The sequence below is a fragment of the Flavitalea sp. genome, from assembly GCF_035489435.1.
Taxonomy (GTDB): Bacteria; Bacteroidota; Bacteroidia; order Chitinophagales; family Chitinophagaceae; genus DATHKG01.
This window is the reverse complement of sequence record NZ_DATHKG010000177.1, coordinates 1-45,847: the sequence shown is the minus strand read 5'-3', so window position 1 is coordinate 45,847 and position 45,847 is coordinate 1. Positions and strand designations below refer to the sequence as shown.

Here is a 45,847-nt window from a genome sequence, read left to right as displayed (position 1 = left end):
AAACCCAATAAACGATCCAGGCTGCCTTTTGAAAGCAATAACAATATACCCGCGATACAAATCAATAAACCGGTAAATCTTAACAGGCTGATTTTTTCTTTAAGGAATATTGCCGCCAGTGCGATGGCCATGATAGGTGAGGTGGTCGTTGCAATCAATGCCAGGTTTATAGCAGGTGTATGATGCCCGGCAACATAGAGAAAAGTATTGTATAGAGTGATGCCGGTAAATGCAATCCAAAGCAGGTATTTCCAATGTTTGCGGATCAGGGGAAGCTCCTGTCTGAACTTTTTGTAGCCGATAGGTAAAATAATAATCGAGCCCATTAACCAACGGTAAAAAGCCAGGCTAACGGGGGGTATCTGCTTTATCACACCCCGCGCCACAATGAAATTGCCAGACCAGACAATGGTTGCAGTTACAGCCAGTAAGATGCCAATGTAAATATTCTTTCTTGTCAATGCTATAAATTAGGGTCGGTCTGCCAACGGTAATCAATGAGCGAAATCTATCTCGAAGCTACCGGTGATACGTTCGATAGGTGGATTAAAATATCCGAATTTTACTTCAGGAAACTCGTCATGAATAAGTTCCATGAGTTGTTTGATACCAAGGATCTCACCGGTTTCAGCAATATTGATTTTACCAAGATACCAGTCAGGATCAATGTTGAAATTCCGCCACTGAATCATCGACAATTTTGTTTCAGTTATCAGTTTGCGCAATGCTTCATATTCTTCCTCGCTATCTGTCATGCCCGGGAAAACAAAATAGTTGATGCTGGACCAACCACCATGATGACGCATCACTTTCAGGCTTTCAACAATGTCTTCAAACTGGTAGTTATTTGGCCGGTAATAGGCTTCATAAATATGTTTCCGTGCAGAATTGGTGCTTACGCGTATCGAGTTCAACCCGGCTTCGCATAAAGCCTTCACAGCATCGGGTTTTGATCCGTTTGTATTGATGTTGATGCTTCCCCGATTTGTGTGCTTGCGGATTTCTATGATAGATTCTCTTATTGTTTCCCACATCAACAGGGGTTCACCCTCACAGCCCTGTCCAAAACTAACAATCGGATATGGTGCCGTTGACAAATGGGGAACAGTGAATTCAACGATTTCTTCAGCAGTTGGTTTAAACCTTAACCTGTCCTGGGTAGAAACGATGGTCTCCTCTTCGGGTTGAAAAGAAATACAACCAATACAATTAGCATTACAGGCGGGAGAAGTTGGCACGGGACATTCCCATCTTCCCATAAAATAATTTCTTGCTGCAGGACAATGATAAGTAAGACAACAATTTTCCGCAAGATGTTTTACCAGCCTGTTTTGTGGATACGCATTTAACAGAGTCTGCACTCCGTCTTCGATTTTATCGCTGTGATAACCTCTTGATTCCTGTCTTATATCCTGTTCGATCCGGACAGCCGGAACATAAAATTTTGAGTCCAGCCAGCCGGCTGCAGTATAGCAAAATAATGGAAGAGTAGGGGCCTCCGGACCGGTTTCGAAAGCGGCAATCCATAAACCGGTATGTGCAGGTGGAATAAAAGCCGCAACGGCCCAACCCTTTTCACAGAGCCTCATCTCACCGGTAATTACGTCGATCCCGATTCCTTTACGACCAGGAAGTTCATATAATGATCCGCCTTCAGGTAATTCTATCCACTCTTCTTCCGGGATAGGATATGCGTCCCAGCCACTTCTGCCGGCGGTATACAAACTGGTATCTTCAAAAATATTTCCCTGGCCATCAGAATACAAAATATAAGGGGACTGCTGTAACGACATCACTTCTTCAATTGAATTTAAACCGGCAACACAGATGAAGCAGCCAAAGCAGATGATTTACAGGCAGTTAGTGTTTAACCTAAGATATCAATCAGCCAGCCGGTTTCAACGTTGTTGCAGATAATGTCTGCAAAATTCGTGAATTTGATCGAGTTCTTCGAATCGAAGATTTTTCCTCAGATTGAAATGATAGCTTTTTTCGAGTGAAGTGTCAATTATGATATGATCATAGTGAGCTTCAATATGAGAAATGTTTGACCAGATAAAAAACTTGCTGTCTGGCAGCGCCGGAATCGTTACCCCGGTATGATGAATAGCCACAAACTCAGTTTTCCCCAGCTTTTTTTCGCAGTAGAACAAATAAATATAGGCCACGCTAATCAGTAAATGTATGCTCCCGTTTATCCAGTTGGAATGCAACAGCAGGTCTGAACCAATTCCCAGGAAAAAAATAAATTCAATAAAACGGAAAAACAGGTTTACCAGTGGCATATCCTCCAGTACGTTCTTCGCCACAAACAGAAGAATAAGTATATCGAGTGCTATCAGAAAAAGGCAGCCTGAATAAATAAAACTCCCTCCGGGCTTGATTATATGAGTAATGCCATGAATCAGAATTAAGATGGCAGCGGTGAGATGCAGCAGTTTTCCGGAGCGTTTTAGGTTTTGAAAAGCGGGATGAACGATTGGTAGTGCGAGTGAGTTCATACGGCAGAAGTTTGAGCAAAGATGCGGGATCCTGATAATTCCATAAGGGTATGCGGCATTAAAATTTTCGGACCTGCCCTTGATCTGGAATTTGGGATATGGATTTATCGATATACTCCGGTACTCCGCCTGTATAAGAATTCTCCTAAGAATACTCCGCTTGTTTAAGAAATCAGGCGGAAACGGCAGTTGCAGATTGGAGGCATTTCTCACAAAATTCGTTGAATTCATCTTCATCTGCCTCACCATCTTCGTCGATGGTTTCTTTCTGGAACAGTTTGTTATTTTTGAAATCCAGTGTGAGCAGGTTGTCTTTCAAAACTACATTATTGAAATCCTGCCAGGTATATCTTTTTTTAATAAGGGAATTGAATACAATTTGTTTGTCGGTAAAACCAATCTCTAATGGGAATTTTGCATGGAACTCAAAAAGCCCCAGGAAACCAAACACAAAAACCAGCCATTGGAAATCAGGCATCACGGTCCAGACTATTGCTGCAAAAAACAAAGCGCGGTTATAGGCGACTTTTTCCTGCCTGTTTGTACGAAGAAGGTAAAGATTGCGGGCTATAAGCACAGCAATAAAAATGAATCCAACCAGGTAAACAATTGTCTTCTGTATTGTGATTAATTGCTCGCGCAGAAATATCAGGGCAGAAGCGCTGCAGATAAGCAGGCTGATGAGATCGATATATTTGCGGCTATCATTTCTGAGTGTAACAAGGTAGGTGTAGACCATCCAATTAGTTATTGCTTGCAACCAGCAAATTACATAACTTCCACAACACGTGAGCGCCGACATTCGCATCCCAGTCGTTTTCGCCAACCCCGATCTCCATAAGATCAAAGCCTATCAGTTTACGACCGCTTTGCAAAACCCTTTTCAGTATATAATAAACCTGCTCCGCTTCAAATCCGCCCTGGACGGGAGTTCCGGTGTTAGGACAAAGTTTAGGATCCAGGCCGTCAATATCAAAACTCAGAAACACCTTATCAGGAAGTTTACTGATAATCTCATCAGTTATCTGTTTCCAGTTTTCACCTTCGAATTGTCTTTCCTTTATGTCTTTATCCAGGTAGGTAATCACCCTGTAATTAGAATTGCAGACAAAGGCCCATTCCTCATCAGAAAAATCCCGGACACCTACCTGAACAAGTTTTGTAATTTCCTTGATTTCGGTGAGCGCATTATACATGATGCTGGCATGACTGTACTTAAACCCTTCATACATGGTACGAAGATCGCAGTGGGCATCAATCTGCAGTATTCCGAATTCTCCATGTTTTTCAGCCAGTGCTTTATAATAACCAAGTGGGGCAGAATGGTCGCCGCCAAGCAGGGCAACCAGTTTATTATCTTTTAAAAGATCGCGGGTTTGTTCATACACCCATTGGTTCAGGTAAATGGCGCCTTCATTAATATCTTTCAGTGACTTGCACATGAAGGTATTTTTATCAACTATCTCACCATGGGCAATATAATCGATGAGTAACTCTGCCTCTTTCCTGAGAAAGTCACTTTTCAGCAGGATCTTTTTATCGGTCTGGCGCATAAAAATGCCCTGTTTCCAGGCATCCTTGGTTTCCGCATCAAACAAATCAACCTGCATACTTGCTTTAAAAATATGGTCTGCTGCCCGGGCCGTACCTGCACTGTAGCTTACCGTTACTTCCCACGGAACGGGGAGAATGATGAGACGTGAATCTTCTTCTGTAAACGGGAGCCCGAAAATGTTGTTATCCGGATTGCTGGCTCCGTTTTTATCGAAATGGGATAAATCTTTCATGATAAAGTTCTGCTACTTTAAAACGATCCGCAAGGTAGTAACAGTATGTTTAAGTTGCAAAATAATTACGCCTGGTTGCAAGCCGGGTGTGGCAGGCTGGTTTTTAACTATTTATAAGGTTTTACAATGCGATAACAACTGATCTTTGCCGTTTCAGGACCTGTTGACTGATAAACTGCGGGCCCGTTAACACGTTCCGGACAAATAATTCCTGGGGTCTATTAATATTTAAGACTTATTAATTAATCATAAGTCGCCTTTTTTGAATCAGAATGCGTGCGTTTTTTGTCATAGCTTTGCAATGAATTTTAGATCATTATGAAGAAAATACATATTGCCATCCTTGTTTGTATAGGTATAGTGATTGCGGTGCTAATCAGCACTATGGGAGATTTGTCGAGTTACGAAACACTTGCTTCCGCCAAACAGAAGGCTGGTAAAAATGTAACCATCATTGCCAGGCTTGATAAATCGGCTGACAAACCTATCATCTACGACCCCGCCCGCAATCCGAATTATACTTCATTTCACGTTATAGACTCCCTGGGAAATAAGGCAAAAGTTGCTTACTATTTCGAGAAGCCATATGACATGGAAAAAAGCGAGCGCATCGTTATAAAAGGCAAAATGAATGGTGATGTTTTTGAGATCACCCGGAAAGATGGCATTCTTATAAAATGTCCTTCCAAATATAAAGATGATCCCAAGGCCGCGCAGAACAATCTGAGTCAAAATTAATCTCAACTGATGGACTATATTGGTGAACACCTGTTTCCGGGGCAGCTAGGACATTTCCTCGTTGTACTTTCCCTGGTTGCATCGCTGGTAGCAACTATTGCTTACTTCAAATCAACAACCGCAGTATCAGCCGAAGCAGCCGACTCATGGAAGCGTATGGCCAGGAAGGCTTTTATCATTGATGCGGTTTCTGTAACAGTAACTTTTGGAATCATCTATCACCTGATTTCAAATCATTATTTTGAATATTATTATGCCTGGAATCATTCAGATAAATCGCTGAAAACAGGATATCTTTTTGCAAGCATCTGGGAAGGGCAGGAGGGTAGCTTCCTGTTATGGGCCTTCTGGCACGGTATGTTAGGCATAGTATTGATGCGCACATCAAAAAAATGGGAAGCGCCGGTGATGACGGTGATCAGCTTCGCGCAGGTATATATGGCTACCATGGTGCTTGGTATTCATTTCTTCGATATCAAACTGGGTAGTTCTCCTTTCCTGCTGACGCGTTATATGCAGCCGGCATTTATGGATATGGCCAATTACCTGACCCTGCCGGTATTCCGTGATGGCAATGGATTGAACCAGCTTTTACAGAATTACTGGATGCAGATACATCCACCGATCATATTTCTAGGTTATGCATCAACGGTAGTGCCTTTTTCGTATGCTGTTGCAGGTCTCTGGAAAAAAGAACATAGTACATGGACCAAACCTGTAATGCCCTGGGCATTGTTTTCTGCGGCAATCCTGGGATTGGGTATCATGATGGGTGCAAGATGGGCTTATGAATCGTTGAATTTCGGTGGCTATTGGGCCTGGGATCCCGTTGAAAACGCTTCCATGGTGCCATGGCTAGTATTGGTTGCTGGTATTCATACAGTATTAATCTATAATTCAACCGGCCATTCACTGCGTTCTTCCTATCTGTTTCTTTTACTTGGATTTCCGCTCATATTATATTCAAACTATCTTACAAAAAGCGGTGACCTTGCCGATACATCTGTGCATGCATTCACCAGCCAGGGTCTTAACTGGCAGCTGCGAATAGGTGTTTTGTTATTTGTTATACCGGCCTTGCTGTTTTATGCAAAACGGTATAAACAGATACCGGCAATTGCAAAAGAAGAAAACACTTATTCCCGTGAGTTCTGGATGTTTATAGGATCACTGATCTTGTTTTTATGTTCACTATTCATCGTGATTTTTACATCATTACCTGTCATTAACAAAATCTTCAACACCAATTTCAATGTTGGTACTGATGTTGAATTTTTTTATAACCGTATAGTGATTTTTGTGGCAATCGTTCTTGGTGTACTGACGGCACTGACACAGTATCTGAAATACAAAAACACCAAGAAATCTGAGTTCGGTAAAAAGATCCTTATACCGACTGTTTTATCCTTACTGATAGGTGGCGCTATCAGTTATTGGGGAAATATCAACTACGATACTTATGGGATCGGCTTCCTGGCAGCAATTCACCTGGCCATCTTTGCGGGTGTTTACACCGCAGTAAGCAATGCAGCTTATATCTGGACCGGCCTAAAAGGTAAACTCAAGGTAGCAGGAGCATCTGTTGGGCATATCGGCTTTGGTATTTTCCTGGTAGGAATATTAATCTCATCTTCCAAAAAAGAGATATTATCCGTTAACCGTACCAATCCGTTGAACTTTGGGGAGGGTAACAAGATTACCGGAACAGGCATGGAGAACCTGACACTGTACCATGGAGTTAAGAATGATATGGGTGAGTATTATGCCACCTATGTTGCGGATAGCACAATCAATAATGGAAAACAGATCTATTTTCATATTGAGATGGAGAAAAAAGACGGTTCGGATAAGTTTACACTTTATCCTGATCTGATGCGGAACACAAAGGGTGACCAGGGAATCTCCAATAATCCCGACGCAAAACATTACTGGAACCGGGACATTTTTACATATATCAACCATAGTTCTAAACTACAGGAGGGTGAAGATACTTCCAGTTTTGTAAGCACAACAGTGATGCCCGGTGATACGATATTTTACTCTAATGGTTTTATGATCCTTGATAAGGTGACGCTTAATCCGAATAACGCTAAATACAGTTTTACCGAAAAAGATACGGCGATCATGGCTGAGATTACTGTTCACGCATCAAACGGCAGGAAGCTGAAGGCAAATCCTGTTTATCAACTCAGCAACAACCAGGTGAAATACACCATTGATACAGTATTTGCTGAGGGGCTGGCTGTGGGGCTTTCCCGGGTGGCGGATGCGCAAAGGATTGAAATTAGTGTTAAAGACTCCACAAAACTGGTTCCATTCGTAGCGCTGAAAGTGCTTCGTTTCCCATTCATTAACCTGGTCTGGCTTGGAACTATCCTGATGATAGTCGGATTTGTAATGAGTATTTCGCGCAGGGTCAGGCTATTGTAATAATAATAAACAATTTGTCCCGTTATTGGTCCGGATTTCGTCTATAATCGTATATGTGTATATCTGGGATTGATAACAATCATTTTGTTCTCTTCGGGTTACATTCGCCCTCCCAGGGGTATAATGATTAAAGAATAATTATTATTTTAGCTTTAGTCATGAATAGATGCCGGGAAATAGCGGGAAAAAGTGTCGTGGTGTTGGCTCTTTTGTTGACGACTCACCTGGCTTCGTTTGCCCAGCAAATTCCCGATTCTATCCTCAAAAATTATCCGCTTCCGGAACTGGGCCCGAATGATACTATCCCGGTGCCGGTTACTATATTCGAAAACCAGATTATTCCGGCACAATCACTGGAATGGATCTGGGTGCAGGCGCCATATCCACCCCATCTTTTAAAGAAACGCGAAGCCTATAACCGTTTACGAAATGCAGTTTATGTATGTTATCCTTATGCAAGGAGAGCTGGAATCATTCTGAATGATATAAACTTCAGGCTGTCCACGATAAAAAGTAAAAGTGACAGGAAGAAATATATCAAGACCCGTGAAAAGGAACTGAAAAAAGAATTTTCTGATCCATTAACCAATCTTTCTATCTACCAGGGTAAAGTGTTGATGAAACTGATAAATCGTCAAACAGGTAATAATTGTTATGAGATTATCAAAGAATACAAGGGAGGTGTTACCGCAAGGGTATACCAGACTGTGGCATTCTTTTATAACAGTAGCCTGAAGCAACCTTACGAGGTGGAGGGTAAAGACAGTGAGATTGAGAAAATTGTACTCGAGGTTGAAAAGATGTACAGTAAAAGATAGTTATGAATTATGAGTTATGAATTATGAGATATAGTGGTGAGTGGTAAGTGGTGAGTTGAGTGGTGAGTGATGGTGAAAAAATGAGTGATGATAAGGGTAACCATAACGGCAGTATGTTTGGGAAATGCTGTTACATTAAATAATTCTATTACAATAAATAATACTTGAGAGTATTGTTATGGAAAAATCAGGACCTCAAAGTCTGGATCTCAAAGTCTGGACCTAAAGTCTGGCGATTTTTTCGAGGAGGCCGGTGGTTGAAAATCCCTGTATGATAGGGTTGATTACAACGCGTCCACCATTTGCAATCACTTCCTTTGCTCCGACAATCTGTTCGATTGTATAGTCACCGCCCTTAACAATTACATCCGGTTTAATGGCTTTGATAAGCTCCAGTGGAGTGTCTTCGTCAAATATTACAACAGCATCCACAATCATGAGAGATGCGAGCAGGAGTGCCCTTGAGGTTTCGTCGTTAACCGGGCGACCCTCGCCTTTTAATTTTTTTGTAGAAGCATCGGAATTAACTCCCACAATCAAAAAGTCTGCTTCTTTTGCTGCATCTGATAATGAAGCTATATGTCCGCGATGCAAAATGTCAAAACACCCATTTGTAAAAGAGATCGTTTTACTTTGCAGCCTTAATATCTGCACTGTGTGAAGGAGTGACGGCAGATCAAATATCCTGCTGTTGATAAATTCAACTTTTTTCATACCTGGTTTTTTTATTGAGATAGGGTAACACCAATAATGCTACGAATCCGCTAAGCAGCATCTGGAAAAACTGAACTCCCCATAACAGGCTTCCGAAAGCAAAACCAATGCTTTCTTTTAACCCGTATAATAACATGGTTTGTTGTACAAAAATAGGATAAACACCAATTCCCCCCGGTGTCGGGATGATCATAGCCAGGCTGCCTGTTGTTAAAACGGATAGTGCCTCCTTTATGCCATAACCTGAGGTTTCTTTGAATGCCCATAAACCGATCTGGACACTCAGCAGGAACATCACCCAGATAAAAATCGAGTGAAAGATAAACCACCTTTTATTTTTTAGGTATCGTACACTTATTACACCAGACCAGATGCCTTTTAAAACCAGCTTTATCTTTTTTACAAAACCAATATGTGAAAGTTTCCTGAATACCAGCCATATTGAAGCTATAACTATCACCACTATACCTATAACCAGGAATAATTTTCCAGTGGTAAAAGAGGAAGTTTTAGAACTCAGAATTGATCCCAGCAGGGTACTCATATACTCCCCGATAAGGTCAACCTGAACCAGGACAGTTACAGCTATGATGACGATAAGGCAAACTACGTCAAATGCCCGTTCTGCCACGATGGTGCCGATCAGTTTATCTGCCGGTACTTTTTCATAGCGGGCAAGAATGGTGCATTTAAGCACTTCTCCCAGCCTGGGTAATGCAAGATTAGCCATATAGCCTATCAGCACGGCCATATATGTATTGGAAAGCTTTGGTTTATATCCCAATGGTTCCATCAGGATTTTCCATCGCATAGCCCGGCTCAGATGACTCAACAGCAAAGTGAAGATCACAGGTACAACCATCCAGTAATTGGCATTCTCAAAAGACTGTTTGATGTCTGCCCAGTCATTACTGTCAATTTTTCGAAGTGACCACCATACCAGGAAGACCCCAAACCCAAGAAAAAATATATATTGTATGAGACTCTGGAGTTTCTTTTTCATTATAACAGATTTCCAGCTTTTGGGAACACGATCCAGGGTTTGAAGGTCCGCGCTTTTTCGAAATCCATCCTTGCATAAGAAATCACAATCACTATGTCTCCGACAGCACCCTGGCGGGCGGCCGGGCCATTCAGGCAGCAAACACCGGATCCACGCTTTCCTTTGATGAGATAGGTTTCGATCCTTGATCCATTATTAACGTTGACAACCTGGACCTTTTCATTTTCAATCATGTTTGCGGCATCCATTATATCCTCATCAAGCGTCAGGCTCCCCACATAATTAAGATTAGCCTCTGTTATGACCGCGCGATGAACTTTGGATTTCAAAACTTCTATATCCATATTCTTAAATCGAAATTAAAATTGATCTGCAAAATTAAGGTGCACATTATTACAATCTGCTGAATTATTTGTTGTGTTGACCGGCAGAAGGAGTGATTACCGTGTTGTCAACGGCAGCCGGAGTGACTATCATGTTGTCAATCAGCCTGACTTCTTCAAGGAAGGCTGCTACAAGGCAAATCAGCGGAGCCTGTCCATCCCAGTAATCCGTAAGCCTGAGATCGGTTGCATTCGCAATTTCTACATAATCAACGCTGAAACCTTTTTCATTTAATCTTTTGCGTGCATCACTCAACAAGCCGTTCAGCTCCCCGGGCTTCAATGATGTTTTAACAAAGAGTATTGTTTCATATATCGATACGGCCTTTTTCCTGCCTTCTTCGGAAAGCCTGGTATTACGGCTGCTCATGGCCAGCCCATCCGGTTGTCTAACGGTTGGGGCGGTGATAAGTTGTGTACGCGAGTTCATGAAACACAAAAGCCAGGTGATCACCATACACTGCTGATAATCTTTCTGACCCATAAAAAGCAGGTGGGGGTTAACGATAGTAAGGAGTCTTTTCATCACCTGACAAACTCCCTGGAAATGACCTGGCCTTGAACTTCCTTCAAGTATTGTTTCAAGGTAGCCCAGGTTAAAAGTTTCTAAATTTTCAATACCATCAGGATAAATGCCCGCAACTTCCGGCACAAACACGATATCGGTGTTCACCGATTCCAGTTTCGAAATATCGGCTTCAAGCGTCTTGGGATACTTGTTAAAATCGGTCGCGTTATTGAATTGGGTTGGATTAACAAATATGCTGCAAACTGTGATATTTCCGGTATTGAGGGATAGCCTGATTAGTTCAAGATGGCCGTCATGAAGTGCTCCCATTGTGGGAATAAACCCGATCCTGGCCCCATCCGCAGTTAGTTTGTTAAGATGGGCCTGAAGTAAGTCTGCTCTTTTAAAGAAGATCATTTTACGAATTTAGAGGTAGCATAGCTGTTATTAAAGCGAGCATGAACGCTGTTCTTCTTTTGTTAAAATTGGTAATGCCGGACATGGAAGTTCAGCATATAAAGCTGCAAATATCACTCTAAACCCTGTAAAGACTTAGTGTCCGGAAAATTTTCCGTAAAAAAACCTTACCTTTGCCAGCTGATTTTCAAATCGGAACCAAACCAATTTATTATCCTAATGCTGACAAAGAAAAGAATTTTATTTATCGCCAACGAAATGTCTCCTTATCTGGAACTAACTGATTTTTCAGAAATAGTGAACAAGCTGGCGATAAAAGCGAATGAGGGTGGATATGAAGTGCGGTGCATTATGCCCAGGTTTGGAATGATCAATGAAAGACGACATCGTTTACACGAGGTAGTTCGCTTGTCCGGGATCAACGTGTCAGTAGACAATGATGATTTTCCGCTTCAGATCAAAGTTGCTTCACTTCCAAACGCACGTCTACAGGTTTATTTTCTCGACAACGAAGACCTTTACAAAAGGAAATACATCTTTCATGATGAGTCAGAGAAATGGTTTGATGACAACGGTCTGAGAACGGTATTTTTCTGCAAGGGTGCCCTTGAAACTGTCAAGAAGTTTGGATGGCCGCCCGACATCATTCATTGCAGCGGCTGGATGACCGGGTTGATTCCATTATACCTGAAAACAGCTTATAAAAAAGAACCGGTTTTTGCACACAGCAAAGTGATTTATACACTTGGAAATACCAGCTTCAAAGAAAAATTAAGTGCAGACTTTCTGAAGATTGCCAACATAAGTCCTAATATAAAGGAAAAGGATCTTGAACCTTTCAAAGATCTGAACAATGTTGCCTTGCAGCGGGGCGGTGCAACCTATGCTGATGCTATCACTTTTGGTGCGGAAAAAATTGATAAAAAGCTTGTTGAAGAGTTCGGAAAAGTACGTGGGAAAAAAATTCTCACCCATAGTGCAGATGCCGATTTAACAGACTATTTACAATTGTATTCCGATCTTGCCAAGTAGGTATATATCTGAAATCAATCATACAATAAACTACTTGTGAATAGGAAATTCTTAGCCCCCTTTTTTTTATTAGCTCTTCTGATTATCGTTGATTCTTCATGTACGCGGATTGATACAACAGATATAGGCAATGGTATTATCCCCCCGATTGACAATATCAATACTTTTGATACCGTCTTTGATGTAGTCACAGACAACTTTCTTTCCAATGATAGTTCGAGGATATTCGCAGAAGAAGATCATGCACTTGGCGTAATTCAAAATGATCCGGTATTTGGCAGGTTGGCAGGTAGTATCTATTTTAATGTTTCCCCGGCTGCTTTTTCATATCCATTTATAAACAAGGATAGTATAAAACAGGTTGATTCGGTGGTCCTGTCTATGGCCTACACCGGCATTTATGGTGATAGCATGACAACACAGACTTTCGGTGTTTACGAATTACAGGATGACCCACGTTTCCAGGATTCAGCCTTTGGTTACCTCATCCGGAATGATGGTATCAATCTTGGTCCTTTGCTTAAAACCCATACCCAGGATTTAGACCGCCTCGGCGATCAGTATGTGATCATGAAAGGGAAGGATACACAGCAGATAAAAAATCAAATGCGGATTCGCCTTGATAATTCCCTGGGTCAGCGTTTTATTAATTATGGTGCCGATGTCTACCAGAATGATACCACCTTCAAAACTGCTTTTCCAGGCTTTGGAATTTTACCCCAGGGAGGCACAGGGAATGCGCTTGCCTATTTCAACCTTGCAAACACTGAGAATACCAAACTGTCTGTTTATTATAAGGCGAAATCACTCAATGGTGTCGTGGACTCTGCTTTGGTAACGACTTTTACTTTTCGCAACTTTCGTAACCTGAATAAGATTGAAAGATCAGTCTCAGGTTCAGAACTTGGAACGGCCATTAATAATGGATCAACTTCAGACGATAAACTGTATATAGCGACTTCACCGGGCTCTTATGCAACGATAAAAATCCCTGGCCTGCAGGAACTCTCAAACCGGGTTATTCATCGCGCGGAACTGGTTGCCACAACAGTTACAACGCCCGGATCACCCTACCAGGCGCCCTATTACCTGTTTCTTGATGCCTGGGATAGCGCCGTCAGTTTGCCAAAGACTATCCAGAATGATTTCACTTATAATGCAACCAGTGGTTCATATAACCTGACCTTATTTGGTGGGTTCCTGGTAAAAAACCAGGACAAATCTCAATACAATTTTGATATTACGAGATATGTTCAGGGAATTGTAACGCGAAAAGAGAAAAGTAATACACTACGGCTCTATGCGCCGTACAAGACTGCTTCAGTCTACATTCCGGGCGGCATTGCCAGCTCTTATAATGTAATCGCTTTAGACACTATGCAAAAGAAACAGGGAGTACAGCTTTATCTGAATCCACAGATCGCCAATGGCAGAACAGTTCTCGGCGGAGGTACACATCCGACCGATAAAATGAAGCTTAGAATTATTTATTCTAAAATTTAACATGGACGCTTATCTTTGCGCCTGATTTTTAAGTTTTTGCCAGCATTTGACACTTACTATTTTTATCAAATAAAACAATCATGCCTTATTTATTTACTTCCGAAAGTGTTTCCGAAGGTCATCCGGACAAAGTAGCTGACCAGATTTCCGATGCCCTGATCGATAATTTCCTCGCGTTTGATCCGCAATCAAAGGTTGCTTGTGAAACGCTGGTAACAACCGGACAGGTTGTTCTGGCAGGTGAGGTTAAATCAAAAGCATATCTCGATGTACAGGAAATAGCAAGAGGTGTTATCCGCAAGATCGGATACACTAAAAGTGAATATATGTTTGAAGCAAATTCATGTGGAGTGTTTTCCGCCATACATGAACAATCTGCCGATATCAACCAGGGTGTAGATAGAAAAAAGAAGGAAGAACAAGGCGCAGGTGACCAGGGTATGATGTTTGGTTATGCAAGCAATGAAACTGAAGATTATATGCCGCTTGCTCTTGACATTGCGCATAAAATTCTTATTGAACTCGCAGCGCTGAGAAGAGAGAACAAGGCTATTAAATATCTTCGCCCCGACGCGAAGAGCCAGGTTACACTTGAATATGATGATAATAATAAGCCGGTAAGGATTGATGCTATTGTTGTTTCAACACAACATGACGATTTCGATACTGAAAGCAAAATGCTTGCAAAGATTAAAGCCGATATCATCAACATTCTTATTCCAAGGGTTAAGTCCAAGTATAAGAAATACGGTAAATTGTTTAACGACAAAATTAAATATCATATCAACCCTACCGGCAAATTTGTGATCGGTGGTCCACATGGTGATACTGGTCTTACCGGCCGTAAAATCATTGTTGATACTTATGGTGGCAAGGGTGCTCATGGTGGTGGTGCTTTCAGTGGTAAGGACCCATCCAAAGTTGATCGTTCTGCCGCTTATGCTACAAGACATATTGCAAAAAACCTGGTAGCCGCCGGTGTTTGTGATGAAGTATTGGTACAGGTTTCATATGCAATCGGTGTTGCGAAGCCAATGGGCATCTACGTAAATACTTATGGCACTGCAAAAGTGGAATTGTCTGATGGTGAGATTTCAAGCCTGGTAGAAAGCACTTTTGACATGCGTCCTTATTTTATTGAACAACGTTTGAAATTGCGTAATCCGATATACAGCGAAACCGCAGCTTATGGCCACATGGGTCGCAAGCCAATTATGGTTGAAAAAACTTTCACTGCACCTGATGGTAAAACCGTCAAGAAAACAGTGGAACTTTTCACCTGGGAGAAGTTGGATTATGTTTCCAAAGTAAAGAAAGCTTTCGGTCTGAGATAATCAGCATTAAATAAATGAAGCCCCCCGTGCATAATGTAGGGGGGCTTTTTTGTATTTTATCATTTGCCAAAATAAAAAAGTATGTTACCCGTTGGCGAAATCATCAGTCCCTGGAAAACAATTGATTCAAAACCTGTCTACGAAAACCCCTGGATACAGGTTACAGAATACAATGTGATCAACCCGTCCGGTGGAAAAGGCATTTATGGTAAGGTTCATTTCAAAAACCGCGCTATTGGCGTTTTGCCTTTGGATTCCGATTTGAATACCTATCTCGTGGGTCAATATCGTTTTACCCTTGACGAGTATTCATGGGAAATACCCGAAGGCGGAGGCGTGATGGGGGTAGAACCCCTGGAGTCTGCCAAAAGAGAATTGATGGAAGAAACCGGCCTCCTGGCAGGGGATTGGAGCATCCTGCAAAAAATTCATCTTTCCAACTCTGTGTCAGATGAATTTGGTGTCGTGTATCTTGCACGTGAATTAACTGCGGGGCCTCCAAGCCCTGAAGAAACAGAAAAATTACAGGTTATAAAAATACCTTTTGCTGAAGCTTATCAGCTGGTAGAGGAAAACAAAATTACAGATTCACTTTCGGTAGCTGCAATACTGAAGGTACAATTGATGATAAAAGATGGAAGAATCAAATAAACCCGCCGGATCAAAAAAGTCAACTATTATCATTGGCCGTCAGCCCGTGATAGAGGCAATGGAAAATGGCCATGCTATTGATAAGATATTTTTTCAACAGAATGTAAGTGGTGATTCGATTGGAAAAATCCGCAAGCTGGCGCAGGAGAAAAATATTCCTATTCAACAGGTGCCCATTGAAAAGCTGAACAGTTTCTCGAGGGCGAACCACCAGGGGGTTATCGCACAAGCTGCAATCGTTGAGTACATGAACCTGCAGCAGGTGATAGACCAGGTAGCAGGTAACGGTGAAATCCCATTGTTTCTCATGCTTGATGGTATAACAGACGTCAGAAATATTGGTGGTATAGCCAGGACGGCTATTTGCTGCGGTGCACAGGCTATCATCGTGCCAGACAAAGGTATCGCAGCACTTAATGAAGATGCGATGAAGGCATCAGCCGGTGCTCTTGAAAAAATAAATATTTGCCGGGTGAGCAGTCTGTTAAAAGCCGTCGATGAATTACATATGAATGGCATACAGGTTTATACATCGGACATGAAAGCTCCTGCGAAGTTATTTGACATCGATTTCAAACAACCTTTCTGTGTGATTTTAGGTAATGAAGAAAAAGGAGTTCAGCCTTTTCTTAACAAAGCTGCAGACGCACAGTTTAGTATCCCGATGAAAGGAAATTTTGATTCTTTTAATGTTTCTGTTGCTACCGGTATCATCTTGTTTGAAGCGATGAAGCAAAGACTGTGAAAAGAGTTATGAGTTATGAGTGATGAGTGATGAGTTGGTTTGGGAGTTATGAGATATGAGTCATGAGTTGGTTATGAGTGAAGGTTGTGAATGTATTTGTTGCTTTTATAATGAACGATAGCGGAGGAATCCACTTTGTTAGTGACTTTAGTAAGAAGGAAATTTTATCACGATATCAGCTGAACCGGGATTATGAGTGATTTCATGAATATAGTTGAATGTCCGCGGGATGCGATGCAAGGTTGGAATCATTTCATCCCGACTGCTGAAAAGGTGCGCTACATCAATGCTTTGATGAAGGTCGGATTTGATACTATTGACTTTGGCAGTTTTGTATCGCCGAAAGTGATACCTCAAATGCAAGATACGAGGGAGGTACTTGCAGGTCTTGATTTTTCAGAATCTTCCAGTAAGCTGCTTGCGATCATTGCTAATCTGCGTGGTGCTGCAGAAGCATCGCTTTTTAAGCAAATTGATTATCTCGGCTACCCGTTTTCGGTGTCCGAAACTTTCCAGCTCCGTAATGCAAATGCTACAATAGATCAGTCTCTTGAAACGGTGGCCAAAATTGCCGCGATCTGCCAGAATGCTAATAAGAAACTGGTCGTGTATATGTCGATGGCTTTTGGAAATCCTTACGGTGATGCATACACGCCGGAGATTGTTTATGGTTGGGTTGAAAAAATAAAGGATTTAGGTGTTGATATTATTTCGCTCGCAGATACTGTAGGTTTGGCAACATCGGAACAGGTTTTTACGCTCACTGATTATCTTATCAAATCTTTACCAGCGCAGGAGTTTGGAGTTCATCTGCATTCGGGGCCAGATAACTGGCAGCAAAAATTGCAGGCGGCGCTGGATGCGGGTTGCCGTCGGTTTGACGGGGCATTAAAAGGCATTGGTGGTTGCCCTATGGCCGATGACGTGCTTGTGGGAAATATGAATACAGAATGGATGACAACTTATTTTGAAAGCCAGGGTTTTAAGCTCAATATCAACAAGCCGGCGCTCGAAATAGCCAGCGAAATCGCCGGAAATGTTTTCATTTAGTTGTTCGAACAGATTTTTGTAAGGATTTAGAACAATTTTTTTTGCCAGGATTTCCGAACAGAGTATCGTATAAGTAGCAGAACAATTTTTTTCCAGGATATTCGAACAGAGTATTATATATGAGTCGGAACAATTTTTAGCAGGTTATTCAAACAGATTGTAATAAAGGATTGAGGACATTTTTGGTCGGAATTTTCTAACAGATTTTTATAAGTATTTCGAACAATATTTTTCCAGGGTTTTTGTAGAGATTTTATCGATGAATTTTCAACTCAGTTTTAAGCCGGAAAAATTTCCTGAACCAATCAGGCACAATCATCGGATTTTGATGATGGGGTCTTGTTTTACGGAAAACATTGGCAACAGACTGTCTACACTGAAATTTCAAGCACTTCAAAATCCCAATGGAATACTTTATGATCCGGTTAGCATAACCAACAGCCTGGTATCCTATATCGAACAAAAAGTTTATCAGCCATCAGATCTTATTTTATTGAATGATCTCTGGCAAAGCTGGCAGCATCATGGAAGTTTTTCAGGCGTTGATGAGACTGAAGTTCTCAACAATATTAATGCCTCACAGAAAAATGCAACTGAGTTCTTAAAGACAGCCGACTGGGTTTTTATTACCCTTGGTTCGGCATTTTCTTACTCATTGGTTGAAACAGGTACCAGTGTCGCCAATTGTCATAAGGCACCGGCAAAATCCTTCAACAAGCACCTGCTCAGCATTGAAGAAATTAAATCAGTGCTGGATACCTGTATTCACCGTTTATTTCATTTCAATCCATCTCTTCGTATCATTTTTACTATTAGTCCTGTGCGTTATATCCGCGATGGGCTCGTAGAAAACAATCTCAGTAAATCAAGGCTTATCGAAGTAGTTCAACACCTTGTAAAAAAATTTTCAAAGCTTTATTATTTTCCCGCTTATGAGCTGGTGATTGACGTATTGCGTGATTACCGTTTTTATAAGGAAGATATGGTGCATCCAAGCGACCAGGCGATAGACTTTGTTTTTGAAGCTTTCAGCTCAGCTTGTTTTGATGAACAAACAATGGAACTCGTGGAAGAAATCGATAAAATCAACACGGCCATTAATCATAGGCCATTACATCCCGACACACCTGCCCATCAAATATTCAAACAAAATCTACTTATCAAAATCAAAGCCCTCCAAACAAAATATCCGAATTTGGATTTTTCAACAGAATTATCATAATACCGGTTGTTGATCAATGGCGGGAACACATGACGGGGATGCCGGGATTTCACCCAATTCCCGGGGTTTCACCCCGGGCTATGCGAAATCAACCCCTATCGGGGTTGTGGAAAACAGTGATCATAACTCATTAACTCACAACTAAACTCACCACTCACCACTCACAACTCACCACTGAAACTCATAACTCTGTTAAGAAATTTTCGAGTTTTTCAAGCAGTATTAGCTGGTTAAGTGCTCGATTTAAGTTTTGTTCAACGTAGCTTGTTTTGTAATAAATATCATTATTCAGAAAATCCGTAACAAAGCGCAGGCACTGCATATAAATAAGTATGCGGCCGGCAACATGTATATGTTTTGTTTCTGTTCTTGTGAGGGTGTCCTGGCTGCCATCAACATATCCATCAATAATGGCATGATAATATTCGGGAACAATATCAATGTTTTCCCATTCTGTACTATTCTCTTCCCTTGAACATGCCATTGTTCTGACCATATCGCCGATATCGGAATAAAATCGACCGGGCATAACGGTATCAAGATCTACGGGGCAGATAACCTGGTGGCTGATTTTATCAAAAAGAATATTACTGATCTTACAATCATGGTGCATGATCCGCACCGGATATTCATCCGTATTTTCTACTGCCTCCTTGTAAAAACGAACGAGATCATATCGCTCGCGCAGGGAAGAAATCACGTGCGTGGCTTTTAACAGCCTATTTATCCCGGCAGACGAAATTGCCTGTTCAAACTGTTCATACCTATGGTTAAGATCATGAAAACCCGGGATAATAATTTCCAGTTTATCAGGATCCAACCTGTTTAGTGAAGCCGAAAATTCTGCAAAACATTTTGCGGCCAGGTAAACTTTGGATGCGGATACTGCTATACTGTCTGCATATGAATTTTCTATGAAACGGGTAGCGCGCCAGAAATTTCCATTATCATCAACCCAGAAATATTTCCCCTTCCTGGTTGTCACCAGTGGTGGGACCGCGTTTTGACCCCTTGCCTGAAGTTCTTCACTGATGACCTTGTAATTATGGATGATATTTTCTGGCTGGCTGAATGTAGCCTGGTTGATACATTGCAGCAAGACGTTGCTACCATCTGAAAAACTAATCTTATAGCTGTGATTTATTAACCCGGTACCGAATGGTTCAATCAAAGGTTGGCCTGGTCCAAACTGCGATGCCGCTTTCTGTAAAATGCTATCGTTCATGTATAACCGAATTTAATGGAATTAGTCCGAATCAGTGAATTCTGTCTCCACGCACTTCGAGTTTTTGCATAAGATCACCCTCAAATTTTAACCATTCCTGCCAGCGTTTTCGCACTTTTTCCGGGTTGACATAGGTTTCTGCAAGCTCAATAAACAGATGATAATGACCTGCCTCAGATTCCATAAAACGACGATAAAAGTTTTTGAGGTATTCATCTTCAAGTCCTTCACTCAATCGTTTGAATCTTTCGCAGCTACGTGCTTCAATCAAAGCCATCGTAAGCAGTTTGTCCAGGAAACTATCTTCCTGGCTACCGCCTTTTACCTGGAAAGTGAGCAGCGCATTTACATATTCGTCCTTGCGCTGCCTGCCGAGTTTGAGGTTGCGTTTATGCAGTTCAGCAAGTACAAGCCGGAAATGCCCCCATTCTTCTGTTACGATGGGAGCGAGGTCTTTCACCAGTTTTTCTTTGTCGCTGAAGCGCGTGATCAGTGAAATGCAGGTATTCGCTGCTTTTTGTTCGCAGTAAGCATGATCCGTCAGGATATCTTCCAGTGACATTCCCGCGAGATCAACCCAGCGGGGATCGGTCGGAAGTTGTAGACCAAGTATATTTTTCGGTTGTGGCGTTGTATCAGTCATATGGCATTCACCGGTCAGCCGGATCAGGCAAATATCATTAAAGTTGCCGTAGTTTTGAAATTATGCTTAACGATGACTTTCTTGAACCAAAGCTTGCTCAGCGGCGCAGTGATGGTAGTTTCAGGGAACTGAAAATCCGGCACGATTGTACTGACTTCAGTTCTAATGATTATTTGGGAATTGCCAGGATAGTGTTACCAGGAGATGGACTTGCTCATTTTGCAAATGGATCTACCGGGTCAAGATTATTGACTGGAAATTCCGCCCTGGCGCTGATGGTCGAAGACCAGATCGCCGCTTTTCACAAAGGGAAAGCCGCCATTTTATATAATTCCGGTTATGATGCAAATATTGGATTGCTGAGTTGCGTTCCACAAAAAGGAGATACAATAATTTATGATTTTCTCAGTCATGCCTCCATCCGTGATGGCATCCGTTTAAGTGCAGCACAATCATATTCTTTCCGGCATAATGATTTGAATGATCTGGAGTCGCGTTTAAAGACAGCCACCGGGACCGTTTTTGTAGTCACCGAATCTGTTTTTTCAATGGACGGAGACCTGGCCCCACTGAGGGAAATGAGCAAACTTTGCGAAAGACAAAATGCTAATTTGATTGTTGATGAAGCCCATGCAACCGGTGTTTTGGGCCCCCGGGGAGCCGGGCTGGTGCAGGAATACGAACTGGAACAACATTGTTTTGCCAGGATCTATACATTTGGTAAAGCGCTGGGCTGCCACGGAGCTGTAGTCGTTGGCTCTGAGCGATTAAAAGATTTCCTTGTAAATTTTTCCCGTGCTTTTATCTACACCACAGCTTTGCCACCGGCTGCACTAATAGCTATTGAAAGAAGCTATGAGTTATTTCCGGAAATGGATGGGCAAAGAGAAAAACTCGGTCATCTGATAGAAAAGTTTCAGTCCGCTAAACTAAATTTTCAGAAACTTGAAACCGGAACTCCCATCCAGGGTGTAATAGTGCCGGGGAATGAAAATGCAAAGCAATTATCTTCCGTATTATTGGACAAGGGACTGGATGTACGGCCGATATTATATCCTACCGTTCCCCGGGGTTCCGAACGCCTGAGAATTGTAATGCATAGTTTTAATACATTTTCGGAAGTTGATATACTGATAAATGGGTTGTAAGACAAGGGCTGCGAGTGGTGAGTGGTGAGTGGTGAGTGGTGAGTGGAAAGGGTTGCAAGGCATGGGGGGTAATGAGTACCTGGGTTGATTGAATACAAAATAGCGGCGAACAGGGTATGCAATTTAAAAAAATGGCCGGCTTACGGGCCGGCCCGGATGAACGGACTAACATTCCTGCCTGTGAATGTATGAGTTAAGAGTCTTAAGCCTGTGAATGTATGAGTTAAGGGTTCTCAGAATAATACTATTGTCAGCCACAATACAAAAAATAATATCCCAAGTACCTGCTTTTCTTTATTTTTCTTCCACTGCATCATTGTCATTATATTGATACAGCAAATTTCATTTAATGCCCCGGTCCCGGCAATACAATTTTGTGGTATACCCACTTCGTGGTAGTGTTTTTTTAAAATGATTCATAACTTAGGCAAATGCGGAATCTTCCATTGATACTAACGGCATTGGTTACCTGCGCACTCGTGGTTGTGCTCAACATGAACCTGGGCAGTATCCCGGCACTGGGTAAATTTCTTAGCCCGCAACATGGCTTCTGGAAAAATGCTGAGGCAGCAGATAACGATTATTCAGGAGAATTCAACCTGGAAGGATTAAAAGGACAATCGACTGTTTATTTTGATGAAAGACTGGTGCCACATGTATTTGCCGGTTCAGAAAGCGATGCATATTTTATCCAGGGTTACCTGCATGCAAAATTCAGGCTATGGCAGATGGAGATGCAGACATTTGCAGCCGCGGGCCGTATCAGTGAGGTGGCTGGAAAGCGGACACTACAATTCGACAAACAACAAAGACGAATGGGTATGGTGTTCGCCGCGCAAAACATGCTGCGCGAAACAGAAGCAGATTCAACAACAAAAAACGCGTTTGATCAGTATACGGCTGGTGTAAATCATTTTATTGAAAACCTTGACGACCGGGATCTGCCCCTGGAATATAAACTTCTCAGTTACCGCCCCGAAAAATGGACAAATCTTAAAGTGGCCTTGTTTGTAAAGCAAATGGCAAAAACGCTTGCATCTAACGAAAATGACCTGGCCCTTAGTTTTGCAAAGAATTTTTTCAATGAGGCACAGTTGAAAATACTGTTTCCACAGATCCCTGATTCGCTTGACCCGGTTATTCCCGCGGGAACAGTTTTTCCGCCTGCAACAATAAATCCGGTGAAGCCAGCTGATGCCGACTCTGCCTACATCAATAATTATAATATTATCCCGCTGAACGAAATTGATAAGCCCAATCCTGCAAATGGCAGTAATAACTGGGCTGTAAGCGGAAGCAGAACTAAAAGTGGTAAACCAATTCTGGCCAACGATCCCCATCTGGAACTCACTTTACCCTCAGTGTGGTTCGAAATGCAGTTGACAATTCCTGGTATGAATGTATATGGAGTTTCTTTTCCTGGTTGCCCCGGCATCATAATTGGCTTCAACGATTATATCTCCTGGGGAGTTACAAACGCCGGCCGGGACGTACGCGACTATTTTGAGTTGAAATTTAAAGACCGGACAAAAACAAGCTATTGGTTCAATAACAGCTGGAAAAAAGTTGATAGCCTTAAGATTGAAACTTTTCATGTTAAAGGTGGAAACACAGTTTATGACACCGTTGCCTATATTGACCAGGGACCCGTAATGTTTGATCAGGACTTTGAGAGCAGGATAAGTCCGGGAAAAGCCTATGCGGTCCGGTGGATAGCCCATGAACCAAGCAATGAAATGCGCGCTTTTCGTATGCTGAATCATGCTAAGAACTATGATGAATATCTTGCCGCAATTAAACTGTTTGTCTGCCCCGCCCAGAACTTTGCATTCGCATCAGTTGCCGGCGACATAGCTTTATGGCAACAGGGAAAATTTCCGGCAAGATGGGAGCAGCAGGGCTTGTATATATTGCCGTATGTTGATAACCGTTATACCTGGCAGGGATATATTCCACAGGCTGAAAACCCACATGTATTAAATCCGGCCAGGGGTTATGTAAGCAGTGCCAATCAACGCTCAGTCGCGGGTGACTATCCTTATTTTATTCCGGGTGACTATGATCTTTACAGGGGGATAAGAATTAATAAGCGGCTTGAATCAATGCCTTCGGTAACACCACTGGATATGATGAACCTGCAGAAGGATAATTATAATACATTGGCAGCTACAGCATTGCCCCTTCTCATGAAACATTTACAAAAATCAGGACTATCAGTTACTGAAGCTGGCTACGCAGACTCATTAACCGCCTGGAATTACTTTAGTGATCCAGGGATTGTAGCACCAACGATCTTTAAAATCTGGTATGATAGTCTTGAGACTTTTGTATGGCACGATGAGTTAAGGCCGCTCAATGCCATTGGATTCAATCCACATGAAAAAACACTGATCGAGGCATTGTTAAGGGATAGTGCGTTTAGCTATATTGATGACATAAATACTAAAAACAAAGAAACATTGTCCGATGCGGTTACTGCATCTTTTAAATCGGCGGCATCAACATTGCGGCAACTAGCATTAAAGAATTATGAATCCTGGGGCGCGTATAAAAATACAACCATATATCATTTATTAGGTCAGGAACTGCTTCCTTTTGCAAGAAGCGGTTTACAGATAGGAGGCGGCGCCCATATCGTAAACGCAACACAGCATAACCATGGGCCGAGTTGGAAGATGGTGGTGGAACTTACTACACCTATGCAGGCCTGGGTTATTTATCCAGGTGGCCAATCAGGTAATCCTGGCAGTAAATACTATGATAATTTTGTGGACGATTATGCCGCGGGAAAGTATTACCAGGCATGGATAATGAATGAGTCTGATAAAAATGACAAACGCATTAAGTCAACGCTTGTATTTAATAAAAAATAACCAAATAATATTATGCGTTTTGCATTAGCTTTTCTTCTTACGTTAGTACTAAGTTATTTATCAGGGTTGGTCTTTCCATGGTGGATAATTGCACTCGTTGGACTATCGGTGGGTTATCTTATCAACATGACACCTTCTAAATCTTTCTTTGCAGGTTTCCTTGCTTGTTTTATTCTATGGGCCGGTATCGCCTTTTATACTGATATAGCCAATGAACATATTTTAGCCACCAGGGTTGGGGCTTTGTTTACATTAAAACAGCCCATCCTTATGGTATTAATTACAGGTTTCATTGGCGGACTGGTAACAGGAATGGCTTCACTTACCGGGGCGTTGCTCAGAAAAGGGTTAAAAAGACTGACGGCGGCATGATTTTTTGGGATATGTTAAAAAAACACAAATCTCATCTTAAATACCGCTTTGTGCTGTTTGGCCGTTATTTTCGTGAGCATCATACATACATGAAACAGTTACCATTACTCTGCCTGCTAATACTGGTTTATTCTATCGATGCAATTGCAGGACGGGTAACCGGTCTTGTTAAAGATGACAAGGGACAGATACTTCCATTCGCTTCTATCATGATCAAGGGAACATCCCGGGGTACAACGGCAAACAACGAAGGACGTTACTTTTTAAACCTTGACTCCGGTCAGCACATAATCATCTGTCAATATGTAGGATATGGCAGGGAAGAAAAGACAATAATAAGCAGTTCTGAACCCATGGAACTGAATTTTACACTTAAGTTACAGGCATATTCCATGGATTCTGTTGTTGTTAAGCCCGGCGGACCTGATCCGGCTTATGCCATCATCCGTGAGGCGATAAAAAAGCGACCTTATTATCTAAATCAACTTGAAGCTTTTCAAAGTGACGTTTATATAAAAGGTCAGTTGAGGCTAAGAGATTACCCCAATAAACTGTTGGGAAGAAAGATTGATTTTGAAGACGGCGATACCAGCCGCAAAAAAATTATTTATTTGTCTGAGACTTATGCAAGATTATCGGTAAAAAAACCAAACAAAACAAAAATAGAAGTGCTGTCTACCAGGGTTAGCGGCAACAGCGATAGTTATGGGTTTAGTTCTCCGCAGATTATCTCTTTTTATGAAAACAATGTAAAAGTTGGATCGAATCTTAATCCAAGAGGTTTTATTTCACCTATTGCTTCCAATGCCCTTAATTACTACCGGTATAAACTGGAGGGCGTTTTTTTTGAAGAAGGAAAAGAGATAAATAAAATAAAAGTAACACCGCGGAGAAAGTATGAACCGCTTTTCAGTGGTTATATTAATATCACAGAAGGTGACTGGCGGATTCATAGCATACAGTTACTACTCAGTAAGGAATCACAACTTGAGATCATGGACACTGTTAAAATTGAACAGTTATATGTTCCATTCGACAAAGATCTATGGGTTATCAAAACACAGGTTATCTATCCATCCATTAAAATGATGGGCTTTGATGCTTATGGTAATTTTGTAAATGTTTATTCACAGTATAATATCACTCCTGAGTTCGCTCCTAAGTTTTGGGACAATACGGTAATGAAGTTCAATGAAGGTTCAAACAAAAAGCCTTCAGAACATTGGGATTCAATCAGGCCTATTCCTTTACAGACCGACGAAATTCTTGATTATAGAAAAAAAGACAGCCTGGAGTTAGTAAGAAAAGATCCGGCTTATCTTGATTCACTGGACCGGATACGGAACAAGATCACGCTGATGGGAATAGTGTTTTCCGGCTTTGATTTTAACCGCGAGAAATCGCGTGAATCTTTTCGTGTGAATGGATTATCAAGGTCATTGGGTTATAATACTGCAGAGGGTTTTATTGTTAATTTGCGTGGTACTTATACAAAACGATTTGATAGTACGGGTTACAATCATAGTCTGAACATTACACCGGTAATCCGTTATGGGTTCAGCAATACACATCTTAATGCTTACCTGCTCACCGGCTACAATTTTGGAAACAGGTACAGAAACAATATCACTTTTTCGGGAGGTAAAAGGGTTTACCAGTTTAATAACGACAACCCGATCGGAGATATCAACAACGTTATCTCAACGATCTATTATGAAAAGAATCACCTCAAAAATTATGAGGCATGGTTCGGAAGGGCAACATACCGCAAGGGATTTGGTGACGGTTTAAATCTCTTCGGCAATCTTACTTACCAGGACCGCTTACCGCTCGAAAATACTACCGATTGGAAAATCAGGGATTTAAAAGACAGGGAATTCACACCGAATTATCCTGAAATTATGGAAAGGAATTTTGACCGGCACCAGGCATTGGTTCTCACCGTTGGATTAAGCTGGAGGCCGGGTTCAAAATATATTGAATTTCCTGATCGCAGAATCAGTATGGGTTCAAAATACCCGACTTTAACGGGTAGCCTTACACAGGGTATTCATAAGGTGCTGGGCAGTGATGTTGACTATACCAAGTGGCGACTGGGAATTGCTGATAACCTTAACCTCAACCTGAAGGGATCATTAAGCTACAACTTTGTAGTGGGTGGATTTATAAGAACTGATAGTGTTCCTGTGATTGACTATAACCATTTCCTCGGTAACCAGATCATTACGGCTAATGATTACCTTGCCAGTTTTCAACTGCTGCCTTATTACCGTTACAGCAATACTGCCCGCTTTTTTGCAGAGGGGCATGTGGAACACCATTTCAACGGGATGTTGACCAACAAGATCCCTTTGTTCCGGCGTTTGAACTGGAACCTTGTTGGGGGTAGCAATGCTTTTTACCTAAATACAAAGGACTCTTATGTTGAAGTTTTTGCAGGCCTAGAGAATATCTTCAAAATCGTAAGATTTGACTTTGTCTGGGGATTTACAAGTGGGGGCCAATCTGTATTTAATGTCAGGGTTGGTATAAGGGGAATCGGTGGCCGTGATATCGATTAATCACAAAGCTCAAGGGCCCCTGCATCTGTTTTTTTTATAAATTTGCCATGAAATTTGGTTCACCCTGCAAGTGTCCGATTTCCTTCTACCGCCCGTGCGGGATCAAATTTCAAGATATGGCTTTACACAACCGGGTTTCTCAAAAAGAACTCAAAGAATTATTGTACCGCGAAACCGAACCGCGGACAACTTTATCGTTTTATCATTATTTCTCTATACCTGATCCCCAGGCTTTCCGGGATGAACTTTACCGCCGCTTTAATAGTATTAAAGTGTTTGGAAGAATCTATGTTGCTCATGAAGGAATCAATGCGCAACTAAGTGTGCCGACTCCCTATTTTGAACTTTTTAAATCCGAACTATACAGCTTTGCCCCGCTTGATCAATTAAGATTGAATATTGCAATTGATGATGATGGTAAATCTTTCTGGGTATTAAAGATCAAGGTCAGGTCAAAAATTGTAGCTGACGGAATAGATGATCCGGAATTTGATATGAGCAGGAAAGGCAGGTATGTCGATGCTGAATCCTTTAATAAACTCACTGAAGATCCGGATACCATCGTGATTGATATGCGAAATCATTATGAGTTTGAAGTAGGGCATTTTGAGAATGCGATCGAGGTTCCAAGCGATACTTTCAGGGAGCAGCTACCAATGTCAGCTGAAATGATGAAAGATCAAAAAGAGAAACCGATTATCATGTATTGCACCGGCGGGATCCGTTGTGAAAAAGCCAGTGCTTACTTGCTTCATAAGGGATTTAACAATGTTTATCACCTGGAAGGCGGAATCATTCATTATGCAAACACTGTAAACGAAAAAGGACTGACCAATAAATTCAAAGGAAAAAACTTTGTGTTTGATGATCGGCTGGGCGAACGGATCAGTGATGAAATCATTTCAAAATGTCATCAATGTAGTGAACCTGCCGACACACATACCAATTGCAGTAATAGTGCATGTCACCTGTTATTTATCCAATGTGAAGCCTGTGCTCAGCGCTACCAGGGTTGTTGCAGCGAAGCTTGTCAGCAGGTCATCAATCTCCCTGAAGAGCAACAAAAAGAATTGCGTAAGGGGAAAGAAAATGGCATCATGGTATTTAATAAGTCAAAAGAAAGGATGAAAGGTTTGAAGATTAATTAGGCCCCAATTTATTAATAGAATTGACAATGAGTTGATAAGTTTCCTCATCTGAAAGCTTTTGTGGGACAAACTTCCCGCCAATAACATTTTCATACAATTCAATATATCTTTTTGAAATAACATCAACCCAGTCGTCCGTCATTTCAGGTACGGTCTGGCCTTCCTTACCCATGAAATTGTTTTCAATCAGCCATTCGCGTACAAACTCTTTACTAAGTTGTTTCTGACGTTCACCCGCGTCCTGTCTTTTCTGAAATCCATCTGCAAAAAAGTATCTTGAAGAGTCCGGCGTGTGTATTTCATCCATCAGGTAGATCTCATCATCAATTTTGCCGAATTCATATTTCGTGTCTACCAGGATCAGCCCTCTTTTAGAAGCAATCTCCTGCCCGCGTTGGAACAAGGCTAATGTATATTTTTCTAATATTTTCCATTCTGCTTCAGTAGCTAAACCTGAACTGATTATTTCCTCACGGGATATATCTTCATCATGCCCGGCTTCAGCCTTGGTTGAAGGAGTAATGATAGGTGTTGGAAAGTAATCGTTTTCTCTTAGACCATCCGGCATTTTGACACCGCAAAGCATCCGGTTGCCGCTCGCGTATGTTCGCCATGCATGACCGGTAAGGTTTCCGCGAACAACCATTTCGATCTTGTAAGGTTGGCATCGTTTACCCACAGTAACATTCGGTGCCGGAACATCGGATAACCAATTAGGACATATATCCTTTGTTGCATTCAGCATGAAAGCAGCAATCTGATTTAATACCTGTCCTTTATATGGGATGGGACGGGGAAGCACGACATCAAAAGCAGAAATTCGATCAGATGCAATCATTACCAATAAATTGTCGTTAATTGTATAGACATCCCGTACTTTGCCTTTATAATAATTTGTCTGACCTGGAAATGTAATCGGATTCATGGCCCGAATATACAGGTAGCCATTGTAAATATTGAAGAAAAGTAACAGGAAATTTTGTGTGCCAAAGCGTTTGAAGTGAAATTCGAAATAGTTGAATCCATCATCTCGTCATTCATTTGAATTGTACCGTAAAAATGCCATTATGAGAAAATTCATCCGCCCGCTTACGATCTTAGTTGTGCTTTGTTCTACTGCTCTTTTTAGCCTGGCGCAAAACACTACAATTACCGGAACTGTCAGAAATAGCCTGACCAAAGAATTGCTACCGGTTGTATCGCTGATCATCAAAGGAACCAATGAAGGTGGTTTCACTAATGAAAAAGGAGAGTTCCGGGTTACAACCTCTCAAAAACTTCCATTTATTATCCAGATTACTTCGATCGGATACGACCCACAGGAGTACCAGGTAACAGAATCAGCCCCCGCCATCAATATTGATCTTATACCAGGTTCAAGCCTGGGTGCAGAAGTGGTAGTTTCTGCAAGCAGAGTACCGGAACGAATTCTTGAATCCCCGGTTTCCATTGAAAGGATGGGTTCAGCATCAATCCGGGCCGCAGCAGCGCCAAGTTTCTTCCAGGGACTTGCCAATTTCAAGGGAGTCGATATGACCACTTCAAGTATTACTTTCAATACATTAAGTACAAGAGGTTTTAATGGAAGTGGCAACCTTCGTTTTAACCAACTGGTAGATGGTATGGATAACCAGGCACCGGCGCTGAATTTTGCAGTAGGTATCATAGTTGGTCCCACTGAACTCGATATTGATAATGTCGAAATGTTGCAGGGTGCTTCTTCGGCCTTATATGGACCAGGGGGAATGAATGGCACTTTACTGATGACAAGCAAAAGTCCATTTAAATACCAGGGACTCAGTTTCCAGGTTAAGCAAGGGATAATGCATGTGGACAATCGTCAACGTCCCGCAGCACCTTATTATGACTGGGCCTTCAGGTACGGTAAAAAAATTGGTGAAAAGTTTGCCTTTAAAATTGGCGGACAATTTATTAGTGCAAAAGACTGGCAGGCAAACGACACACGAAACCTTGCACGCAATAATGTATTAAGTGAAGTTAAGGGTGGCAATCGCCAGACCGATAACAACTATGATGGTATAAATGTATATGGTGATGAAGCAAGTGCAAGCATGAACAGTTTTGCACAGGTGGCAGTGGCACAAAACATAACTCCAATCGCAGCAGGCATCGGCCAGGTAACAGGCCAACCAGTTACACCTGCATTATTAAATGCCGTGTTTGATAATCCCGGAGCATATATTCCAAATATCCCCGCAACTGCTCCTTTGCGTGCCGGAATTGCGGCGTTAAGCCCGTTTTATAACGGAATAAGAAGAAACTATTTTGGCGGACAATTGGTAAGCCGCACAGGATATGATGAAAGGGACGTTGTAGACTATGACGCCTTTAGCCTGAAGTTCAACGCGGGAGTTTACTACAAGATCACTAATAATGTAGAAGCTTCGCTGCTTGCATATTGGGGAACCGGTACAACTGTTTATACTGGTGCAGACAGGTATGCGCTGAAGAATTTTATCCTGGGACAATACCGGGCCGAAGTGAAGGGTAAAGCATGGTACCTCAGGGGTTATACAACCCAGGAAAATTCAGGTGATTCCTATACGGCTACTACCGCTGCTGTAGCCGTAAACAGTGCCTGGAAAACCAATCAGAACTGGTTTGCTCAGTATACAGGTGTTTACTCGACCGCAAAGGGCCAGGGAGCATCAGAAGAACAGGCTCACGGCGCTGCAAGAGCTGCTGCTGAAAATGGCAGATTTTTGCCGGGTACCGAAGCCTACAACCAGGCGTTTCAGACCGCAATAAATACAGATATCAAAAACGGCGGCGCAAGGTTCGCAGACAAGTCAAGTCTCTACCATTACGAAGGCCAGTGGGACCTGAGTGAGTATACGAAGTTTGTAGATGTACTGGTAGGAGGTAACTATCGCCGTTATCATCTCAATTCAAAAGGTACCATATTTGCAGACACTACGGGGCCAATCAATATAAATGAAGTTGGTGCCCTGGTTCAGCTTCAGAAAAGACTGTTGAATGATGTCCTGAAATTAACCGCCTCCGGACGATTTGATAAAAGCACAAACTTCAAAGGAAGGTTCACACCAAGATTTACTGCTGCTGTAAAAGTTGCCCGTGATAATAACATCCGTGTTTCCTTTCAGACAGCTTATCGTTTTCCATCAACCCAGGACCAGTATATTAACCTGAATACACCCGGTAGTAAATTAATTGGTGGGCTTGAGTCATTTCAGACATTCTACGATTTCGTAAATAACCCGGTTTATACTGCTGAAAGTATCGGTGCATACCGGGCATCAGTAGCTTCAGGAGCAGGCAACCCTGCCTTGTTAAAACAGGCACCCTTCAAGGCACTTAAACCAGAGTCGGTAAATAGTTATGAAATTGGATACAGGGGCCTGGTAACAAAGAAACTGTTGGTCGATGGTTATGTCTATTACAGCGAGTACAAAGATTTTATCGGGCGAATAGCAGTTGGCCGTGCAGCTCCGGGTGGAACTATTGCGAATCCACTGGCAAGTGAAAATTATTCATACCCGGTCAACAGCGACAACTCAGTGAAAGCAATAGGATGGGGACTGAGTATCGATTATCAACTTCCACAGGGTTTCAATGTCCGCGCAAATGTTTCCGGCGATCAGCTACGTGATGTTCCCGATGGTCTTGTAACCTTTTTTAATACTCCCAAAACCCGCTACAATCTTGGCTTATCCAATGAGGGTATTGCAAAAACAAACTGGGGGTTTAACCTGGTCTGGAGATGGCAGGATAAAGTAAACTGGCAAGGAACTTTTGGAACGGGTTCAATTGATGCTTATGGTACTTTTGATGCACAGATCAGCCACAAGTTTCCAAAAATCAAAAGCATTGCAAAACTCGGCGGCTCCAATATCCTGAATAAATATTATATCAGCGCATTTGGTAATCCAATGATCGGCGGCGTGTATTATATCAGTTTTGGGTACAATATCCTTTAAGAGAGTTATGAATTATGAGTTATGAATTATGAAATAGTTTGGGAGTTGGGAGTTATGAGTTGTTTGTTGTTTGAGAAGTGTTGTTTGAGAATTGTGTTTTGAGAATTGTGTTTTGAGAATTGCTTTTTGAGAATTTTCTGTTTGAGAGTTATTTTGAGAATTTTTGGAGTGAGAATTTATTTTGAGGATTGTGTCTTTGAGAAATCGACGTTTGCGTTTAATTCAAAACTTATATTTAGGCATATTTGCCTGGTTGATTCTTATCGATTTAATTAATTCCGAATGTTTGATTTCGGGAACGAAGCCCTGGATACAAGCCAGGGCTTTGTATTTCAGAATGGAAAATATTATTCAAAATTTATTTACTTTACCTGAGGCTTCTGTTAATTGTGGAGATCTCTATATTTTTGTTCAACTTACTTGTTTTTTTAATCTAACTCAGAAGCTAATAACAAACTTGTAAATATTAAAACTGGTAGGTATTAAAAGTTGTAAATATCAGTAGTTGTAAATATCAGTAGTTGTAAGTATCAGTAGTTGTAAGTATCAGTAGTTGTAAGTATCAGAAGTTGTAAGTATCAGTAGTTGTAAGTATCAGAAGTTGTAAGTATCAGAAGTTGTAAATATTAAAAGTTGTAAGTATTAATTTGTAAGTAATGAGAATTTTCAACCTTATTTTTGTAATCCTGTTTGTGATTTTTGCGGCTTTACAATACAATGATCCGGATCCATATATATGGATGCCCATTTATCTTTATGGGGCTTTTGTTTGCTGGATGGGTTATAGGGGTAAAATGAATGTTGTTGTGCTGTTTGCCGGCCTTGCCGTTTTTATGGCTTATGCGCTTTATCTTTTTGTGGCTGAGGATGGTGTGCTTTCATGGATAGTTGATCACGATGCCGAAAATATCGCAGGGACAATGAAAGCTGAAACCCCATGGATAGAAGATTCCAGGGAGTTTTTTGGACTCTTGATTTTGATAACGGTCTTTCTCATCAACTATTTTCATTTTCGAAAACGCTCAGTCATTAGAAAATAATAGTGCCGACTTCAAACCCAAACGTACTGAAAGTAGAAAATAATAGTGCCGACTTCAAACCCAAACGCACTGAAAGTAGAAAATAAATAATGTCGACTTCAAAACCAATCGCACTGAAAGTAAAAAATAAATAATGCCGATCTTCAAAATGCAAAGCCCCGGATTCGAGTCCGGGGCTTTGCTATTCCAACTCTTTTGTGTTACATCGCCCATCACTCATAACTAAATAACTCACTCATCACTCATCACTCATAACTCATCACTCAAACCGGATGCTTTGCAACGCAATCTGCGAGTCTTCTTTCTGGTCTACTGGTTTGCTAACCACAAACAACTTATGTTTCTTACCATCAGACACAGGTTCAATTTTTGTTTTGATAGCGGTAACTGCGGGTTTTGCCTGTGTACCTTTCGCTCCGCCAGCCGGTAAATTTATTTGTCCTAATACTTTACCTTTTGCATCATCAAGCCTGATTTCAAATGTAAAGCCGTGTGTTGGAGGTTCCAGCCAGGCTGCATTCAGTGATATTTCGTTAACACCGGCAAGGTCAATGTCTTCCACTACAAAAGATCCGTTTGTTTTTGGAACTATAAGCAGGGCCATGCCATTCATATTCATTTTAGAATAACCGGCCATTGTTTTCACACCACCAAACGACATTTTATTGTTCCTCAACACAACCACTGCATCGCCTGTAAGTGGTTTGATGTTTGTGCCCCCTTTATCGGTATAACTGGCAGAAAGATAAAGTAAACCTCTGTCCAATACAGGTTTGTTAAGAGTAGGGTTCACAACACCGGATGCAGGAAGACTTTTTCCATCAGCCTTAGAGCCGGCCAGTGAGCGGATCCAGGTTACAATCTGTTTTGTATCACCTTCCTTCAAAGTCGGGTGTGCAGGCATGGCAACTTCTCCCCAAACACCGCCACCACCTTTGATAATTTTTTCAACGAGGTAACTAACAGCTTTAGGATCCTTTTCGTATTTTTTTGCAACTGCTGTATATGCAGGTCCTATAGATTTCTCATCTGTTTTATGACATGATTTACAATCCAGCGCCAGCATCGTATTGCGGCCGATCATGGCTTCAGTGAGAACCTGGTGTCCCTGTGATGAAGCAGCCCTGTCTGAACCTTCCATATATTCCGCTGATACCACCAGGCTGGAAACATCAGCACCGGCCTGTGCATCATCTTTATCCGAAACCTTTACGGCATATTCCACCGGTTTGCCAGGGAAATAGAAAGTCTGGTTACCAGTAAGTCCGATGGTAACAACGGGAGTTTCGTTACCGGCATAAACCGCAACAGAATTACTTTTAACAGCCGCCTTTTTATCATCGAGTACTTCAACAGAAACATTGTAGTCACCCGCTTTTTCAAATGTATATGTGATGGTTGGCTCAGTTGTTTCTTTTTTTGTTCCTCCCAGGTTCCAGACATAAGTGAGTTTGTCTTTTTCCGGGTCAACTGCTTCAACTGAGGCTGTTATCTTAAATGGAAGGGCACCGGTGGTTCTGTCAACATTTAGTGCGGATAGTTTTGCCGCACGATTACCGCCATTGTAATCGATTCTTGATAAAGCTGCATCCGCATTTTTAGAGAACCAGCCGGAACCATATTCAAGTGCATATAATTTTCCATCCGGACCGGTTTCCAGGTCGATCAGGCTGTTAAACTTAGTGCCGCCCATAAATGGCTCCATCTTATCGAAATCGCCGTTTTCCTTCGTAGTGACAACTTTAACCCAACCGCGGATCCAATCGTAGATAAACAATTTGTTATTAAAATAATCAGGATAACGGGTATCCTTAGGAAACATATCTGTATAATAAACCGGGCCGGCCATAGCATTTCGTCCACCGGAGCCAACCTGCGGGAAGTCTTTTGATTCACCATATGGATACCAGATAAATGCGGGTGACACTGCTGGTAGTTCTTTCATGCCCGTATTATTCCTTGAATTGTTTACAGGTTTTGCGGGATCAAATGTTTCACCTGATTTTCCGGTCGCATAATCATAGGCGTTATATGGATAGTTATTCCCCACAAATAATGGCCAGCCGAAATAGCCGGCTTTCCTCGCCTGGTTTAATTCATCATAACCACGGGGTCCGCGTGTACCGATGCTGTCTGCATTTGCATCAGGACCAACTTCACCCCAATACAGGTAACCTTTCTTTTTATCAACCGAAATCCGGTATGGATTACGGTTACCCATTACAAAAATTTCCGGTCTTGCATTCGCTGTACCTTTTGGAAACAAGTTACCTTCCGGTATAGAGTAGGAGCCATCTTCGTTTATTTTGATACGCATGATCTTTCCACGCAGATCGTTTGAGTTACCAGAGGACCTTCTTGCATCATATTGTTCATGCCCCGGACGGTCATCCATTGGACCAAAACCTTTGTTTACATAGGGTTGACCCGGTTCGTCAAATGGTGTTGAATTATCGCCGGCAGAAAGGAACAACTCTTTGTTCGGTCCAAAGGCGATTGAACCGCCGGTATGGCAACAAATCTCTCTTTGCGAATAAAACTGAAGGATGATCTTTTCAGACTTCATATCAAGCGTATCGTTTTCAAATTTGAAACGGGAAAGCCTGTTCACAGAGGTGTCGCTCGGGCTATAAAATGCAAAGACATAATGGTTTTTTGCAAAGTCAGGATCAGCTTGCAGCCCAAGGAAACCTTCTTCTGCATTCGCGCCTTTTGTGCTTGTTTTAAAATATACATTGAGGAAGCCGACCTGTTTGAATGATTTATCAGCATTTTTATACTGCATCAGTTCACCACGACGCTGTGCGATAAGAACGTCAAAATTTGGAAGGATAGTCATTTCGGTAGGCTCAAACATGGTGCCTTCGGTCAGAATCGTTTTTGTAAAACGGTCCTCTTCGGGTACCAGCGGGCTTTTGGCTTTTGCATAATCCAGCTTTTTATTATCTCCAATGGCGTATTGGATGCCACCAAGCAGGTGTTTCAGGTAGTTATCTTCCTTATAGGATATATCGGTATGCCCCAATTCTGTATAAAAAGCACGTCCACCATCAAAATCATGATACCAGGCCATAGGATGATTATCATTGTTTTTGCCACCCTTGTAGCTTTTTTCATCAATTTTGATCAGGACTTTTACATCAGGATTGATTTTTTTGAAATTGTACCATTCGTCTATCCGGCGCCATTCTTTGGGCAGATGTTTTGTTGAGATATGCGTTTGATCCACTACATCAAGCTTTGCTTCCTGTTGTTCCGGGTGGCTTTCAAACTGTGCACCGACAAGGCGGTTGTACCAGCCCCAGTCGTATTCGCCGTCTGTCGCGGAGTGAACGCCTACAAAACCACCACCTGATTGGATATATCGTTCAAAATGGGCTTGCTGGTAGTTGTTCAGCATATAACCGGTGGTATTCAGAAAAATAACGGCTGAATATTTTTGTAGCGAATCTTCATTAAAATATGCTGCATTTTCGGTTGTATCTACGTCAAAACCATTCTCCGCGCCCATTTTCAGAAGGGCCTCTTTACCAGCGGGAATGGAACTGTGACGAAAACCGGTGGTTTTGGAGAAAACAAGCACCCGGGGTTTTCCAGAGCGCGAGTTGCAGGCAAATAAAATTGAAAGAATGCACAAAAGGCAGGCGAATCGAAGCAATTTTCTCATTTGTAAGAAGTTGGGTATTTGAGTTATTAATTATGAATTATGAGTTATGAGTGAGTGATGAGTAAGTTATTAGTAAGTTATTAGTGAGTTATTAGTGGGTGATGAGTGACGGATTTGCGCTGTTTCCGGGATTTGTTGGACATATAGTATATATGTATGTATATATGTAAGAATAAATGTAAGCTTAAGGTGATATGTAGAATGATTGTGATATTCAGGCATATTGTGAGCTAAAATAATACAATCTGTGGTCAATAATTTGGAAAGCTGGTTCGTAAATTAATTATTAAATCACCAACTAACAATTGACAATTAGATTTAAAATTATGTCAGAGTATTAGATATTTTCACTACTTTTGCAGCCCATTTCAGGATTTTTAAGTAAATCCGGATTACCCACAGGGCCCAAAAAGTTCTCCGTCTGTTCGGAGGCGCCAGCAGGGTGTAAAAATTAAAATTGGATAAAATGCCAAAGGTAAAAACGAACTCCAGTGCCAAAAAACGGTTCAAAGTAACGGGCACGGGCAAGATCACCCACCAGAAGTCTTATAAAAGACACATTCTCACAAAAAAATCAAAAAGAAGGAAACGCGCACTGGGCAAAGATGGATTGGTGCATAAGTCAAACCTTGATTTTGTAAAAAGACTTTTAAGATTGAAATAACACCGGATTCCAATCTATCAGGATCTCCAATCAATCTTAACTATTCAATTAACACTATAAAGTCATTATATGCCACGTTCAGTAAATGCAGTTGCCTCCAGAGCCCGCAGAAAACGTATCTTAAAAGCTGCCAAAGGTTATTATGGCAAGCGTAAAAATGTTTATACCGTTGCGAAAAACGTAATGGAAAAAGGTCTTACTTATAAATATGTAGGCCGTAAATTAAAGAAAAGAGAATACCGCGCATTGTGGATCGCCCGTATCAATGCGGCAGTACGCGAAGAAGGTCTTACTTATTCTCAGTTCATCAACCTGCTGAATAAAAAAGGCATTACACTTGACCGTAAGATCCTCGCCGATCTTGCAATGAATGAACCCGCGAGTTTCAAGACTCTTGTAGGATCAGTTAAATAAATCAGCTTAATCAGTGAAACTGTCAGGAATATTAGTTCTCCTTTCAAAATTAAACTGGCTTAAATAATAAGAACCGGGCTCTGGCCCGGTTTTGTTGTTCTGTATATACCACAAAGGATTATTTTTGTATAATCTTGTTCCTGTTTGTGAAATTTTATCTCATCATCATTAAAATTTACAACTATCAGCAATCCTAACGAGTACATGAACAATAGCTACGCCGATCTGGTGAAGCAAACTTTCAATTATCCCCAGGAAGATTTTGAAACAAAGGACAGCTATCTCCATTTTAATGGTCTTGATCTAAAAGCACTGATTGATAAGTATGGTACGCCTATGAAGCTTACTTATCTCCCTAAAATCGGGATGCAGATCAATAAGGCCAAACGGATGTTTGCAAACGCTATAAAAAAACATCGCTACGAAGGCAATTACAGCTATTGTTACTGTACCAAAAGTTCGCATTTCTCTTTCGTTGTCGAAGAAGCATTAAAGCATGAGATCCACCTGGAAACTTCTTATGCTTATGATATAGAGATCATCAAAAAGCTTTACGAGAAAAGGAAGATTAACAAGGACATTTTTATCATCTGCAATGGTTATAAACAGAAATCTTATACCAGCCGTATTGCGGGCCTGCTCAATTCAGGTTTCAAAAATGTGATACCTGTTCTCGATAATCCGGACGAGTTAGCTAATTATAAAAGATCGGTAAAAGTTCCTTTCAAACTGGGCATCCGTGTGGCTGCCGAGGAAGAACCAACCTTTCCTTTTTATACATCCCGCCTCGGATTCAGGGTAAGGGATATCCTTGAATTTTATGTCGACAAGATAGAAGGCAATGAGGACAAGTTTCAATTGAAAATGCTTCATATCTTCCTGAACAAAGGCATCAAGGATGATATCTATTACTGGTCCGAGCTCAACAAGATCATCAACCTTTATTGCCAGTTGAAGAAGATCTGCCCGGAACTGGATTCTATCAATATCGGTGGTGGTTTTCCCATCAAGCACTCATTGGGTTTTGAATACGATTACCAGTTTATGATTAACGAGATTGTAGGAAACATCAAAAAAGCCTGCAAAAAGAATAAGGTTAAGATGCCAAACATCTTCACTGAATTCGGAAGTTATACAGTTGGAGAAAGCATGGCCCATATCTATAGTGTGATTGGTCAGAAACAGCAGAATGACCGTGAGATCTGGTACATGATTGATTCATCTTTTATCACAACTTTGCCGGATACCTGGGGTATTGGTGAGAAGTTTTTATTATTACCGGTTAATAAATGGGATCAGGAGTACCAGCGGGTTGTACTCGGGGGAATAACTTGCGACAGTCATGACTACTATGATTCGGAAGAACATGTGAACGAGGTTTTCCTGCCGAAAGTGGCCAATGGCGAACCATTGTATGTGGGGTTTTTCCATACCGGCGCTTATCAGGATCAGATCAGCGGATACGGGGGTATTAAACATTGCCTTATCCCATCGCCCAAACATATCATTGTCGAGAAGGACAAAAACGGCAAACTGGTTGATTGGGTTTATGCAAAAGAACAGACTGCCCAGAGCATGCTGAAGATTCTTGGTTATGTTAAGTAGGAGAGATCGGTGAGATCGGAGGCTTATCAGTTTGCTCATCCGTTTATGTAAATAATTTAAGGTTCAGGGAATTCGGCTTATTTTTAGCGAATACCGGGACCTTTTTTTCGTTGATGCATCTTTGTTAAGATATCCTGTTAAGATATCCTGATAAAAGGTACGCACATTACCCTTACATACTCTTCTAAACTTAAAATGCAATTCTTGATGAAAAGTGCTTTTCTTTCTGCAGTCTTGTTTCTGTTTATTATTTCTGCGAACGCCCAGAACGCCGAGGACAGCGTTAAGGCATCAGTGAACCAGCTTTTTGAAGGCATGAAAAATGTTGATCCGGAGCTCATCAGGAACAGTTTCGCTGACAGTGCTGTTTTGCAGACCATAGTCCGCAGCCAGGATGGAAAGGTTACGATAAAAAATGAGTCGGTTGCTGCTTTTGCCTCTTCTATCAGTAAACAAACCAGGGGGGCGCTTGATGAACAGATTCAGTTTGAATCAGTAAAGATTGACGGCGACCTGGCTTCTGTATGGACGCCCTATAAATTCTACTTCTCTGGCAAACTAAGCCATTGCGGCGTGAATTCTTTTCAGCTTGTAAGGACGAAAGGCGTTTGGAAAATACAGTACCTTATAGACACGCGACGTAGAACTGGTTGCGAATAAAGTTATGAGTTATGAGTTATGAGTGATGAGTGAGTTGTCAAGTTATGGATGTTTATTTAGTGTCTTTTAGTGACTGAGGAGGTAATAATACAATTAATTCATCATTGGAAAATTCACCACTAACTCATCACTCATAACTCATAATTCATATTTCTCTTGAATCATTTTTTCTTCAATCTGTATTTTTTAAGCACTTTGTTGCTGTTGATATATTTTTCCAATTCGTCGGGGCTCATATCACTTGACATTTCAAGGGGAACATCAATCAACTGTGTCTGCATCTGTTTGATTTCCTCTTTCAGCTTATTTGTTTTTCTTGTGATATCCGGGTCTCTCTCGCCTACAAGTTGATTTTCGCGGAGCATGTATTCAAGCCTCTTATAATTACCTCTTAATGCAGATGCCTGGTTCTGGTCGAAAACTTTTTGTGGAGCTACCGCTTCTTTAACAGGAACTAGCGTTACACCAATTGATGGCATCACCTTGCCGACGTTCTGCGAACTTGTACTGGCTGAGGACGCAAGAACGCTTCCGGTCAGTGCTGTGGTAGACGACGTAATATCAAATGTTGTACGGGTACCTTTGACCCTTTTTACCCCTTTATCGAGCTGGATAAAAGTAAATTTCATTTGAAGGATGTAAGACTCGGTGAACTTCACCTGTTGATTGTATTCCTGCACAGCCAGCGGATAGTTAAGGGCATCCCTGACAATGATTTTTACAAGAGCCGTATCCCTGGCCATGAAACGATTAGTGCCAATAAAGCTTAGCTGAAGAATCTTAACCCTTGCAGAGTCACTTTCCTTTACAAAATCAAAAGGCGCCGTCCACATAAAATCATCATCACATTTTTTGACCTGCGTAAAATTTTTCAGTGGGGTATTGGCATAAAACGTAATGTTTTCAATAGGAAAACTTCCATTTTCACATTGAATCTTAAATGCAATGGTATCACCTTCATCAACGTATAAGGTAGAACTAACAGATGGTTTGACCTTAGAGGTGATTATGTCTGTATTGTAAAATGTAATTGAAAAGAAAGTGTCAATCCTTTCTGCCGGGTTGTTTAAGCTCTGCACACCGATATTGACCCTGTACTCATTATCATATTTCAGTTTGCCCGACATGAAATAAGATTTTTCAGCCTTGAAGGTCAGCATACCGTTGTCCTTGTTGATTCGAAGACCTACCGGTGAATTTCGCAGGTACCAATAAAAATTTCGGGAATCTTTATTGATTTCAAGTTGATAATTCAGTGTTGAATCAACATGAAGTGTAAAATATGGATTGATATTCTTTATCCGTAGAACCGTATCGGCAGGCGTGATGGGAACAGTGTCGGTTATGCGTGGGATTGTGTCCACTACAGATGTATCCTGCGCTTTAATTAGCGACGAAGGAGCTACAGACCATAACACAATCAAAACCCAGGAAAAAGTACGAACAAAATTTTTACTCATGAGTTGCAAAATCGTGCCCGAAGTTAACATAAAACAACAAAAAACCCATCCGATATGCATCTGGATGGGTTTTTATACATGAAGTTCGTGACTGAAGAGGTCGAAAATTAACGTTGTTTTAAATTAACTGATATGAATCAGTACCCAGTAATCATAGCAATACACAAATCACTACACAAATCACTACTCAAATCACCACTCAATCACTACGTAAATCACAATAATCCCACATTACTACTCAAATCACTACGCCATTCAACATAATCTCAAATTACTACTCAATCACTAAGCCAATCAATATGCTCTCAAATCCGTGAAAATTAACATCTGTCGTGCCTGCCATTTACAATTCCAATGCAATATTTCCCATGCAACGTTATTAATTACCAGCTTAATTAGTCACGATACTAATTGCTGTACACTGATACCAATTACTGTACACTGATATCAATTTCTGTACACTGATATCAATTACTGTACACTGATTTGTTTACCAGCCTGGGCAATTTCTTCTTTTTTGGGCAGATATACCTTCAGCACACCGTTTTCATATTTGGCCTGGATATTATCAACATTCACTTTATCGTCTACATTAAACGATCTTTTGAATGAACTGATAGTAAATTCCTTGCGTACGGTTTTGTAGTCTTCTTCCTTGGTTTCGGTTTCTTTTGCTTCAAAACTGATAGTAAGTAAACCCTTTTCTACTTCAACTTTGAAGTCTTCCTTGTTCCTTCCTGCTGCGTTAAATTCAAGGTGATAACCGTCTTTAGATTCAAGGATGTTCACGGGAACCGAGCCAGATTTCTGTCCGTTGGACCACTGTGACTGCGCACCATTGAATAACTCGTCAAAAATGGTATCGAATGTCTTTACCGGGCGATTGTTGATTTTTACGAATGTCATTGTTTTATGCTTTTTAGTTATTTAATTTTTACCGGATAGGGTATGACAAACGATATACCATTCCAAAAAATACAGCTTTAGGATGACAAGATGAAGGTAAGGCTCAGGATTTGCTGCCAAAACGCCGGAAGCTCTCCGGTTATTATGACAAAACGGCTGTCTCGACTCATCTTTATAGCTAGTGTTAAACCTTTTATGTAATTTTGCGTTCTTAATTAGGTAGAAAACTTTAGAAAATCTTTAAAAAAATTTCATTTCAATATGTATCCAGCAGAAATAGTGCTTCCAATGAAGGAAGAGTTAACAGAAAATGGTTTTTCTGAGTTATTGTCACCGGTTGATGTTGACAACCAATTGAAGCAGGAAGGCACAACCCTGGTTGTGGTTAACTCTGTTTGTGGTTGTTCGGCCGGAACCGCCCGCCCGGGTGTGTTAATGGCTGTAATGAATTCGAGCAAAAAGCCTGATCATTTAGCTACCAGCTTTGCAGGATTTGACCTGGACGCTGTAAAAAAACTCCGTGAACATCTTTTGCCTTATCCACCATCTTCCCCGTCAATTGCTCTTTTTAAAGACGGTGAACTGGTGCATTTTATCGAGCGTCACATGATCGAAGGAAGATCGGCACAGATGATTGCACATAATCTCATTGCAGCTTTTGATGAATATTGCTAAGATTTGAATATTGCAAAGAATGATTGTAAAGAATGAGTGTAAAGATTTATCGCTGATCTGATCAGCTTATTTAATAGAAATAGCCCTCTTAATATTAATAAGAGGGCTATTGTATTTTGATAATTAGAGGTGTATTTCAATATTAAGACGGGTATTTCAATAATATGAGGGTTATTTCAATAATATGAGGGTTATTTCAATAAGAGGCGTATTTCAATAATACGACGTGTATTTCGATAATAACAGGGCTATTGAATTTCCGGCTCCTTCATTATAACTGCATTATAATATAGCTTTAGTCTTATATTATAGCTATATTCTGGCTTTATTTATAGTGCCTGGGGTTATTATCGCGGCGGCGTGAATCAGACATCAACATATCTCCGGCCACATTATTTGGGTACAGGAGGAAGAAATCACAAATCCTTTCTTATCATTGCAAATTCAATCTAAATCCTTTCTCGTTTCATGTATCCAAACCTCTACTACGCCTTTGAAGATCTTTTTGGGATAAAAGCCGGTGTTCTGCGTTTCGTAAATTCCTTTGGCTTTTTTGTGGCGATAGCGTTTTTACTGGCTGCGTATGTTCTTACCCGTGAGTTGAAACGAAAAGAGCGTGACGGTCTCCTGCAAAGCCAGGATGTGAAAATTACTGTCGGTCAACCTGCTTCGGCGGGCGATTTGTTATTGAACTTCCTCCTGGGTTTTGTTCTCGGATATAAAATAGTTGGTCTTTTTCTTACTTCGAGGGACGAAGCACCGGACCCCCAGCAATACATTTTTTCAGCCCAGGGTAACTGGATTTCCGGCACCCTGCTGGGTGTATTTTTCATGGGTGTGAAATGGTTTGAAAAAAACAAACAGAAGCTGGCCAAACCGGAAGAGCGTACAATACGCATCTGGCCACACGACAGGGTAGGAGATATCGTGATCTATGCTGCGCTTTTCGGTTTCCTCGGTGCCAAGCTGTTTCATAATTTCGAAAACTGGGACGACTTCATTGCAAATCCAATTGAAGCCCTGCTTTCCTTCAGCGGGCTCACATTTTATGGCGGGCTGATTTGTGCAACCCTTGCAATCTGGTATTATGCCAGGAAACATAAGATTGGATTCGTACACTTGTGTGATGCTGCTGCTCCTGCCTTGATACTCGCTTATGCTGTTGGCCGTATTGGCTGCCAGGTTTCAGGCGATGGAGATTGGGGTATATTAAACAGTGCTTATGTAACAAATGCTGATTCAAAAGCAGTAAGAGGAGATTCTACGCAGTTTAATGCTGCTGTAAATGCGAATACTGTATATTATCAAAGGCAATTCCCGGGTCTGCCAATATCTGAAATTCATCATACTCCTACGGTAGCACCATCCTGGTTGCCAGACTGGATGTTTGCTTATTCATATCCACATAATGTACTTGGTGATGGCGTCCCGATAAAAGGCTGCGAGGGACAGTATTGTACTCATCTGCCCATCCCTGTTTACCCCACACCATTTTATGAGACGATAATGGGGCTACTACTTTTTGCTTTGTTATGGTCGCTTCGGACCAGGCTGAAGATACCGGGAACCATGTTTGCTTTTTATCTTATTGTGAATGGTCTTGAACGTTTCCTGATCGAACAGATCCGTGTTAATAATAAGATGAACCTTTTTGGTTTGCATCCGACGCAGGCTGAGGTGATTGCGGTTTGTCTTTCGCTTTGCGGGATTGTGTTGTTCCTGTTTTTACGGCGCCGGTATAGCGCTGGTTTGAAGGCGTCCTGATAATTGAACAGCATCTTTAACTCTGATCACAGGTATACCAGTATCATTAAGCTACAGTTCTTTTTCATTCCTTCGCTCCGTTGGGGGCGGGATTGTGCCTTTTTGCGGCTGTGTCCCGTGGTTAATACCTTTGCTCATGTCCGTTCTTTGTTGTTGTCTCCGATCGGCTTTTTTGCCCTGATCAGCTTCAGTAACTCCGACTACGGCATGAAGTGCTGGTTTGCTTT

38 protein-coding genes are annotated in these 45,847 nt (G+C 41.4%); 23 read left to right on the top strand and 15 right to left on the bottom strand.

Annotation, left to right across the window (positions count from 1 at the left end):
• From VK664_RS28005 to VK664_RS27985, 5 genes are all read right to left on the bottom strand, one after another.
• A partial coding sequence (locus tag VK664_RS28005; protein WP_461402039.1) for a DMT family transporter occupies nucleotides 1-461 on the bottom strand: 461 nt, incomplete at its 3' end.
• A 33-nt stretch (nucleotides 462-494) separates the two neighbouring features.
• Nucleotides 495-1,793 (bottom strand): radical SAM protein, encoded by a 1,299-nt coding sequence (locus VK664_RS28000; RefSeq protein ID WP_461402038.1) that lies wholly within the window; start codon nucleotides 1,791-1,793, stop codon nucleotides 495-497.
• Nucleotides 1,794-1,898: 105 nt separating this feature from the next.
• Nucleotides 1,899-2,501, bottom strand: a complete 603-nt coding sequence (locus VK664_RS27995) for a hypothetical protein (protein WP_461402037.1) — start codon at nucleotides 2,499-2,501, stop codon at nucleotides 1,899-1,901.
• Nucleotides 2,502-2,673: 172 nt separating this feature from the next.
• Nucleotides 2,674-3,240 (bottom strand): hypothetical protein, encoded by a 567-nt coding sequence (locus VK664_RS27990; RefSeq protein WP_461402036.1) that lies wholly within the window; start codon nucleotides 3,238-3,240, stop codon nucleotides 2,674-2,676.
• A 4-nt stretch (nucleotides 3,241-3,244) separates the two neighbouring features.
• Nucleotides 3,245-4,288 (bottom strand): agmatinase family protein, encoded by a 1,044-nt coding sequence (locus tag VK664_RS27985; protein ID WP_461402035.1) that lies wholly within the window; start codon nucleotides 4,286-4,288, stop codon nucleotides 3,245-3,247.
• A 318-nt stretch (nucleotides 4,289-4,606) separates the two neighbouring features.
• Here VK664_RS27985 and VK664_RS27980 point away from each other — a divergent pair, with 318 nt between their 5' ends.
• From VK664_RS27980 to VK664_RS27970, 3 genes are all read left to right on the top strand, one after another.
• Nucleotides 4,607-5,026: a cytochrome c maturation protein CcmE domain-containing protein gene (locus tag VK664_RS27980; protein WP_458926091.1), complete on the top strand. Its 420-nt coding sequence runs from the start codon at nucleotides 4,607-4,609 to the stop codon at nucleotides 5,024-5,026.
• A gap of 9 nt (nucleotides 5,027-5,035) precedes the next feature.
• On the top strand, nucleotides 5,036-7,456 hold the full coding sequence (gene ccsA, locus VK664_RS27975) for a cytochrome c biogenesis protein CcsA (RefSeq protein WP_461402034.1): 2,421 nt from the start codon (nucleotides 5,036-5,038) through the stop codon (nucleotides 7,454-7,456).
• Between the two features lie 158 nt (nucleotides 7,457-7,614).
• Nucleotides 7,615-8,274 carry a DUF4294 domain-containing protein gene (locus VK664_RS27970; protein WP_461402033.1) on the top strand — a complete coding sequence of 220 codons (660 nt, stop codon included), beginning with the start codon at nucleotides 7,615-7,617 and terminating at the stop codon, nucleotides 8,272-8,274.
• 222 nt (nucleotides 8,275-8,496) lie between these two features.
• On the opposite strand, the gene rfaE2 is transcribed toward VK664_RS27970, so the two are convergent.
• The 4 genes from rfaE2 to panC all read right to left on the bottom strand — a co-directional run bounded on the left by rfaE2 (nucleotide 8,497) and on the right by panC (nucleotide 11,299).
• Nucleotides 8,497-8,988, bottom strand: a complete 492-nt coding sequence (rfaE2, locus tag VK664_RS27965; protein WP_461402032.1) for a D-glycero-beta-D-manno-heptose 1-phosphate adenylyltransferase — start codon at nucleotides 8,986-8,988, stop codon at nucleotides 8,497-8,499.
• A complete protein-coding gene (locus tag VK664_RS27960) occupies nucleotides 8,975-9,991 on the bottom strand; it encodes a lysylphosphatidylglycerol synthase transmembrane domain-containing protein (RefSeq protein WP_461402031.1) in 1,017 nt (338 codons plus the stop codon). Before VK664_RS27960 ends, rfaE2 begins: the two co-directional genes overlap by 14 nt.
• A complete protein-coding gene (panD, locus tag VK664_RS27955; protein ID WP_461402030.1) occupies nucleotides 9,991-10,335 on the bottom strand; it encodes an aspartate 1-decarboxylase in 345 nt (114 codons plus the stop codon). Before panD ends, VK664_RS27960 begins: the two co-directional genes overlap by 1 nt.
• A gap of 64 nt (nucleotides 10,336-10,399) precedes the next feature.
• On the bottom strand, nucleotides 10,400-11,299 hold the full coding sequence (gene panC / locus VK664_RS27950; RefSeq protein WP_461402029.1) for a pantoate--beta-alanine ligase: 900 nt from the start codon (nucleotides 11,297-11,299) through the stop codon (nucleotides 10,400-10,402).
• A 219-nt stretch (nucleotides 11,300-11,518) separates the two neighbouring features.
• Between panC and VK664_RS27945 the strand changes: the two genes are divergently transcribed.
• From VK664_RS27945 to VK664_RS27915, 7 genes are all read left to right on the top strand, one after another.
• On the top strand, nucleotides 11,519-12,331 hold the full coding sequence (locus VK664_RS27945) for a glycogen/starch synthase (protein ID WP_461402028.1): 813 nt from the start codon (nucleotides 11,519-11,521) through the stop codon (nucleotides 12,329-12,331).
• A 36-nt stretch (nucleotides 12,332-12,367) separates the two neighbouring features.
• Nucleotides 12,368-13,834, top strand: a complete 1,467-nt coding sequence (locus tag VK664_RS27940; RefSeq protein WP_461402027.1) for a DUF4270 family protein — start codon at nucleotides 12,368-12,370, stop codon at nucleotides 13,832-13,834.
• A gap of 80 nt (nucleotides 13,835-13,914) precedes the next feature.
• Nucleotides 13,915-15,168, top strand: coding sequence for a methionine adenosyltransferase (metK, locus tag VK664_RS27935; RefSeq protein WP_461402026.1), 1,254 nt, complete (start codon nucleotides 13,915-13,917; stop codon nucleotides 15,166-15,168).
• 81 nt (nucleotides 15,169-15,249) lie between these two features.
• Nucleotides 15,250-15,819, top strand: a complete 570-nt coding sequence (locus VK664_RS27930) for an NUDIX domain-containing protein (protein WP_461402025.1) — start codon at nucleotides 15,250-15,252, stop codon at nucleotides 15,817-15,819.
• Complete coding sequence (rlmB, locus tag VK664_RS27925; RefSeq protein WP_461402024.1) at nucleotides 15,803-16,564, top strand: 23S rRNA (guanosine(2251)-2'-O)-methyltransferase RlmB; 762 nt, start codon at nucleotides 15,803-15,805, stop codon at nucleotides 16,562-16,564. Before VK664_RS27930 ends, rlmB begins: the two co-directional genes overlap by 17 nt.
• A 192-nt stretch (nucleotides 16,565-16,756) precedes the next feature.
• Complete coding sequence (locus VK664_RS27920; protein WP_461402023.1) at nucleotides 16,757-17,614, top strand: hydroxymethylglutaryl-CoA lyase; 858 nt, start codon at nucleotides 16,757-16,759, stop codon at nucleotides 17,612-17,614.
• Nucleotides 17,615-17,942: 328 nt separating this feature from the next.
• Entirely contained in the window at nucleotides 17,943-18,836 is an 894-nt protein-coding gene (locus tag VK664_RS27915; protein WP_461402022.1) for a GSCFA domain-containing protein, read from the top strand.
• A gap of 181 nt (nucleotides 18,837-19,017) precedes the next feature.
• Here VK664_RS27915 and VK664_RS27910 read toward each other — a convergent pair whose 3' ends face one another.
• The gene (locus tag VK664_RS27910) at nucleotides 19,018-20,061 is read right to left on the bottom strand and encodes a phosphotransferase enzyme family protein (RefSeq protein ID WP_461402021.1); all 1,044 of its coding nucleotides are present in this window, start codon (nucleotides 20,059-20,061) and stop codon (nucleotides 19,018-19,020) included.
• Between the two features lie 31 nt (nucleotides 20,062-20,092).
• On the bottom strand, nucleotides 20,093-20,704 hold the full coding sequence (locus tag VK664_RS27905; protein ID WP_461402020.1) for a MiaE family protein: 612 nt from the start codon (nucleotides 20,702-20,704) through the stop codon (nucleotides 20,093-20,095).
• Nucleotides 20,705-20,766: 62 nt separating this feature from the next.
• On the opposite strand from VK664_RS27905, the gene VK664_RS27900 reads away from it, so the two are divergent.
• The 5 genes from VK664_RS27900 (at nucleotide 20,767) to trhO (ending at nucleotide 28,806) form a co-directional block, all read left to right on the top strand.
• On the top strand, nucleotides 20,767-21,852 hold the full coding sequence (locus tag VK664_RS27900; RefSeq protein ID WP_461402019.1) for an aminotransferase class I/II-fold pyridoxal phosphate-dependent enzyme: 1,086 nt from the start codon (nucleotides 20,767-20,769) through the stop codon (nucleotides 21,850-21,852).
• A gap of 431 nt (nucleotides 21,853-22,283) precedes the next feature.
• Nucleotides 22,284-24,725 (top strand): penicillin acylase family protein, encoded by a 2,442-nt coding sequence (locus VK664_RS27895; protein ID WP_461402018.1) that lies wholly within the window; start codon nucleotides 22,284-22,286, stop codon nucleotides 24,723-24,725.
• A gap of 12 nt (nucleotides 24,726-24,737) precedes the next feature.
• Nucleotides 24,738-25,097 carry a hypothetical protein gene (locus VK664_RS27890; protein WP_461402017.1) on the top strand — a complete coding sequence of 120 codons (360 nt, stop codon included), beginning with the start codon at nucleotides 24,738-24,740 and terminating at the stop codon, nucleotides 25,095-25,097.
• On the top strand, nucleotides 25,094-27,658 hold the full coding sequence (locus tag VK664_RS27885; RefSeq protein WP_461402016.1) for a DUF5686 and carboxypeptidase regulatory-like domain-containing protein: 2,565 nt from the start codon (nucleotides 25,094-25,096) through the stop codon (nucleotides 27,656-27,658). The genes VK664_RS27890 and VK664_RS27885 overlap by 4 nt, the downstream gene beginning before the upstream one ends.
• Before the next feature lie 116 nt (nucleotides 27,659-27,774).
• Entirely contained in the window at nucleotides 27,775-28,806 is a 1,032-nt protein-coding gene (trhO, locus tag VK664_RS27880) for an oxygen-dependent tRNA uridine(34) hydroxylase TrhO (RefSeq protein ID WP_461402015.1), read from the top strand.
• On the opposite strand, the gene VK664_RS27875 is transcribed toward trhO, so the two are convergent.
• Nucleotides 28,799-29,731 carry a phosphoribosylaminoimidazolesuccinocarboxamide synthase gene (locus VK664_RS27875; protein WP_461402014.1) on the bottom strand — a complete coding sequence of 311 codons (933 nt, stop codon included), beginning with the start codon at nucleotides 29,729-29,731 and terminating at the stop codon, nucleotides 28,799-28,801. The two genes, trhO and VK664_RS27875, sit on opposite strands and share 8 nt — an antisense overlap.
• A 142-nt stretch (nucleotides 29,732-29,873) precedes the next feature.
• On the opposite strand from VK664_RS27875, the gene VK664_RS27870 reads away from it, so the two are divergent.
• Complete coding sequence (locus VK664_RS27870) at nucleotides 29,874-32,765, top strand: TonB-dependent receptor (protein ID WP_461402013.1); 2,892 nt, start codon at nucleotides 29,874-29,876, stop codon at nucleotides 32,763-32,765.
• A gap of 656 nt (nucleotides 32,766-33,421) precedes the next feature.
• Nucleotides 33,422-33,805 (top strand): transmembrane 220 family protein, encoded by a 384-nt coding sequence (locus VK664_RS27865; RefSeq protein ID WP_461402012.1) that lies wholly within the window; start codon nucleotides 33,422-33,424, stop codon nucleotides 33,803-33,805.
• A gap of 259 nt (nucleotides 33,806-34,064) precedes the next feature.
• Here VK664_RS27865 and VK664_RS27860 read toward each other — a convergent pair whose 3' ends face one another.
• Nucleotides 34,065-37,472, bottom strand: a complete 3,408-nt coding sequence (locus VK664_RS27860) for a ThuA domain-containing protein (RefSeq protein WP_461402011.1) — start codon at nucleotides 37,470-37,472, stop codon at nucleotides 34,065-34,067.
• A gap of 466 nt (nucleotides 37,473-37,938) precedes the next feature.
• Here VK664_RS27860 and rpmI point away from each other — a divergent pair, with 466 nt between their 5' ends.
• The 4 genes from rpmI (at nucleotide 37,939) to VK664_RS27840 (ending at nucleotide 40,815) form a co-directional block, all read left to right on the top strand.
• A complete protein-coding gene (rpmI, locus tag VK664_RS27855) occupies nucleotides 37,939-38,136 on the top strand; it encodes a 50S ribosomal protein L35 (RefSeq protein WP_461402010.1) in 198 nt (65 codons plus the stop codon).
• Between the two features lie 69 nt (nucleotides 38,137-38,205).
• Nucleotides 38,206-38,550 (top strand): 50S ribosomal protein L20, encoded by a 345-nt coding sequence (gene rplT, locus VK664_RS27850; protein ID WP_461402009.1) that lies wholly within the window; start codon nucleotides 38,206-38,208, stop codon nucleotides 38,548-38,550.
• Between the two features lie 204 nt (nucleotides 38,551-38,754).
• Nucleotides 38,755-40,155, top strand: a complete 1,401-nt coding sequence (locus tag VK664_RS27845) for a type III PLP-dependent enzyme domain-containing protein (RefSeq protein ID WP_461402008.1) — start codon at nucleotides 38,755-38,757, stop codon at nucleotides 40,153-40,155.
• Between the two features lie 207 nt (nucleotides 40,156-40,362).
• Nucleotides 40,363-40,815, top strand: a complete 453-nt coding sequence (locus VK664_RS27840; RefSeq protein WP_461402007.1) for a nuclear transport factor 2 family protein — start codon at nucleotides 40,363-40,365, stop codon at nucleotides 40,813-40,815.
• Between the two features lie 161 nt (nucleotides 40,816-40,976).
• Here VK664_RS27840 and VK664_RS27835 read toward each other — a convergent pair whose 3' ends face one another.
• Both VK664_RS27835 and VK664_RS27830 read right to left on the bottom strand, forming a co-directional pair.
• A complete protein-coding gene (locus VK664_RS27835) occupies nucleotides 40,977-42,275 on the bottom strand; it encodes a hypothetical protein (RefSeq protein WP_461402006.1) in 1,299 nt (432 codons plus the stop codon).
• Nucleotides 42,276-42,746: 471 nt separating this feature from the next.
• Nucleotides 42,747-43,181 carry an Hsp20/alpha crystallin family protein gene (locus VK664_RS27830; protein WP_461402005.1) on the bottom strand — a complete coding sequence of 145 codons (435 nt, stop codon included), beginning with the start codon at nucleotides 43,179-43,181 and terminating at the stop codon, nucleotides 42,747-42,749.
• Nucleotides 43,182-43,442: 261 nt separating this feature from the next.
• Here VK664_RS27830 and VK664_RS27825 point away from each other — a divergent pair, with 261 nt between their 5' ends.
• Both VK664_RS27825 and VK664_RS27820 read left to right on the top strand, forming a co-directional pair.
• Nucleotides 43,443-43,856, top strand: a complete 414-nt coding sequence (locus VK664_RS27825; protein WP_461402004.1) for a BrxA/BrxB family bacilliredoxin — start codon at nucleotides 43,443-43,445, stop codon at nucleotides 43,854-43,856.
• 468 nt (nucleotides 43,857-44,324) lie between these two features.
• Nucleotides 44,325-45,620 (top strand): prolipoprotein diacylglyceryl transferase, encoded by a 1,296-nt coding sequence (locus VK664_RS27820; protein WP_461402003.1) that lies wholly within the window; start codon nucleotides 44,325-44,327, stop codon nucleotides 45,618-45,620.
• Nucleotides 45,621-45,847 lie beyond the last annotated feature (227 nt).

What these genes read in the sequence shown, in the direction of transcription:
- VK664_RS28000 (WP_461402038.1), bottom strand. Translation starts at nt 1,793, where the DNA reads ATGTCGTTACAGCAGTCCCCTTATATTTTGTATTCTGATGGCCAGGGA.
- VK664_RS27995 (WP_461402037.1), bottom strand. Translation starts at nt 2,501, where the DNA reads ATGAACTCACTCGCACTACCAATCGTTCATCCCGCTTTTCAAAACCTA.
- VK664_RS27990 (WP_461402036.1), bottom strand. Translation starts at nt 3,240, where the DNA reads ATGGTCTACACCTACCTTGTTACACTCAGAAATGATAGCCGCAAATAT.
- VK664_RS27985 (WP_461402035.1), bottom strand. Translation starts at nt 4,288, where the DNA reads ATGAAAGATTTATCCCATTTCGATAAAAACGGAGCCAGCAATCCGGAT.
- VK664_RS27980 (WP_458926091.1), top strand. Translation starts at nt 4,607, where the DNA reads ATGAAGAAAATACATATTGCCATCCTTGTTTGTATAGGTATAGTGATT.
- ccsA (WP_461402034.1), top strand. Translation starts at nt 5,036, where the DNA reads ATGGACTATATTGGTGAACACCTGTTTCCGGGGCAGCTAGGACATTTC.
- VK664_RS27970 (WP_461402033.1), top strand. Translation starts at nt 7,615, where the DNA reads ATGAATAGATGCCGGGAAATAGCGGGAAAAAGTGTCGTGGTGTTGGCT.
- rfaE2 (WP_461402032.1), bottom strand. Translation starts at nt 8,988, where the DNA reads ATGAAAAAAGTTGAATTTATCAACAGCAGGATATTTGATCTGCCGTCA.
- VK664_RS27960 (WP_461402031.1), bottom strand. Translation starts at nt 9,991, where the DNA reads ATGAAAAAGAAACTCCAGAGTCTCATACAATATATATTTTTTCTTGGG.
- panD (WP_461402030.1), bottom strand. Translation starts at nt 10,335, where the DNA reads ATGGATATAGAAGTTTTGAAATCCAAAGTTCATCGCGCGGTCATAACA.
- panC (WP_461402029.1), bottom strand. Translation starts at nt 11,299, where the DNA reads ATGATCTTCTTTAAAAGAGCAGACTTACTTCAGGCCCATCTTAACAAA.
- VK664_RS27945 (WP_461402028.1), top strand. Translation starts at nt 11,519, where the DNA reads ATGCTGACAAAGAAAAGAATTTTATTTATCGCCAACGAAATGTCTCCT.
- metK (WP_461402026.1), top strand. Translation starts at nt 13,915, where the DNA reads ATGCCTTATTTATTTACTTCCGAAAGTGTTTCCGAAGGTCATCCGGAC.
- VK664_RS27930 (WP_461402025.1), top strand. Translation starts at nt 15,250, where the DNA reads ATGTTACCCGTTGGCGAAATCATCAGTCCCTGGAAAACAATTGATTCA.
- rlmB (WP_461402024.1), top strand. Translation starts at nt 15,803, where the DNA reads ATGGAAGAATCAAATAAACCCGCCGGATCAAAAAAGTCAACTATTATC.
- VK664_RS27920 (WP_461402023.1), top strand. Translation starts at nt 16,757, where the DNA reads ATGAGTGATTTCATGAATATAGTTGAATGTCCGCGGGATGCGATGCAA.
- VK664_RS27915 (WP_461402022.1), top strand. Translation starts at nt 17,943, where the DNA reads ATGATGGGGTCTTGTTTTACGGAAAACATTGGCAACAGACTGTCTACA.
- VK664_RS27910 (WP_461402021.1), bottom strand. Translation starts at nt 20,061, where the DNA reads ATGAACGATAGCATTTTACAGAAAGCGGCATCGCAGTTTGGACCAGGC.
- VK664_RS27905 (WP_461402020.1), bottom strand. Translation starts at nt 20,704, where the DNA reads ATGACTGATACAACGCCACAACCGAAAAATATACTTGGTCTACAACTT.
- VK664_RS27900 (WP_461402019.1), top strand. Translation starts at nt 20,767, where the DNA reads ATGCTTAACGATGACTTTCTTGAACCAAAGCTTGCTCAGCGGCGCAGT.
- VK664_RS27895 (WP_461402018.1), top strand. Translation starts at nt 22,284, where the DNA reads ATGCGGAATCTTCCATTGATACTAACGGCATTGGTTACCTGCGCACTC.
- VK664_RS27890 (WP_461402017.1), top strand. Translation starts at nt 24,738, where the DNA reads ATGCGTTTTGCATTAGCTTTTCTTCTTACGTTAGTACTAAGTTATTTA.
- VK664_RS27885 (WP_461402016.1), top strand. Translation starts at nt 25,094, where the DNA reads ATGATTTTTTGGGATATGTTAAAAAAACACAAATCTCATCTTAAATAC.
- trhO (WP_461402015.1), top strand. Translation starts at nt 27,775, where the DNA reads ATGGCTTTACACAACCGGGTTTCTCAAAAAGAACTCAAAGAATTATTG.
- VK664_RS27875 (WP_461402014.1), bottom strand. Translation starts at nt 29,731, where the DNA reads ATGAATCCGATTACATTTCCAGGTCAGACAAATTATTATAAAGGCAAA.
- VK664_RS27870 (WP_461402013.1), top strand. Translation starts at nt 29,874, where the DNA reads ATGAGAAAATTCATCCGCCCGCTTACGATCTTAGTTGTGCTTTGTTCT.
- VK664_RS27865 (WP_461402012.1), top strand. Translation starts at nt 33,422, where the DNA reads ATGAGAATTTTCAACCTTATTTTTGTAATCCTGTTTGTGATTTTTGCG.
- VK664_RS27860 (WP_461402011.1), bottom strand. Translation starts at nt 37,472, where the DNA reads ATGAGAAAATTGCTTCGATTCGCCTGCCTTTTGTGCATTCTTTCAATT.
- rpmI (WP_461402010.1), top strand. Translation starts at nt 37,939, where the DNA reads ATGCCAAAGGTAAAAACGAACTCCAGTGCCAAAAAACGGTTCAAAGTA.
- rplT (WP_461402009.1), top strand. Translation starts at nt 38,206, where the DNA reads ATGCCACGTTCAGTAAATGCAGTTGCCTCCAGAGCCCGCAGAAAACGT.
- VK664_RS27845 (WP_461402008.1), top strand. Translation starts at nt 38,755, where the DNA reads ATGAACAATAGCTACGCCGATCTGGTGAAGCAAACTTTCAATTATCCC.
- VK664_RS27840 (WP_461402007.1), top strand. Translation starts at nt 40,363, where the DNA reads ATGAAAAGTGCTTTTCTTTCTGCAGTCTTGTTTCTGTTTATTATTTCT.
- VK664_RS27835 (WP_461402006.1), bottom strand. Translation starts at nt 42,275, where the DNA reads ATGAGTAAAAATTTTGTTCGTACTTTTTCCTGGGTTTTGATTGTGTTA.
- VK664_RS27830 (WP_461402005.1), bottom strand. Translation starts at nt 43,181, where the DNA reads ATGACATTCGTAAAAATCAACAATCGCCCGGTAAAGACATTCGATACC.
- VK664_RS27825 (WP_461402004.1), top strand. Translation starts at nt 43,443, where the DNA reads ATGTATCCAGCAGAAATAGTGCTTCCAATGAAGGAAGAGTTAACAGAA.
- VK664_RS27820 (WP_461402003.1), top strand. Translation starts at nt 44,325, where the DNA reads ATGTATCCAAACCTCTACTACGCCTTTGAAGATCTTTTTGGGATAAAA.